Origin of the sequence: Ureibacillus acetophenoni, from assembly GCF_900220965.1 — a bacterium.
Classification (GTDB): Bacteria; Bacillota; Bacilli; order Bacillales_A; family Planococcaceae; genus Ureibacillus; species Ureibacillus acetophenoni.
Genome location: NZ_OBQC01000013.1, coordinates 1 through 57,671 on the forward strand (window position 1 = coordinate 1; position 57,671 = coordinate 57,671).

52 protein-coding genes and 1 other annotated feature (1 of these 53 running past the window's edge) are annotated in these 57,671 nt (G+C 34.1%); of the genes, 6 read left to right on the forward strand and 46 right to left on the reverse strand.

All coding sequences use genetic code 11. The annotated features are described in order from the left end of the window. Nucleotides 1–158: 158 nt before the first annotated feature. The 12 genes from CRO45_RS15160 to CRO45_RS15215 all read right to left on the reverse strand — a co-directional run bounded on the left by CRO45_RS15160 (nucleotide 159) and on the right by CRO45_RS15215 (nucleotide 14,263). Nucleotides 159–863: a class I SAM-dependent methyltransferase gene (locus CRO45_RS15160; RefSeq protein WP_097150477.1), complete on the reverse strand. Its 705-nt coding sequence runs from the start codon at nucleotides 861–863 to the stop codon at nucleotides 159–161. A 10-nt stretch (nucleotides 864–873) separates the two neighbouring features. Beyond that, complete coding sequence (locus tag CRO45_RS15165; RefSeq protein WP_097150478.1) at nucleotides 874–1,389, reverse strand: kinase; 516 nt, start codon at nucleotides 1,387–1,389, stop codon at nucleotides 874–876. 259 nt (nucleotides 1,390–1,648) lie between these two features. Further along, nucleotides 1,649–2,896, reverse strand: a complete 1,248-nt coding sequence (locus CRO45_RS15170; RefSeq protein ID WP_097150479.1) for a Zn-dependent hydrolase — start codon at nucleotides 2,894–2,896, stop codon at nucleotides 1,649–1,651. A gap of 144 nt (nucleotides 2,897–3,040) precedes the next feature. Further along, nucleotides 3,041–3,985: a carbamate kinase gene (gene arcC, locus CRO45_RS15175; protein ID WP_097150480.1), complete on the reverse strand. Its 945-nt coding sequence runs from the start codon at nucleotides 3,983–3,985 to the stop codon at nucleotides 3,041–3,043. A gap of 23 nt (nucleotides 3,986–4,008) precedes the next feature. Continuing rightward, nucleotides 4,009–4,908: a DUF2877 domain-containing protein gene (locus CRO45_RS15180; protein WP_097150481.1), complete on the reverse strand. Its 900-nt coding sequence runs from the start codon at nucleotides 4,906–4,908 to the stop codon at nucleotides 4,009–4,011. Beyond that, nucleotides 4,909–6,183, reverse strand: coding sequence for a YlbE family protein (locus CRO45_RS15185; RefSeq protein WP_097150482.1), 1,275 nt, complete (start codon nucleotides 6,181–6,183; stop codon nucleotides 4,909–4,911). 195 nt (nucleotides 6,184–6,378) lie between these two features. After that, the gene (gene fdrA, locus CRO45_RS15190) at nucleotides 6,379–8,124 is read right to left on the reverse strand and encodes an acyl-CoA synthetase FdrA (protein WP_097150483.1); all 1,746 of its coding nucleotides are present in this window, start codon (nucleotides 8,122–8,124) and stop codon (nucleotides 6,379–6,381) included. Nucleotides 8,125–8,222: 98 nt separating this feature from the next. Next, nucleotides 8,223–9,272, reverse strand: coding sequence for an ureidoglycolate dehydrogenase (gene allD, locus CRO45_RS15195; protein ID WP_097150484.1), 1,050 nt, complete (start codon nucleotides 9,270–9,272; stop codon nucleotides 8,223–8,225). A 32-nt stretch (nucleotides 9,273–9,304) separates the two neighbouring features. Next, nucleotides 9,305–10,354 carry an ureidoglycolate dehydrogenase gene (gene allD, locus CRO45_RS15200; protein WP_097150485.1) on the reverse strand — a complete coding sequence of 350 codons (1,050 nt, stop codon included), beginning with the start codon at nucleotides 10,352–10,354 and terminating at the stop codon, nucleotides 9,305–9,307. Nucleotides 10,355–10,420: 66 nt separating this feature from the next. Beyond that, entirely contained in the window at nucleotides 10,421–11,194 is a 774-nt protein-coding gene (gene allE / locus CRO45_RS15205) for a (S)-ureidoglycine aminohydrolase (RefSeq protein WP_097150486.1), read from the reverse strand. A gap of 92 nt (nucleotides 11,195–11,286) precedes the next feature. Beyond that, nucleotides 11,287–12,531 (reverse strand): allantoate deiminase, encoded by a 1,245-nt coding sequence (allC, locus tag CRO45_RS15210; RefSeq protein ID WP_097150588.1) that lies wholly within the window; start codon nucleotides 12,529–12,531, stop codon nucleotides 11,287–11,289. Between the two features lie 418 nt (nucleotides 12,532–12,949). Beyond that, nucleotides 12,950–14,263 (reverse strand): uracil/xanthine transporter, encoded by a 1,314-nt coding sequence (locus tag CRO45_RS15215; RefSeq protein WP_235864615.1) that lies wholly within the window; start codon nucleotides 14,261–14,263, stop codon nucleotides 12,950–12,952. A 206-nt stretch (nucleotides 14,264–14,469) separates the two neighbouring features. On the opposite strand from CRO45_RS15215, the gene CRO45_RS15220 reads away from it, so the two are divergent. Continuing rightward, nucleotides 14,470–16,128, forward strand: a complete 1,659-nt coding sequence (locus CRO45_RS15220; protein ID WP_170949512.1) for a PucR family transcriptional regulator — start codon at nucleotides 14,470–14,472, stop codon at nucleotides 16,126–16,128. A 107-nt stretch (nucleotides 16,129–16,235) separates the two neighbouring features. Here the strand turns inward: CRO45_RS15220 and CRO45_RS15225 are convergent, their stop codons facing one another. Further along, a complete protein-coding gene (locus CRO45_RS15225; protein ID WP_097150488.1) occupies nucleotides 16,236–17,618 on the reverse strand; it encodes an NCS1 family transporter in 1,383 nt (460 codons plus the stop codon). Nucleotides 17,619–18,182: 564 nt separating this feature from the next. Between CRO45_RS15225 and CRO45_RS15230 the strand changes: the two genes are divergently transcribed. Then, on the forward strand, nucleotides 18,183–19,508 hold the full coding sequence (locus CRO45_RS15230; protein WP_097150489.1) for a uracil/xanthine transporter: 1,326 nt from the start codon (nucleotides 18,183–18,185) through the stop codon (nucleotides 19,506–19,508). Between the two features lie 150 nt (nucleotides 19,509–19,658). On the opposite strand, the gene CRO45_RS15235 is transcribed toward CRO45_RS15230, so the two are convergent. The 5 genes from CRO45_RS15235 to CRO45_RS15255 all read right to left on the reverse strand — a co-directional run bounded on the left by CRO45_RS15235 (nucleotide 19,659) and on the right by CRO45_RS15255 (nucleotide 25,537). Then, nucleotides 19,659–20,042, reverse strand: a complete 384-nt coding sequence (locus tag CRO45_RS15235) for a RidA family protein (protein WP_097150490.1) — start codon at nucleotides 20,040–20,042, stop codon at nucleotides 19,659–19,661. A gap of 20 nt (nucleotides 20,043–20,062) precedes the next feature. Then, nucleotides 20,063–21,727, reverse strand: a complete 1,665-nt coding sequence (locus CRO45_RS15240; protein WP_097150491.1) for a PucR family transcriptional regulator — start codon at nucleotides 21,725–21,727, stop codon at nucleotides 20,063–20,065. A gap of 88 nt (nucleotides 21,728–21,815) precedes the next feature. Next, nucleotides 21,816–23,144, reverse strand: coding sequence for an allantoinase (locus CRO45_RS15245; protein WP_097150492.1), 1,329 nt, complete (start codon nucleotides 23,142–23,144; stop codon nucleotides 21,816–21,818). Between the two features lie 40 nt (nucleotides 23,145–23,184). Then, a complete protein-coding gene (gene allB, locus CRO45_RS15250; protein ID WP_097150493.1) occupies nucleotides 23,185–24,543 on the reverse strand; it encodes an allantoinase AllB in 1,359 nt (452 codons plus the stop codon). Between the two features lie 25 nt (nucleotides 24,544–24,568). Beyond that, entirely contained in the window at nucleotides 24,569–25,537 is a 969-nt protein-coding gene (locus tag CRO45_RS15255; RefSeq protein ID WP_097150494.1) for a 2-hydroxyacid dehydrogenase family protein, read from the reverse strand. Nucleotides 25,538–25,944: 407 nt separating this feature from the next. On the opposite strand from CRO45_RS15255, the gene CRO45_RS15260 reads away from it, so the two are divergent. After that, nucleotides 25,945–26,802 (forward strand): alpha/beta hydrolase, encoded by an 858-nt coding sequence (locus CRO45_RS15260; protein WP_097150495.1) that lies wholly within the window; start codon nucleotides 25,945–25,947, stop codon nucleotides 26,800–26,802. Between the two features lie 554 nt (nucleotides 26,803–27,356). Here the strand turns inward: CRO45_RS15260 and CRO45_RS15265 are convergent. From CRO45_RS15265 to CRO45_RS15280, 4 genes are all read right to left on the reverse strand, one after another. Continuing rightward, a complete protein-coding gene (locus CRO45_RS15265; RefSeq protein ID WP_097150496.1) occupies nucleotides 27,357–27,731 on the reverse strand; it encodes a hypothetical protein in 375 nt (124 codons plus the stop codon). A 79-nt stretch (nucleotides 27,732–27,810) separates the two neighbouring features. Further along, complete coding sequence (locus CRO45_RS15270; RefSeq protein ID WP_097150497.1) at nucleotides 27,811–28,251, reverse strand: ASCH domain-containing protein; 441 nt, start codon at nucleotides 28,249–28,251, stop codon at nucleotides 27,811–27,813. A gap of 86 nt (nucleotides 28,252–28,337) precedes the next feature. Beyond that, a complete protein-coding gene (locus CRO45_RS15275; protein ID WP_097150498.1) occupies nucleotides 28,338–28,658 on the reverse strand; it encodes a hypothetical protein in 321 nt (106 codons plus the stop codon). 18 nt (nucleotides 28,659–28,676) lie between these two features. Further along, a complete protein-coding gene (locus CRO45_RS15280; RefSeq protein ID WP_097150499.1) occupies nucleotides 28,677–29,696 on the reverse strand; it encodes a DUF2332 domain-containing protein in 1,020 nt (339 codons plus the stop codon). Nucleotides 29,697–29,806: 110 nt separating this feature from the next. On the opposite strand from CRO45_RS15280, the gene CRO45_RS15285 reads away from it, so the two are divergent. Further along, nucleotides 29,807–30,691 (forward strand): LysR family transcriptional regulator, encoded by an 885-nt coding sequence (locus CRO45_RS15285; protein ID WP_097150500.1) that lies wholly within the window; start codon nucleotides 29,807–29,809, stop codon nucleotides 30,689–30,691. Nucleotides 30,692–30,750: 59 nt separating this feature from the next. On the opposite strand, the gene tyrS is transcribed toward CRO45_RS15285, so the two are convergent. Further along, a complete protein-coding gene (gene tyrS, locus CRO45_RS15290) occupies nucleotides 30,751–31,965 on the reverse strand; it encodes a tyrosine--tRNA ligase (protein WP_170949513.1) in 1,215 nt (404 codons plus the stop codon). Between the two features lie 141 nt (nucleotides 31,966–32,106). Then, nucleotides 32,107–32,352: a binding site (T-box leader), on the reverse strand. A gap of 367 nt (nucleotides 32,353–32,719) precedes the next feature. Then, nucleotides 32,720–33,841, reverse strand: coding sequence for a hypothetical protein (locus CRO45_RS15295; RefSeq protein WP_097150501.1), 1,122 nt, complete (start codon nucleotides 33,839–33,841; stop codon nucleotides 32,720–32,722). Between the two features lie 328 nt (nucleotides 33,842–34,169). Here CRO45_RS15295 and CRO45_RS15300 point away from each other — a divergent pair, with 328 nt between their 5' ends. After that, on the forward strand, nucleotides 34,170–34,592 hold the full coding sequence (locus CRO45_RS15300) for an SRPBCC family protein (RefSeq protein WP_097150502.1): 423 nt from the start codon (nucleotides 34,170–34,172) through the stop codon (nucleotides 34,590–34,592). Between the two features lie 104 nt (nucleotides 34,593–34,696). Here CRO45_RS15300 and CRO45_RS15305 read toward each other — a convergent pair whose 3' ends face one another. From CRO45_RS15305 to CRO45_RS15390, 18 genes are all read right to left on the reverse strand, one after another. Then, nucleotides 34,697–35,158 (reverse strand): SRPBCC family protein, encoded by a 462-nt coding sequence (locus tag CRO45_RS15305; RefSeq protein ID WP_097150503.1) that lies wholly within the window; start codon nucleotides 35,156–35,158, stop codon nucleotides 34,697–34,699. Between the two features lie 131 nt (nucleotides 35,159–35,289). Next, a complete protein-coding gene (gene aac(6') / locus CRO45_RS15310) occupies nucleotides 35,290–35,724 on the reverse strand; it encodes an aminoglycoside 6'-N-acetyltransferase (RefSeq protein WP_097150504.1) in 435 nt (144 codons plus the stop codon). A gap of 487 nt (nucleotides 35,725–36,211) precedes the next feature. Next, nucleotides 36,212–36,553 carry a hypothetical protein gene (locus tag CRO45_RS15315; protein WP_097150505.1) on the reverse strand — a complete coding sequence of 114 codons (342 nt, stop codon included), beginning with the start codon at nucleotides 36,551–36,553 and terminating at the stop codon, nucleotides 36,212–36,214. Nucleotides 36,554–37,118: 565 nt separating this feature from the next. After that, nucleotides 37,119–39,383 carry a PEP/pyruvate-binding domain-containing protein gene (locus tag CRO45_RS15320; protein ID WP_170949514.1) on the reverse strand — a complete coding sequence of 755 codons (2,265 nt, stop codon included), beginning with the start codon at nucleotides 39,381–39,383 and terminating at the stop codon, nucleotides 37,119–37,121. A 30-nt stretch (nucleotides 39,384–39,413) separates the two neighbouring features. Then, the gene (locus tag CRO45_RS15325) at nucleotides 39,414–40,286 is read right to left on the reverse strand and encodes a 1-acyl-sn-glycerol-3-phosphate acyltransferase (RefSeq protein WP_097150507.1); all 873 of its coding nucleotides are present in this window, start codon (nucleotides 40,284–40,286) and stop codon (nucleotides 39,414–39,416) included. Between the two features lie 102 nt (nucleotides 40,287–40,388). Further along, a complete protein-coding gene (locus CRO45_RS15330) occupies nucleotides 40,389–40,856 on the reverse strand; it encodes a GNAT family N-acetyltransferase (protein WP_097150508.1) in 468 nt (155 codons plus the stop codon). Between the two features lie 93 nt (nucleotides 40,857–40,949). Beyond that, nucleotides 40,950–41,492, reverse strand: coding sequence for a GNAT family N-acetyltransferase (locus CRO45_RS15335; RefSeq protein WP_097150509.1), 543 nt, complete (start codon nucleotides 41,490–41,492; stop codon nucleotides 40,950–40,952). A 182-nt stretch (nucleotides 41,493–41,674) separates the two neighbouring features. Next, on the reverse strand, nucleotides 41,675–42,325 hold the full coding sequence (locus CRO45_RS15340; RefSeq protein ID WP_097150510.1) for a 2OG-Fe(II) oxygenase: 651 nt from the start codon (nucleotides 42,323–42,325) through the stop codon (nucleotides 41,675–41,677). A gap of 268 nt (nucleotides 42,326–42,593) precedes the next feature. Next, the gene (locus tag CRO45_RS15345) at nucleotides 42,594–43,736 is read right to left on the reverse strand and encodes a hypothetical protein (protein WP_097150511.1); all 1,143 of its coding nucleotides are present in this window, start codon (nucleotides 43,734–43,736) and stop codon (nucleotides 42,594–42,596) included. A gap of 292 nt (nucleotides 43,737–44,028) precedes the next feature. Then, nucleotides 44,029–45,681, reverse strand: a complete 1,653-nt coding sequence (locus CRO45_RS15350; protein ID WP_097150512.1) for an SLC13 family permease — start codon at nucleotides 45,679–45,681, stop codon at nucleotides 44,029–44,031. A gap of 458 nt (nucleotides 45,682–46,139) precedes the next feature. Continuing rightward, nucleotides 46,140–46,556, reverse strand: a complete 417-nt coding sequence (locus CRO45_RS15355) for a hypothetical protein (RefSeq protein ID WP_097150513.1) — start codon at nucleotides 46,554–46,556, stop codon at nucleotides 46,140–46,142. Between the two features lie 125 nt (nucleotides 46,557–46,681). Beyond that, entirely contained in the window at nucleotides 46,682–47,314 is a 633-nt protein-coding gene (locus CRO45_RS15360) for a nitroreductase family protein (protein WP_097150514.1), read from the reverse strand. A gap of 51 nt (nucleotides 47,315–47,365) precedes the next feature. Then, nucleotides 47,366–48,634, reverse strand: a complete 1,269-nt coding sequence (locus CRO45_RS15365; protein WP_097150515.1) for a sensor domain-containing protein — start codon at nucleotides 48,632–48,634, stop codon at nucleotides 47,366–47,368. 442 nt (nucleotides 48,635–49,076) lie between these two features. Beyond that, nucleotides 49,077–49,907: an aminoglycoside phosphotransferase family protein gene (locus CRO45_RS15370; protein WP_097150516.1), complete on the reverse strand. Its 831-nt coding sequence runs from the start codon at nucleotides 49,905–49,907 to the stop codon at nucleotides 49,077–49,079. Nucleotides 49,908–49,919: 12 nt separating this feature from the next. After that, entirely contained in the window at nucleotides 49,920–50,369 is a 450-nt protein-coding gene (locus CRO45_RS15375) for an NUDIX hydrolase (RefSeq protein ID WP_097150517.1), read from the reverse strand. A 152-nt stretch (nucleotides 50,370–50,521) separates the two neighbouring features. Beyond that, nucleotides 50,522–51,040, reverse strand: coding sequence for a GNAT family N-acetyltransferase (locus tag CRO45_RS15380; protein WP_097150518.1), 519 nt, complete (start codon nucleotides 51,038–51,040; stop codon nucleotides 50,522–50,524). Nucleotides 51,041–51,061: 21 nt separating this feature from the next. After that, nucleotides 51,062–51,514, reverse strand: coding sequence for a MarR family winged helix-turn-helix transcriptional regulator (locus CRO45_RS15385; RefSeq protein WP_097150519.1), 453 nt, complete (start codon nucleotides 51,512–51,514; stop codon nucleotides 51,062–51,064). Between the two features lie 387 nt (nucleotides 51,515–51,901). Next, nucleotides 51,902–52,366: a VOC family protein gene (locus CRO45_RS15390; RefSeq protein WP_097150520.1), complete on the reverse strand. Its 465-nt coding sequence runs from the start codon at nucleotides 52,364–52,366 to the stop codon at nucleotides 51,902–51,904. Nucleotides 52,367–52,755: 389 nt separating this feature from the next. On the opposite strand from CRO45_RS15390, the gene CRO45_RS15395 reads away from it, so the two are divergent. Further along, nucleotides 52,756–53,799, forward strand: a complete 1,044-nt coding sequence (locus CRO45_RS15395; protein ID WP_097150591.1) for a helix-turn-helix domain-containing protein — start codon at nucleotides 52,756–52,758, stop codon at nucleotides 53,797–53,799. A gap of 29 nt (nucleotides 53,800–53,828) precedes the next feature. On the opposite strand, the gene CRO45_RS15400 is transcribed toward CRO45_RS15395, so the two are convergent. The 4 genes from CRO45_RS15400 to CRO45_RS15415 all read right to left on the reverse strand — a co-directional run. Beyond that, nucleotides 53,829–54,233: an NUDIX hydrolase gene (locus CRO45_RS15400; RefSeq protein WP_097150521.1), complete on the reverse strand. Its 405-nt coding sequence runs from the start codon at nucleotides 54,231–54,233 to the stop codon at nucleotides 53,829–53,831. A gap of 253 nt (nucleotides 54,234–54,486) precedes the next feature. Further along, a complete protein-coding gene (locus tag CRO45_RS15405) occupies nucleotides 54,487–55,128 on the reverse strand; it encodes a DsbA family oxidoreductase (RefSeq protein ID WP_097150522.1) in 642 nt (213 codons plus the stop codon). After that, nucleotides 55,128–55,313, reverse strand: a complete 186-nt coding sequence (locus tag CRO45_RS15410) for a hypothetical protein (protein WP_097150523.1) — start codon at nucleotides 55,311–55,313, stop codon at nucleotides 55,128–55,130. The genes CRO45_RS15405 and CRO45_RS15410 overlap by 1 nt, the downstream gene beginning before the upstream one ends. A gap of 141 nt (nucleotides 55,314–55,454) precedes the next feature. Next, on the reverse strand, nucleotides 55,455–57,671 hold the 3' portion of the coding sequence (locus CRO45_RS15415; RefSeq protein ID WP_097150524.1) for a DEAD/DEAH box helicase. The gene runs 996 nt beyond the window's last position; the window shows 2,217 of its 3,213 coding nt (coding positions 997–3,213); the start codon falls outside the window, past its right edge; the stop codon is at nucleotides 55,455–55,457.

Genomic DNA, 57,671 nt, shown 5'->3' on the forward strand with positions numbered 1-57,671 from the left:
TTTAAGTGCGCTTAAAAAAGGAAATTGAGATGTTGAATGCTTAATGAATTTCCAATTTTGATGTTTTTCTAGGTTGACATTTCACCACTGTGCTTATTAAAGATACGGATTATTCCTTTTATGGTTACGTTTAAAATGGTTCGAACGATACTAGAAGATTAACACTTTTGAAGAAGCGCAGTTAAAAAACCTGACACTCCAAACTTATGATTTGGTTGTTCATATTCGACCATTTTTCGAATTTCGATTTCCTTGAAATCTTTAAATATTTCTCTCAACTTTTCTACGGTGTAACCTAAGCCACCATGAAGGCTCCTTTGTCGATAAACTTCCCAATCAGTTATATTTGCACCACCGTACTCTCCGCCTTGTTCGAAGCAAGTGATAGCAAAGTAACCATTTTGTTTCAAAGAATTGTTCACTAATGTTATGTAACTCATTCTACGATGAGGTGCAATCTGATGAAAACAACCAGAATCATATACAAAATCATATGTTCTTTTTTCAATTTCTAGGTCAAAAATGTTTTGATAGATAAAGTTAATTGAAACTTTTTTTTCATTAGCTCGTTCTCTAGCCCAATTAAGAGATTCAACGGATAAATCTACTGCATCCACATTGCACCCTTGTTCTGCTAGATAAATAGCATTACGACCCGGACCACATCCAAGTTCAAGAACTTTTCCTTGTTTAAGTATTCCGCTTTCAAAGTAACTTACTAGATTTTCATCTGGTGAATTGACAAAGAAGGGGATCTTTTTAGAACGATCAGCATAAAAACTATCCCAAAATTGAGACGGCTCTCTTAATAAAGAATCTAACATCTGTAACAAATCATTATAATTATAAATGGTCTCTTTCATTTTTCCTCCATCAATGATTTACTGTAATTGAATTGTTCAATTGATTTATAATTAAATCTAATATTTCGTTTTGGGACATTTCAGCTGTCAATTTCGTTTCTCCGTCGACTCCAAGATAATCCTTCTCTATCCACCAAGAACGTAAAGATTCCTCTCCAAAATCGTCTTTTTTCGCGCGAGTATTGTGGCGTCTAACCGTTTCTTCAAAGGGTAAATCGAAATAATATGTAAATGCTTTATTGTTAAAAAACTGGATTAAGTTCTTTAGCATCTCACAATAAAATTTTGAATATAGTATTCCTTCCACAATTACAATTTCACATTTTCCTTTTCCGTACTCTGCGATTTGGCGAATTAAATCAATCGAAAGGTTTCCTTCTCGATCATTAACCTTTAACATTTCACGACGAATAATATCCTGGGAAACTAAAAGAGTTCCACGTCCAAAATGAGTTTGAAGACAATTTGCAATGGTTGTTTTACCACTGCCCGAATTTCCTCGAAGGATGATTAGTTTAGATTCCATCTTCCACTCTCCTTTCATCAGATACTATTAAATAGAAAACTAAAAATATCGATTGTTTTAACAAAATAAGAGCTGCCTTTAACTCATATTATCCATTTATTCCCTACCTTTAGATTATCATATTTCAAAATATTCTTTGTACATAATTATTCAACGTTCCAGAAATAATTCTATGGAACTATTTTCATTCACAAATAAACATAAAAAAAACAACCATGCATTTTTACATGATCGTTTTACAAAACATAATAAAATTAGATTAACTAATGATTGATTCCTTTTTAGAATAATGAATAATCAATTCTTCTAACACATCTATTCCTAACATAATATCATCAATCTCTGTAAACTCTTCTGGATGGTGACTAAGACCTTTTACTGATGGCACAAAAATAAGTCCAGTTGGGCATAATTTCACCATATTCATAGCATCATGACCTGCGCCACTTACCATCACATTGTAAGGGATGTCTTTATTAGAACAAATTGATTCAGCCTCGTTAATAATATCTTCAGATAGCAATACAGGCTCCTCAGAGGCTAACTCCTTACTTAAAATTTTAAGCTGTCTTGTTTCTCCGACAAATTCAATTACTTGATGCAAATGATCAACTACCCTTTGTCGTGATTCAATTGAAGTCGAACGAATGTCTACTTTTATTTCTACTTCTCCTGGTACAACATTCATTGCACCTGCTTGAATTGTTAAGACACCAACTGTCGCTACAGTCCCATACACTTGTTCTTCTTTAGCTATTTTTTCAAGTTCTAGTGCGATTTCAGAAGCACCTAATAATGCATCACTTCTCATATTCATTGGAGTTGTACCTGAATGGGAAGGAGTACCTTGAATTTTAATGAAATATCGAACTGGTGCTGCAATGCCAGTAACGATACCGATTTTTTTATTTGCATTTTCTAAAACAGGACCTTGTTCTACGTGTAATTCGAAGAACGCTTTTATCTTCTCATTTTTTCTACTAGCATTTTCAACGCTATCAATTTCTAAAGCATATAATGATAGAGCTTCTTCTAATGTTACGCCATTGCGATCTTTAAGATAACGTACTTTATCTTTATCAAACAAACCAACCATCGCTTTACTTCCTAATGTAGAAACGCCAAATCTTGCAGACTCTTCACAGGCAAATGAAATAACTTCAATTGGATGATCAGTTACAATGCCCTTTTCATTTAATCTTTTCACTACTTCTAATGCAGCAGTAACACCTACCACTCCATCATACTTTCCCGCTTGATAAACAGTATCTAAATGAGAGCCCATTAATATAGGGGGAAGATCGTTAAAACGTCCTTCCCTTCTAGCTATGACGTTTCCACATTCATCCATACGAATGTCTAGTCCTTCTGCTTTACACATTCGCATAAACGCTTGTGTACAAGCTTGTTCTTCATTTGTATAAGCAACTCTTGTAATTCCTATGTCACCTGAGCTATATTGATTAATTTTATTAAATAGTATTTGATATCTTTCCTTCGTATCCATTCAGATATCCCCTATCATAACTTTTTATACTTATATTATCTCATATGTAACTAAACTTTAAATGGTTAAAATATTATTATGCTATAGAAAAAAGTCTGTTTACACTATATGTTGAAATATAGTGGTAAACAGACTGTAATTAAATTATTTATTGTTTACGATACGAGTACCAGTTTTTCCTTCAAGAGCTTCTTGAAGTTTGTCAATTGAAGTGATGATACAGTTTTTTCCACCTTTTTGTAGGAAAAGAATAGCAGCTTCAATTTTTGGTCCCATGCTTCCTTTAGGGAATTGACCTTCGTCTAAATAACGAAGCGCGTCATCAATTGTCATTTCTAGTAAATTCTCTTGGTTTGGTTTACCGAAGTTAATCGCTACTTGTTCAACACCTGTTAAGATGAATAGGTAATCTGCGCTAATATCAGCAGCAAGTAAAGCACTTGCGAAGTCTTTGTCGATAACAGCTTCGATACCTTCGATTTTGCCGTCGTTTTCAACTACAGGAATACCGCCACCGCCAGTTGAAATTACAGAAATTCCATTGTTTAATAATGTTTCGATTGCTTCTTTTTCAACAATACGAACTGGTTTTGGAGATGCAACAACACGTCTATATCCACGACCTGCATCTTCAACGAATGTTAAGTTTTCGTCAGAAGCTACGATTTTCTCCATATCTTCTTTAGAATAGAATGGTCCGATAGGTTTTGTCGGGCTTTGGAATGCTGGATCTTCTTTATCTACAACTGATTGAGTTACAACTGTAGCAATTGTTTTATTAATATTACGAGCTGACATTTCATTTTTAAAGATTTGTTGGATTAAATACCCGATGTTCCCTTGCGTTTCAGCACCATAAACATCTAAAGGATACTCAGGGATAACAGATTTAGCCATTTCCCCACGGATTAATGTATTACCAACTTGTGGACCATTTCCGTGAGTAATTACTACTGTATGACCTTGATCCATTAAATCAAGAACAGGCTTAGAGCTCTCAAGTAAGTTTTGTCTTTGTTCTTCAATTGTACCTTTTTGTCCTTCTTTAATGATGGCATTTCCACCAATCGCTAGAACGATTTTGCTCATATAAACACTCCTAAATCATTTCGTTAATTTGTTTTTTTAGTTTTGAATGAAAGCATACCAATTAGTATACCAAATAATGTATCAAGTCCTGAACTGTGTCCAACTCCAAGTAAATTTTGAAAATCTTTCTCGAAGTTCTCGTTCTCTCCATTAGCAAGTGTATTAACCATATCAGATACAGTCGAACTGTACTCTTGTTTCACTGCATAACGTAAATATTCTTTTGCCACATCAGTAGTAATTGACTCATTTTCTATTAGTTCAGAAAGTTTGTCATAAAATCGAGTGGATAAAAAATGTGTGACAGCATCAAAAGCAAGTAGTCCTACGATCATATCGTCACCTGATGGAGTTAAACCATTACCTCTGCCAAGAAAATAACGGAACGCCTTGTCCATTAACGACTCATCACTTGTAATAGCCGCTTTTATTAATAGCATAAGGTACATATCAATACCAGTTGTATCCTGATCATTGAAACCTTTATAGTTATTAATAAAATCACGGATTGAAACATCTAAACCAGTTCGTTCTTCTATGCTCATTAAATGGGTACTAAATCGGGTAAAACTACTTTCAAAAACTTGATCATTTTTAAGTTCAGATATTTCATTTTTAAAAGGATTTGCCCGATCTAAGCTAATCATAAAATTTTGAAATTCGATGGAATTTGTTCTCTCATTCCAACTTACTGCCTCTCCATTATTAACAGAGAAAACAGCTAATGCTGTATCTCTTTCATTGAGATGAATTCCGAATGGAAGAAAGCCGTTTTTAGTTGTTCCAATAAAAATAAGCGAATCACCCATTTTAATGTTTAAACCATTTGTAAAACGGCTATGAACAATTCCATTACCTTTTTTAAAAAGAAGGAGAGGAATTAGATGACTATATCCCTCTCCAAAAAGAGTATGTTTATTCATTTATTGTGGGTCAATTAGACCAAGTTTTACAGCATAAGCTTCAATTGCTTTTTCGAAACATGCTAATGGAGCACGTACAGTACCTGCACCGATTTGACCAACGCCTGCTTCTTTATGTGCAATACCAGTGTTGATAATTGGCTCGATACCAGTTTCAACAACTTTTCTTGCGTCGATTCCAAGAGTAGCACCTTGGAAATCCCATGTTGGAATTGAGAAGTTTGGATTGTGATCAATACAGATTTCCATCATTTCGTTACTTGTAGTAACTGCATCGTCCATACCACCTGCACCAACGAAACGAGTAACACCAGGAGCCGCGATCATAGCGAATCCACCAACACCAAATGTTTCAGTGATAGCACTATCTCCCATGTCAGGACAAGCCATGTCTTGATCATATCCTGTGAAGAATAAACCTTGAGGTGTGTTAACTGGCGCTGTAAACCATTCGTCACCCATACCTGCAATACGGATACCAAATTCATAACCGTTACGGCACATTGCAGTTACAACTGTACCATGTTGAATTTGTCTAGCTGTATCCATTACTGCTTTACCAGTAGCCATTGCAATATTTAAGAAGAATTGGTCAGTATCTGCTAAGAATTGAATAACGTCTAGTTTGTCTTTTTCATTTACATCTGTTTGTAAGATGTATGGAGTAATATCTTTTAAGAAAATTAATGAACCTGCGATATTACGTTGGTGGAACTCATCACCCATTGTAATTGCTTTTGCCATCGCAACGTTTACGTTTAAGCCATCGCCTTTTACTTTTAGAGCTTTAGCAATTGTTGGTCCAAGTACATCTCTGAACCATTTTAAACGGTTAATAACTTCATCAGAGTATGCTCCGAAACGTAATACCGCACCGATACCTTCGTTCATAGTACAGTAAGCACGGTTTCCACCGTCACGGTTTTCTACTACTAGAACTGGCATGCTTCCAGAAGTAATACCACCCATTGGTCCAACTGCGTTTACATGGTGACAAGGGATAAATGTAATTTCGCCATTTTCAAGCATTTTGCGAGCTTCGTCAGCATCATTTGCCCAACCTTCGAAAAGAGTGGCACCTACACAAGAACCTTGCATTGGGCTAGTCATGTTTTCCCATTTAATTGGTGGACCAGCGTGTAAAATTACTTTACCATTTAGTTCTTCAATAACAGATTTAGCTGGAACAACATCCACTAAAAATGGAGAACTTGATACAACTTTATCGATAACCGCTCTGTTTGCTTCATCAATTGTTTTATATTGTCCGTACATTATAATTCCTCCTGAACATTCATTAATTCCAAATATTTGCATCAATCCAACTTCAAAGATTAACCCCTATGTACAAGATCGCTCGTATTATTGTCGACCTAATATTACAAAGCCGATCCGCCACAAAAGGTGATGAACACCTTTTGTGAGGTATGACTAATTAAAGGGTTTAAATAGAAGTTTTAGAATTCGAAATTATTTAAGTAAGCTTAAAATTTTACGCATTCTTGGGTTACCGCCAGCAACTGGACGCCAGTCGTATTGAACAACTCTTCCACCAGTAGCAGTAATCGCTTCAGTAAATTTCTTTAACCCTACGTTAACTACGTTTGGTTTTTCAGTTAATAATTTTTCGATTGCTTCTGAAACTGTAACATCTACTTTTGCTACTTCAGGACCAGCTACTACTTCTTTTTGAACTTCTTCAATTTGCATGTCTAACATAGCTAAAGCTGTTAATACTGCTTGGTTGTTACTATCACGGATAATTACGCCAGCTTTTTGTAATTTAGCTTTTTGATCATCAATTCCTTGTGGATCTTGGTCAGTACCACATACAGTTGCAACAAAGTAAATGTTTTTGCCATTTGCTTGTGCTTCTTTTTGGATTTTTTCAATTCCAGGAATTAATGCACTAGCCATATCTTCATGAGAACCATATCCAAGAACAACATCAAAAAGAATAATTGCAGTAGACTCATCTTGAGCTGCTTTTTGGAAGTATTGAATTCTTGTATCAGGGTCAATCATTGGGTGTGGTTTACCTTGAGTATAAATATCATCTCCAAGGTCGATTACTTCAAATCCGTCAGTACTTAATAAGTAACCTTCTTCGTGAGCACCTGAATTATCATAGTTTAGGCCTCTAGCAATAAGAGTAGCTGCTTCGTATCCTAAAGTTCCACCTGAATATAAAGCTTTAATTGTTTTTTGTTCAGGTTTTAGCTCAACGCTTGGTACTTCACCTTGTAAAGTGTTGTAGTTAGCTTTAACTTCGTTACCTTTAGCAAGATCAACAGCAATTGCAGCTGTTTCTTCAAGAGTATTTGCATAGTAAACATTACCTTCATGGTTGTGTGGCTCTTCACCAAGGAAGATCGCTACTACTGGTTTTGAAAGACTTTGTAGTAATTGAACTACTTGGTCACGTACTTCTTTTGCAGGTGGCTTAGAAATTAATGTAATAACTTCAGTTTGGCTATGTTGTGCTAATGCTTTAATACCATCTAACATTGTAATAGCACCGATTTTATCGTTTAAGTCACGTCCACCAGTTCCGATTGCATGGCTAATACCAGCACCTAAACGGTCGATTTGTGTAATAACTTCTTGAATACCAGTACCAGAAGCACCGATTACACCTATTTTTCCAGTTTTCATAACGTTTGCAAATGCAAGAGGTACACCAGAAACGATTGCTGTACCACAGTCAGGACCCATTACTAATAGACCTTTGTCATGTGCTTTTTCTTTAATACGACGCTCATCTTCAACAGTTACGTTGTCACTGAAAATTAATACGTGCATATCACGATCAATAGCCTTTTCAGCTTCTTCTGCAGCATATTGTCCAGGTGTAGAGATAATTGCTAAGTTTGCACCTGGTAAAGCTTTTGTTGCTTTATCCCAAGAACGAACAGTTTCGAAAGCTTCTTTGCTACCTGCAATAGCTTGGTTATTTAAATAGTTATCTACTTCATCAAGTACCTCTTGAATTTTTTCTTCTGAGTCAGTGTCAACAACGATACACATATCGTTTGAAGCAGCGCCTTCAAGCTCCTCAGTATAAAGACCAGATCCTTTGAAGATATCTTTGTTCGCAGGAGTTCCCATCATAACTTGAACTTTGTTAATGCCTTCCATAGTAGAGATTTTGTTTGTAAGAAGCATTAAGTTAACTGAATCCTGATATGAATTCTGTTTTACAATTGTATAAAGCATGTTAATATGCACCTCTTCTTCAATTTTGTACTTTAATGATTTCCATAGAAAAAGGACGACTTATTTAATAGCCGCCCCTTCTACAGCAACTTTACTTTTTATTTTGCAAACGGGCTTTTATGATCATATGCGTTGTTATGGATAACATCAGAAGTTAAATAGTCATAGATATGATCGACAATTTCAATGCCGTCTTTTTCGTATGCTGCTTCTCTTTCTGCACTTCTTTGTCCAGGATAGTAAACTTGGTTATATCCTGGTGCAGGTTTGATGTCGTTTAAATCTTGCATTGTTTGTGAGATTGCTTCTTTAAACGTATCTAAATTTGTAAAGAATTCTGGGTTAATAACGATATGTAATTGACCCAAATTACGACCTTCCGTTAAGTCATGGTACATAGAAGATACATTCTTACCAAATGGTAATCCTAATAGAATTCCAGATAATACGTCTACCATCATCATAAGACCATAGCCTTTTGGTCCTGAGATTGGAAGTAAAGCATTTACTTTAAATGGATCTGTAGTTGGTTCTCCGTTACTATCTACTGCCCATGTTTCAGGGATTTGTTCGTTTTTCGATCTAGCATGAAGAATTTTACCCCAAGCTTGTACTGTAGTTGCCATATCAAATGTAATATGTTTACCATCTTTACCTGGTGCGGCAAAAGCAATTGGGTTTGTTCCATAATAAGGTTCAGCTCCACCAAAAGGAACTACCATTGGATCGGACTGACATAAAGATATACCGATTAAATCTGCTTCAGCAGCTTGTTGTACGAAATAAGAAAGTGCACCACTATGGCCAATTCTACGGACACCTACTACAGCGACTCCGTTTTCTTTTGCCATCTTGATCGCTTCATCCATCGCTAATTTTGCAGCTACATGTCCTACACCGTTGTCTCCATCGAATATTGCAGAAGAAGGACCAGTCTTTTCAAATGTAAAGTTTGGATTATGTGTGATTCCGCCTTTTGCAATACGTTCAGCATAGTATTCTACACGCATAGCACCATGGGAGTGTACTCCTCGTGCATCAGCATGAACTAATACATCTGCAACACCAGCTGCATGTTCTTCTGTTAAACCAGCTTTATGAAGCTTATTGGAAATTAATTCTTTTAATTTTTCTTTACTTACTCTCATCCCACTTCACCACTTTCCTATGAGAAACCTATTTACTCAGCAAACGGGTCTTTATTATCATATTTGTTGTTATGAACTACGTCAGAAACTAAATATTCATAAATGTCATCGACAATATCGATTCCATCTTTTTCATACTTTTCAATTACTTCATCATTGTTTTGACCAGGGTATAAAACTTTAGTAAAGCCTGGAGCAGGTTTAATACCATTTAAATCTGTCATTGTTTGAGTAATATTTTCTTTAAACTTATTTAAGTCAGTAAAGTATGATGGATTAATTACGATGTGAAGTTGACCTAATTTGCGATATTCAGATAAATCGCTGTACATAGAAGTCACCTTGTTACCAAATGGTAATCCAAGAAGAACTCCTGATAATACGTCAACCATCATCATAAGCCCATATCCTTTTGGACCTGAAATCGGTAATAATGCATTTACTTTATGTGGATCTGTAGTTGGGTTTCCATTAGCATCAACTGCCCATGTATCAGGGATTGATTCATTTTTCGATCTTGCATACAAGATTTTACCCCAAGCTTGAACAGTAGTTGCCATATCTAAAGTAATTTTTCTTCCATCACTACTTGGCGCTGCAAAAGCAATTGGGTTTGTTCCATAATAAGGTTCAGCCCCACCAAATGGAACTACCATTGGATCAGATAAAGTAACACTAATTGCAACTAAATCTTCATCCGCTGCTTGTTCAGTAAAGTATGATATTGCACCACTATGTGACATGTTTTCAACACCAACGATAGCAACACCATTTTCTTTAGCGATATTAATCGCCTCAATCATTGCTTCTTTCGCAGCTACAAGTCCTGATCCTCCATCAGCGTGAAATACACCAGAACAAGGACCAGTTTTTTCAAATTGGAAATTTGGACTTGTATTAATTCCACCCTTTGCAATTCGTTCTGAATAGTACTCTACACGCATTGATCCATGTGAGTGAATTCCACGAGCATCAGCAAAAACTAAAACGTCTGCTGCTGTATCTGCATGACTTTCAGTTAAACCTGCTTTATGCAGTTTATTTTTAATTAATTCTTTTAACTTTTCTTTTGTAACTCTCATTATTTAGACACCTACTTTTTATGTTGACCAGCTGTATTAAGTAATTACGAAATTTTGGTGTTAAAATTATTTTTTCTCTAGAGATGCGTCACGGTTACAATCTTTTGAATATACATAAGCTAGTGGTTCTCTACCAACTGCGTAAGCTGCTTGGTGTACATAAGGACCCATAAAGATATAGTCACCTTTTTTAACAGGAATCCATTCATTATCAAGATTGTACATACCTTCACCAGAAAGTAAGTAAGCTCCGTGCTCTTGGTAGTGAGTTTCGATAAATGGATGGCTAGCCGCTGGATCAAACGATAAGATATGGAAGTTCATATCGAAATCGATATCTGTTGGTAATAGATCTTTAATATGAACGTTGTGCATATCATCATAATCTCTGAACTCAATTTGGTTAGCATGTCCAGATACTGTCCATGGTTTTTTACCTTCAAGTGGTTTGTATTTTTGTTTGTAAAGGAATAGACGAGAATCACCAGATTCTTGGTTTTCTAAGTACATTTTCACACCAGGTGGGCAGTATAAGTAACCACTTTCTTCTAATACGAACTCTTCGTCGCCAGCTTTTGCCTTTACTTTACCGTTTAATACATAAACAAAGCTTTCTACATCTTCTTCACCACAGAAACCTTGGCTGTTTTTTCCACCTTCGTGCATAGTTACGATGTAGTCAACGAAGCTAGCACCTAATCTTGGTGAACCTAAAATAGAAATTGTACAATTTTCAAATCCAGGAATAATATTATTAACTAAACCTTCTGGAGTAATTAAAGCGTATAAACCGTGTTTAATAATTGATCTGCTTGTTAGTATATCTTTTGGGTATCCCATTTTTCTATCTCCTATCTGTAAGTTACATCACTATAATCTATTTAAAATTAAAAATTGTTACCTGTTTCTTCTTTTAAAAACTCTGAATTAAATTATTTATAGCCTAACTCATATAGTGCACCGATAAGACCTTTAACACCTTCTGCTAAATCTTTCGGTTCTGTATATTCTGCAGGATTGTGACTGATGCCTTTACGACTTGGTACAAATAGCATAGCTGTAGGTACATGAGGTGCAAATATTTGAGAATCATGACCGGCACCGCTGTGCATTAATTTATAATTAAGTCCATTATCCTTACATTGCTTTTCAATTAGTTCAACGACTTTTTGGTCCATTGGAACCGGATCTTCATCCATCCATAGATCAATATTCATTTCAACTTCATGTTCTTTAGAGATATCTTCCATTCTTGCTGTCATCTTCTCAGTGAAAGAAACAATAGCTTCTTTTTCAGTATGACGTACATCAATTGTGAAAATCGCTTTACCAGGTACAACATTTACGATGTTAGGATAAGCTTCAAATTTTCCAACCGTTGTTACAAGTGGATCTCCCGTTTCTTTAGCCATAGAGATTATTTCATGAATCATATGGCTTGCAGCATAAACAGCATCTTGTCTATAACCCATAGGCGTCGTACCAGCATGATTTGCTTCACCCGTTAACTCAACTGTGTATCGTCTTTGACCAACAATGTTGTTAACTACACCTACAGCAATTTGTTCTGTTTCCAAAACTTTCCCTTGTTCAATGTGTACTTCCACGAATGCTTTTAAATCTTCTCGTGGACCTTTTGATTCATCTCTGAAATTAAATCCAGCTTTTTTCATCGCTTCAACAAACGGAACACCTTCGAAGTCAGAAATGTTTTCAACATCTTCACGTTTTGCTAAACCAACGATGTTTTTAGAACCCCAGAATGAGTAAGGGAAACGACTTCCTTCTTCTTCTGCCATAGATACAACTTCGATGTTTCTAAGTGGTTCACCGAAATGCTTTTTCAAATATTTCAATGCAATAATTCCGGCTACAATCCCGTATGCGCCGTCTAAACGACCACCATTAGTTACAGTATCCACATGAGATCCAGTTAGAATCGTTTCGTTTGTATTTTTACCTTTTAACGTACCAAATAGGTTTCCAATATCATCAAATTGAGCTTCTAAGCCTTCGCTTTCCATCCATTCTTTTAATGCATGTTGACCTTCAACCCACTCTTTTGTATAGAGTAAACGAGAAACACCGCCTTTTGGATCTTTCCCGAATCCTGCTAACCATTCAAGTCTGCTATCTGTTTCTTCAGTTAAGTCAAGATTTTGAATAATGTCTTTCATATCGTTCACCTATTTCACCACCCTTTTTTTGCGCTATGTAATTATAATAATTTTTCTGGTAACCCTATTTATTGTTTGTAATACATGAGGATAGTATGCACTGAATAATCTTTCATTGAATGTATTGACTTAAGGTTCACTATTAAATTGTAAACGGTGCCACTTTAATAGTCTTTGGCAAAGATGGATAAAGATTAATCTCATATACTGTAGATTTGGATAAATTAGATAAAAAAACAAGTTTCAAACACTTTGCTTGGACTAATTATTCGGATCTACATTATTTATTTATCATTACTATCGAGACTATGTATTGTTGTATTAAAATAAAAAAGCTTGGGAGAATTAACTCTCCCAGCCTTTTCAAAGTATATCTTTATATTAGTTTTTTTCGGTTTTGCTATCCCAGTAAGTTTTTTTATTCTTCACCGTACTTATCCCATTTAATTAGATTTTCAAGGATAAGAGCTATAATAATCCCTACCAGTAACCCACTACTTAACACCGGACGAATTACATCTGGAATTGTAACGAAATATGAAGCAGGAAGAGTCATTACAACAACACCAACAAACATTGGTACGGCAGAACGGTACACGTTGACCGTATTAAATTTAACTTGTTTAAAGAAATTCAATGATGAATTTAAAAGTAGTAAATACGAAACAAATAAGGCAGCACTACCAACACTTAAAGGTAATTGTGAGAAAAAGTGACCAATAGGTGGAATAAGGCCCATTACTAAAAACATAAATCCACCTAGCACAAATGGGATCCTTTTAATAATACCCGTTTGGCTTAAAAATCCGATTGAAGAAACGTAAGGTGAATTCGGAACAAGTCCAAAGATCCCAGCAATAAAAGTGAAAACACCAGTAATTGTAAGTGAAGCTCTATATTCCTTCTTAGTTGTTTTCACATTGTACATACTTTCGGTTCCTTTTAATGCTCCAAAAGTATTTGCAATGTTTAATAAACCAGCGATAACAGTCGTAATAATAATTCCTAGATCCCATGCAGGCTCTCCTAATGGGAATAACTCAAGCCCGAACGAAGTAGATTCACTAACAGGGTTTTCAGGCTTGAAAATAAGTACATAAGCGATCCATCCGACAATAATTCCAATAAGTAAACCATAACGGCGAACACTTGCATGTGCCTTCACACTAATAAAGATTACAAGAATCGCTATAGCAATTGATAATAATGAAACTGCTACATCAATTTGTGCACTTTCAGCTTGGTTACCAAAAGGTATACCTAGCATACCTTTTAAAAATATGCCGATTAACTGACATCCAAATAAAAACATAAATACGCCCATAACCGCAGGATTGAATAATTTAGCTATTTTAGGTCCAAATCCAGTTAAACCAATGATAAGAGTAATAATTGAGGTAATAATAATACCTACAGTTAAACTTCCGCCCAAAATATCTAATGGCATCCCTTGTGCTACTGCCGTAGTACATAGAGTTAAGATGACGCCCCACCATAGTCCAGATTGGCCTTCCATAATAGCTCTTTTGTGACCTAAAAATGCTTGAACTATACATGCTAATCCAGTCACGATAAAGGATAGTTGTAGCATATTTACAATCGTGCCTGATGAAAGTTCGAATGCTGCTCCTACGGTGATTGGAATGACCACTATATTAGTGAAAATAAAAAAGAGCCACTGTAAGCCCGAGATCCAATTGCTTGATTTTAATAATTCGTTAATAACTATCACCTTTTCATTTGAATAATTCGACCATATTTATATAGAACATATTAAAGTTCATGGTCATCGATTATATTAGTCTACAAGTCTAAAATAAATTTGTCATTGTTTACTATGACCAATTTATCCTTTGATTTTTGTTTATATTTAACGTAAAATATTCACCATTGGACTAAATGATGGTCCACGGAAATCTTTTAAGCGAGGATACACGTATGAAAACCATTAATGATTTATTTATTTTGGAAGGTATGAAGGAAGGTATTGTACTAGCTGGCCACCGTGGTTTGACAAGAAATGTACAATTTGTAAATATATCTGATACTCCTGATGTTATTAATTTTTTGTCTGAAAACAACCTTCTTTTAACAACGGGTTATGCATTTAAAGACGATACAGAAAAATTTTGCGAGTTAATTAAACAAATGCACGAATTGAATTGTTCAGGCATTGTCATTAAAATCAGTCGATTTTTCCAACAATTGCCGCCAGAAGTGAAATTATTGGCAGATAACCTTGCATTTCCGATTATTGATTTACCTACAAAACATACATTGGGTGAGGTTTCCCGTCATATTTTAAATTATTTGAATGATCACGAGGCAGAGCAATTGTATTATGCACTACATGTACAAAAAGAGTTTTCAAATATGCTCATAAAAGGATACAGTTTAAGTGCTTTGGTAGAACAGTTAGGGCACCTAATTGCCCGTCCAACCTTATTATTAAATCATAGAGGAGAGGTACTGGCACAAAGTCATGACTTCTTAAAGGAATCTATGAAAGATATTAAACTAGAAATTCTTCAAAAGGTAAAAGAAGATTTACATGTCATACGTGAAGGTTCGACATTTTCAATCCCATCAAAGGAACAAGTAAGTCTTACGTCTTTTCCAGTTTATACAAAGCGTCAATATCCAAGTATGCTCGTCATTTATGATTCACGCTCCTTACCCTACCCGTCATCGCAAATGGCAATTGAACAAGCTGGTAATGTTATTTCATTTACTATTGTAAAAGAACAAGCAATCGAAGAAAATGCAAGATTGTTAAAAAACAACTTTTTCTCTGACTTAATCGAAATGAAAATCCAGTCAGACGAAGAAATTTATAACCGTTCAAATTATTATGGATTACAAAAGGATTCTGAAAATATATGTATTGTTTGTACGATTGATACCCAAGGAGAAATGTATGAAACAATGCAGTTATACGAAAAAAAAATCGGTGAGTTGCATAATACGGTATATGATCAACTGGAAGATGAAATTATTCACGAGAACTTAAATGCAACATTATTTACAAAAGGAAAGTATTTCGCTATAATTTTACAATTTCCAAAATATAGTGATGAAGAAATCGATAAAATTTCACAGTTTATTGAAAATGTACAAGCGAACTTCAATGGAGATTTTAATCTTTCCTTTGGTGTTAGCCATTCTGTGCCATCCCTAAAAGAGATACCAACCATTTATTATGAAGCTGTGGAAGCAATCGTAACAGGTTATGAACAAAATTTGAAAGGGTTTATAAAGTTTTACAAAACGAGAGATTTAGAAGAATTGTTAAAATCACTTCCGCGTAAAGATTTAAAAGCTCTTTATGAAAATACATTAAAATCATTAGCATTTCCTAAAACAAAAGAGGAACAAGAATTAGTTAAAACTATTCAAGTATATTTGGATACACAATGCGAAATTTCAGAAACATCGAGAAAACTATTCGTTCATCGAAATACAGTGAAATATCGTATTGCAAAAGCGGAGGAAATATTAAACTGCTCTCTTCGTGATCCAGCTGACTCTTTGAGAATTCGTGTTGCACTAATTATTGGGGCAATACTAAATGAAGACGAAAGTATTCTTAACCAATAAATGTATGATGTAAAAATGAGTTTGTGTGTAAAACACAAACTCATTTTTACATTACAAAAAAAACAATACCTCATGGAAATATATCCATGAGGTATTGTTTTTTAATATTATTTAAAAGATGTTCCGTTTTTGAAGCTAGAACCTTTAAACGCATATTTATTTAATAAATAGTAAGTAAGTCCAGCAACAACTAATCCAATAATCCATGCAATATCAACTACAATAAATGCTGCAGCAGCACCAACAAACATTGCAATTAAACCTGCTGGATTAAACCCAGCGAACGATCCTTCGTCATTGTATAAATCTTGTAAATCAACCTTTTGTTTACGAATAATATAATAATCCACTAAAAGTATAGCGATAACTGGTCCTAAAAATGCTGAGTAAATAAGTACGAACATATTTAGTCCTGCAGCTGATGACTCTTGTACAAGTAACCAAGGGAATGCAGCTAGAGCAAGTAAACCAGCTAAAATTGCAGATGGTTTATATTTTAATTTAGTAAGTAATGTAATTACATAAGTTGGTGGAATAACGTTAGCCACCATATTTGTAGCGATTACTGTAAATACGATAAATGCTGATACTGCTACAGCAAGAATATCGTTATTAAGCACAATTGGTAATGCGATTGCAGGATTAGTAACACCTGTTGCAGATGCTAACATTGCACCAATAACAATAACAAAACCATATGAAAGCGTGATTGGAATAAAGTATAATGCTCCACGCTTAGAATTACTTAAACCAGTTTTCAGCTCTCTCGAATAGTCCGCAGCACTTACGAAAATACCAGCATAGTTCCCTAAGAACACCATAATTAGAGCGAAGAACGGTAATCCCCAAGTACCTTCAGCTTGTACCCAAGTTGTAGTAATTTCAGTACCATATTGTGTTACAAGGATATAGAATACATAAATAAGCCCGATAATAAATACTACTGATGCAATTGTCTCAACCCACTTAATAGCGTGGAAACCATATAATGAAATAACAATTTGTACTAATTGAAGAACTACGAAACAGATAAAAATATTGTCAAAAGATCCATTAGTTACAATCTTAGCTATTTCGTTTAACGCGGTACCACCAATCCAACTTTGAATACCGTACCAAACGATAGCAGGTACCCCTCGTAGTAAAGATGAAATAATTGTCCCTTTTGTACCGAAAGCCATTCTAAGTTGGACAACGTATGGAATACCTGTTTTATAACCTAGACGGTCATTTAATGCGAAAATTGTTGAGATAATTGCGATAGAAATTAGCGCTGCTAAAATAGTTTGGAACAAGTTTAACGTTGCGATCCCCGCTATGATTACACTGGCACCTAACGTCATATTTCCTATGTTAACTCCATCACCAATCCACATGAAGATATAGTCTTTTGAATTAACCGTTCTTTCCTGGTCAGTTTTTGGATGAAGTGAATCATCTAATGCTGACACATGTTCAATGTTTGTCACATTTGCTTCTTTTGTTGACATATGACATACTCCCTTTTTCTTGATGTATTTTTAACTACGTTATATGAATCGATAAGTAAAAGTTCAAACAAGAGATTTGTTATATATTTCACATCACAAGAATAGTGTTTGCATTTTAAAAAGTAATTTCCTCACCAATATTAGGTAGTTTCACTTCAATCTGCCTAATAACGTATTACCTTATTTCAACTTAACAGCCTATCGAAAACGTTTTCATCTTTTGAACATTTTTTATTATACATAGATTAATTCCATTGGTCTTTATGTCAAATAAACAAAATGCACAAGCATGAGCTATTAACAGTGCATAACTTTATTCCCATAACTGCTTTTTTGTACAACCATTTGTTCAGTTTAAACAACGATTTTTGGTGAAAATAATGGAAATTTGTCGAAAAAACACACCTAAATAACGATTATTATGACAATCTAAAATCTTCCGAAAATTAGAATTACAAATGAGGAATAGTTTAAGGTTATAAATCCAATCTATCTTTTGTAGATATCAAAGAGTTTATGTTGCTAGTCGCTATGTAAATTTTCAGGAAAGTCGAAGTGGAATAGATGAAAAAAGAATTAACAAAAGCAGATAACTGGCTTGGCGGTTTACAATGGTTAATGTTTATTTTTATCAACACTGTTGTCGTACCAATTACTGTTGGAGCTGCATATGACTTAACCGCAGAACAAATTGTAAGTACGATGCAATTTTCATTTATCATCGGTGGAATTGGATGTCTATTACAAGCGATTATCGGTCATAGAAGACCAATTATGGATGGACCTTCCGGATTATGGTGGGGTGTAATATTAGCACTTTCATCAATGTCGGCTGCACAAGGAATTCCTTTATCTGAAGTTGGAGGAAGTATTGCTGTTGGTGTAATCATTGCTGGTATTTTAACAATCCTAATCGGTATTACAGGTTTTGGCTATGTTTTAGAAAAGTTATTTAACCCGAGTGTAATGGGTACTTTCATGTTACTATTCGGTGTATCACTTTGTATCAGTTTCTTTGAAGGTATGTTTATATCAGCTGAAGGCACAATTGATATAGGAATGGGACTTTTATCTATTGTTATTGTTTTATTGGTGCTAATTTTATCTGTTAAAGGTTCGAAAAAAATAGCACAATATTCAATGTTAATAGGTATAATTATCGGCTGGCCTTTATTTGCCATACTTTTAGGTTCTAGCAGTCAACTAGGTGGTGATGTCCCCCTTACTCTTGAATTATTTTTATTCCCTCTCGGTGAACCAGCATGGAATATGGGGATTATTATCACGGTAGTGGTCACTGGGATTTTAAACCTTTCTAAACAATATGGTTCAATTAAAGGTACAGATATTATGTATCCCGATCAGCCATCAACAAGTAAAGACTATCGTAACTCATTTGTGATTACTGGTATTCAAAGTCTCTTATCTGGTGTATTAGGTTTAGTACCATATTCACCATTTGTATCATCTATCGGTTTCATCCAACAAACTAAAATATATGAAAGAATGCCATTTATCTTCGGTTCTGTTATGTTCTTTATCATGGGGATTATCCCTCCAGTAGGTTATTTCTTCACACTACTTCCATTAAGTATCGGTAGTGCTGTTTTATTCGTATCGTACGTAACACTGTTTGGCTCTGCACTTGAGTGGTATGAAAAGGTATCATTTAACTCTACAAACGTTTATCGTGCAGCAATTCCATTGTTTATCGGTTTAGTATTGTTTGCGATACCAGGTTCTGCATGGTCAACTTTACCCCAGTTTGCTCAACCTTTACTATCAAGCGGACTATTGATGGGTACGATTATAGCTATTATCGTTGAAAATACAATGAATTGGGACAAGATTGGAATAGAAGATAGTGCAAATGTTCAAAAGAATGTATAATGCTTGAAAAAACGCAACTGTATGACAATGTTTATATAGTTGCGTATTTGAGTTTTTACTATATAAAAAACGCTATTAAAAAGTCGTCTAATAACAACTCTTTAATAGCCATTTTAACCTATATATTACTAATTACTGCTTTATTTACTTTTATGCTGTTCTTTTAGCAACTAATTCAATTTCAACTTCTGCCCCTAATGGCAATGCTAACACAGCTACACACGTTCTAGCTGGATATGGATCGTTGAAGAACGTTTTATATACTTCATTCATCGCATTAAAGTTATTCATATCAGTTAAATATACATTTACTTTAACTACATCATCTAATGTTAAATTAGCTGTTTCAAGTACTTCAATTAAATTTGTAAAGCAACGCTTTGTTTGTTCAGCAATATCTCCTTTTAAATCTTCAACATTCTCTGAGTTCATTGCCGTTTGTCCAGAAAGATATACAAATGGATCTGCATCAACTGCATGAGAATATGGGCCAGATGCTGTTACACTTTTACCTTTATACGTTTTTCTAACCATTAATAACACTCCTATAAAAGTTAATATTTATTGATTTTCTCACGTTCAAGTAGTTCGATTATTTTTAACCCAATTTGAACTAATAACATTTCTTCTGCATCCTCAAAATTCATGCCGGTAATTTCTTTAATCCGTTCAATACGGTAAACAGCTGTTTTATGATGGATAAACAGTAGTTGAGATGCCTTTGTTGCATTTTGATTGCACTGTAAAAATACTTTTAATGTAGTAAGCAAATCTGATTTATTTGCTTGTTGATATTCTAATAACGTCTGTAAGGATGGTGGAATAAAGGACTTTAAATCTTCACTATTAGTGAACTGACCTAGCATTCTAAAGACACCTAATTCAGAATATGATGTAATGGATTCTTTCCCATTTAAAACTTCACCGTATTCTAAGGCATCTCGCGCCTTAATATAACTGTCTGAAATATTGTTAACATCTTCTGCTAAGGTCCCTATCCCAACTTGAATCATTATTTCGTTGTCTTGTTTTTTCACCCAATCAATGATTGATGTAACTCGATCTTTAATCTTATTTAACCATTGTTCGCTCTCTACATTAACTCTCCACAGGACTACTTTTAACCCGCTTTTATTCCCAGTAATTGCATTAGGTAAATAGCGATGTATACTCTCATCTAGTAACGTTTCTTCATTACCATTTGAAATTCTACGTTTAGTTTTTTTCGTTAAATTTTGGTCTTTATTTTTTCTAATTTTAAATAATACAACTGCAAAGGCCCCTTCTATATCCCACCCAATTAAATTGGCATCGTGATAAAGTAAATTCGTAGGTAACTTCCCTTCAATCAGTTGTTCTAGTAAATCATTTTTAAACCGTTTGTCTACCTCAGCAATTGCGAATTTTTTAACTAATTCGAGGGATAGCGAAGTAGCGGCATTTTCAACAGCTATAAAGTCAAGTTCATGTAATGGTTTATTCATTTCTCCGATTAATAAATAAGTTTTTATATGATTAATCGTTTCAATTTGGACAACTATTTGGTGTCCAATTTTTTCTTTTTCTTCATAATACTTAACAACTTGACGATAATGTGGAAATTTCATTAATTCACTTTTGTCTACATGAAAATTCTTTTCAACAATCTCGAAATTCGTTAAATGAGGAGAGGTTGTTGCTAAACATAAAAAATTTCGGTCAAATAAAGCAACTGGATTGCCAATTAAATTCTCTAATGTTTTTATAATTTTCTCTTCACTTTCATTTGCCAAAGATAATGCTGTAAATTGATCATGTATTTCTTTATAATACTGAAGTCTTTTTACTTGAATATCTAATATCTCTTCCATTACTGGATACATAATATCTACGTAAGGAACTTCTTTTGGAATTTGTATGATTGGTAACTTACATTTTTCTGCTTCATCTATAATAGACTGGGGAATTTCCTTTACAAAACGATGCGTTTTAATAATTAGAGCACTAATGTCCTTATCAGCTAATTTAGCTATAAACTCCCGCTGTTCTTTTTCATTAAATGAAAGAATAGGGTAAAGACTCGTTAGGATCAGTTCTCCACCATTTAGCCAATCTGTTATATCTGGCGCTTCCATAATTGTTGAACCTTTAACAATTTTATGTAAATATTGTTTTCCACTTAGAACGATTGCATTTTTGAGAGATGATAATGATAACAAATCCTTAACAGAAAACTCCAATAACCATCCTCCTTCCCTATTGAAGAAAAGGGCAGAGAAAAATTACCTCAGCCCTTCGTCTTCTTTTACTACCTTGTCATGTAGCGACTTATTTTACATTTGGAAAAGCGCCGTTTTCGAATACAACTTCACCATTTACAATTGTAGTTTTAACTTTCCCATTAAACGTCATTCCTACATATGGTGAATGTTGATGACGATAGAATAAGTCATCATTTTCTAATGTAAAGCTTTCATTTAAGTTCACAATTGCGATATCTGCATCGAAACCTGCAGCGATATTACCTTTTTTCGCTAAACCAAATACTTTTGCTGGATTTGTTGCCATTAATGTAACGATTTTCTCTAAAGGAAGGTTGCGTTTAAAATGTCCCTCTGTTAGTAGTACATTCAAAGTAGATTGTGCACCTGAAATACCGCCCCAACCTTCAAAGTAATTATCTGTAACAGTTTTCATTGAAGTTGGCGCTGGTGAATGGTCAGATGCAATCATATCTACCTCACCATTTAGTACTGCTGTCCATAAATCATCCACTTCGTCTTGATCACGTAGTGGTGGAGCACATTTCGCTAAGCCACCTTTTTCTTCTAAATCTTTTACTGTTAGAGATAAATAGTGGGCACATGTTTCAACAGTAATATCTACACCTTTTTGTTTTGCTTCATTGATTACATCAACGACTTTTTTACTACTTGCATGAACAACATGGACTTTACAGCCTGTTGCTTCAGCATAAGAAATAAGTCTTCGAACGGCTTCAATTTCAGAAATAATCGGTCGAGATTCAACAAAGTCACGTGCTGATGTTTTGCCTGCTTTAATCTTTTCTGTTGCAAGTTGGTCGCACATAACTGTACTTTCTGCGTGTACAGCAAGTCTAGATCCAATTGCCGCAATTTCTTTCATCCCTTTATATAGGGTTTCATCGTCTGCACGATTGAAATCATCAATACCACTTGGAGACATAAATGCTTTAAATCCGATTACTCCATTTTCATGAAGTTCTTTTAATTTATCAATATTTTCTGGTACTAGTCCACCCCAGAAGTTAGGGTTTACAACTGATTTTTCAGCAGAAAGTTTTCTCTTAATATCTAAGTTTTCTTTATCAATCGTTGGAGGTGTACTGTTTAATGGCATATCAAAATATGAAGTGACACCACCAGCAGCTAAACTCTTACTCCCAGTTTCAATCCCTTCCCATTCTGTTCTTCCAGGTTCGTTAAAATGTACATGCGTATCAATTAACCCAGGGAAAACATGAAGACCTTCTGCATTAATTTCTTTTGTTGCTTGTCCATTAATTTCTGAAGCTACTTCAACGATTTTGCCATCCTTAATGGCAATATCACCTTTTGAAACAGATTCTGAAGTTACAATTTGACCATTTCTAATTATTAAGTCGTAGTTTGTCATATATATGATCTCCCTTTACTACAAAATTCAAAAAGCTACCTTATTTAGATGCACTTAGTAGTTTACCGATTGGTTCGCCAACAATACCTTGTTCTAAATCAAAAACAACATGACCACGAACGATCGTTTTTGTTACGCGACAATCAATTTTACGTCCTTCATAAGCAGAGTGTTTATTTTTATAATATAAATCTTCTCTTTTTACAACATAAGATTGATTTGGGTCTACTAAAATAATATCTGCATCTTTTGTAACTGCAATTTCACCTTTGTTTGGTAAATTGAATCTTTGTGAAGGGTTATAAGAAATTAAATCAACGAATTTTTCAACTGCTAAACCACGTTGTTTAACAGCTAAATCAAACATTAAATCAACGTTGTTTTGAACTCCGCTAATGCCGCCCCATGCTTCAAAGATATTCCCTTGTTTTAAATCTTCAGTACATGGTGAATGGTCAGAAGTTAACCAGTCGATATTTCCGCTAAGTAATTCTTCCCATAGTTTTTCTTGGTCTTTTGCTCTACGTAATGGTGGTTGACATTTTGCTCTCGGACCAATCTCAGGTAGCATTTCAGCATTCATAGCAAAATAATGTGGACATGACTCAACTGTTACGTCAACACCTTCAGCTTTTGCATTTTGAATCACTTGAATTGCTTCAGATGTACTGATGTGTACTAAATGTAATTTACAACCTGTTTCTTTAGCAAATAAAATTGCACGTTGAACAGCTTCAACTTCTGTGAATGTAGGACGAGAATCTACATAGTCTTCTGCTGATGTACGACCTTCTTTAATCATTTCTTCAGTAAGTTTTTTTGTTACATTTGGGTTTTCAGCGTGAATACATAAAATACCGCCTAAATCAGCAATCTTTTGCATCCCTTTGTACATCGTATAATCGTCCACGTGAGTAAAATCTCCTGGTACATCACTCGTAATGTCTGAAAGGAAACATTTAAATGCTAAAACACCCGCATTTGCTAATTCTTCAAGTTTATCTAGATTTTCAGGTACTAGTCCGCCGTAAAATCCATAGTCAACATAGTTTTGGTTAACTGCTGCTTCAAGTTTAAGATCTAGAGCTTCTTTGTTAATTGTTGCAGGAAGTGCATTTAGTGGCATTTCAACATAACTTGTTGTACCACCAGCTGCCATTGCTTTTGAGCCAGTTTCAAATCCTTCCCAATGAGTACGACCTGGTTCACTAATATGAACATGCGTGTCCACCATACCAGGCATTACATATTGTCCAGTTGCATCAATTACTTCTTTTGCATCGTCTGTAATAACTTCTGCGATACAATAAATCTTTTCATTTTTCACTCCGATATCCACTTTACGGACACCATCACGAAATACAACGTTACCGTTTTTAATAATTAAATCATAAGTCATTAGTTGTTCCTCCAAACTAAGTTGTCTATTTAATTACGCCATTTACTACATAGAGAGGTTCTTCATTATTTAATACTTTCACTATATTTTCAGCTGCCATGACTGCCATGTCATCACGAGCTTCAAATGTAGCATTTCCTATATGAGGTGTTAACACAACATTTTTAAGTTTCTTTAACTCTTCTCCAATGTGCGGTTCGAATTCAAAAACATCTAGTGCTGCGCCTTCAATTAAACCTTCTTTTAAAGCATTTACTAAAGCTGCTTCTTCTACAATTGGTCCGCGGGCACAATTAATTAAATAAGCGGTTCTTTTCATCATTTCAAATTGTCTCGAACTAAACATGTGTTTCATGCTTGGATTATAAGAACAGTTAAGTGTAATAAAATCTGATTGTTGAAGTAATTCATCAAAAGTGACATATGTAGCATTTAATGATTTCTCAACTTCTTCGCTTTTTCGATTTGGACTATAGTATAAGATGTTCATATCAAAAGCAGCTGCTCTTTTTGCTACAGCTTGTCCGATTTGTCCAAAACCGACAATCCCAATTGTTTTGCCAGTTACTTCGCGCCCTCTAAAAAATAGAGGTGCCCATCCGTTAAACCCTACTGTACGGCACACTTCGTCACCTTCTACTATTCTTCTTGCAGCTGCTAATAAGAGCCCAATGGTTAAATCGGCTGTTGCTGCAGTTGATGCAAATGGTGTATTTGTTGTAGGTATACCTTTAGATGCAGCATATTCGAAGTCTATATTGTTGTAACCTGCACCGTAATTTGCAATTATTTTCAAATTCGGCGCAAGATCAATAACGTCTTTCGTTACAGCTGTAGACAGTAAGCTTAAAAGAGCATCCTTATCTTGAATTCGTTCTTTTAATTCTTTTTCAGAAATTAGTTGTTCACCATGAAAAACTTCCACTTCATGTTTTTCGGTTAACAAGTCTAAACCTTTTTGCGGTATATCCCCTGCTACTAAAATTTTCGCCATTTTTAAGACCCCTCTTCAATATTTTTGATGTAAGGATCATCACCTAACAATAAGTTATTCCCTGAATCTAAACATTTTATATGTCATAGACCGGAAGCGCTTTCAACCTATATGATAATTTTAGTAAATGGAAGTTTGTTCATGCATTTGGTTAAGTGGATAAAAGTGAAATATTTTTTTAGTCGTAAAGGATAAAAATATTATTAAATTTTTCATTTTATTTTTAGAAATTCACAAGTTTTTATATCTCTTTTGAGCAAATTCGAATGATTTATGAACGAATTTACTTTAATTCCAAAAAGAACCCACAACATAAGTGATAGTCAAAGTATTTTAGCGTTTTGGTCAATTTTTGGTTACACTATAATGGATAAATGATTATATATTTAAAGGTGTGTTACAACAAGATGAAAACAACTGTCGTATATAAAAAAGCTCAAAATTTTGAAATACAAGGGGATTTTTACCCGACTTCAATACAGTCTGCTCCTGTTATTGTTTATATACATGGAGGCGGTCTTGTTTGGGGTTCTAGAGAGGATATAAAGTCTGAACAAGTTGATTTTTATTTAGATGCGGGATTCAATGTGTTTTCAATAGATTATCGACTTGCACCTGAAACAAAGCTCCCTGAAATAAAAACAGATATTGAAGATGCATTAAAATGGTTGAAAGAAGACGGAATAAAACAGTTTGACTATAATCCAGACAAAATAGCTGTAATTGGTGGCTCCGCTGGCGGGTACCTTGCACTTTTAACTGGAACGTTTGATGTAAAACCAAGTGCAATTATTTCTTTTTATGGATACGGTGATATTTCAGGGGAATGGGCGCATACACCAAGTCTTCATTATTCTAAGATGACAGCAGTTCCAAAAGAACTTGCGGATATGCTTGTCTCTAATGAAGTGATTACAGTAGGACCAATTCAAAAAAGGTATGCGATTTATATGCATGGTAGACAAAGTGGAGATTGGATTAGAAAAGTAACTGACATAAACAATACTGAGCTAAAATCTTATTGTCCACTATATTTAATTGAACCGACTTACCCACCTACTCTAATGTTACATGGTACGATGGATGAGGATGTGCCTTACGAACAATCTGTGCTCATGTCTGAAGCATTAACAAATGTATCTATTGAAAATCAACTAATCACTATTCCAAACGGCAAACATGTATTTGATGAAGCTTGGGGAGATCCAGTTGTACAGGATGCATTTAATGAAGTAATAGGATTTTTAAGAAAACATCTGCAATAGATGTGTGGCTGAATCTTTTAGGTAACGAAATACGAGACATTTTCTGGTGATTTACCGAGAGTTGTCTCGTAATGTTGCTATTTAGACAGGTTTTCGGAATTTGAATGTATGTTGGCTAAATAACGCTGTTTATTAGACACTTTCATGAAAAATTACTGAAAGTTGGCTAGATAACCTAGTATTCTCGACACTTATTCTTAAATACAATAAAAAATGTCTAGATAAGGCTGTTTATTAGACATTTTTTAGTAGAAACAACGAAAGTTGGCAAAATACTGTTGTTTATTTGACAATTATCCGGAAAATCATTAAAAGTTGGCAAAATTAGACCTTTTATTAGACACTTTTTCGGAAATTCACTGATATTTGTCCTGTAAAATTCAAATACGAGACACTTTAACTGAAAATCACCGATTTCTGTCTCGTAAAAGCAGTTTACGAGACACTTTTACAATGAAGCACTGATTCCTGTCTCGAAGGATTTGATTTTCTTGACACTTTGAACAAAATCTCATAATGAGCGCAAGATCAAACCTTAAGAGAACGCTTGTAAATTATTTATCACTAATTACTAGCGAAAATGCGTTAGGATCTAAATTGTATTCCTTAATTATTTCATAGAAAATGGTTTTTACTTTCTCTTGTTCTTCTTCTGTTGCTTCATTATTGTATAAAACAATTTTTACCTGTATATCATTTAATGAAACGCCTGCTATTGTTGCTTGAAATGCATATCCATTTTCCAATAGTTCACTATTCACTTTATTCATTACTCCAGGATCTCCATAGAGTAAATTCTCTATTTCCTCAAATTCTTTTTTATAGTCTTCTACAGAATTTACAGGAAGTTGTATTCTAGTAACGTTTGACAATGAATTATTAATTATCAAGAAAGTTAATAAAAATAAAATCAAAACTATCCCGAACATAATAATTGTACCCTTTTTCAGCTAGTACACTTCCTTTTTAACTAAGTATATGACTTTAAATAGAGAATTAGCCTAAAAACTACAAAGGATATACCTTCCTAAATCGCTCACAAACTACTAACATTTCAGGTGAAAACGCTAGATTGTATTCTTTTAAAGCATCAGTAAAGAATTTTTCATGGGCATCCCACCAATATTGGTAAGAGTCTAACCCTTCCGCTAATGCAAATTCCTCTGTTACTTCATTCATTGGTACTACCTCGACGGATTGAATCTCTATAACTGCTACTGGCTCATTACGACCGTCTAAAACAATATAATATTCTTCAGCCTTTGGTAGTTCTGCATTTTCTATTTCATAAAATAAAAACCCTGAAGTAGTTGCCGTCTTTTTCCCTTCCACAACCATTTCAGCCAACCAATCTGCAGATGAACCAAATTGAAAAGCTTCTTTATAGTTCAATCCTTCTTTATTATTTTCAACACAATAATCGTACCAAAATTGATCAACTTTACTCATATGTGCTCATCCCCTAAACATTTTATATTCACTTTTATAATCAAAAAAGGGCGTTCATCCTTCTGGAGACACCCCTATACGATGCGTTAAAAAGTGAATTTTTTCTTTATTTGTACAAAATCTTCTTCGAATATCTCATTCTTATCACTTACTAATAGTGATTGGAACTGATTAAATAACTGCTGGATTTCCTTCTCTTTATTAATCAATGCAATACTTTTATTATACTCTTCTTCATCTTTATATCTTGTAATTTCTATCCACTTTGTTTCGTCTTCATTGCTATTTAGATACATAGTTTCGGATTGAATATACTTACTATAAATCGCCGATGCTTTTTCTTGAATCAAAAAATACTCTTCTACTTTATTTTTTTGTAGGTAAAATTGATATACTTTAACATACATAGTCCCCACTCCTTTACATCAATTTAGCCAATGATAGTGTTTACCATGACCATCCACTCCTTGTAATACCTTCTTTTCGTAAGTTTTAGAGTGGGTTACATAGTCAACATGTAAATAGCTATCGTACATATTGTTGTAAACGTGATAAATAGGGTACTGTTCACTGATTGATTCTATCATCTTTAGTAGTTCTTGTTTTAATTGTTCATTCAGCTGATTTGCAACATGGGTGTGAAATAGAACGAGTTGTGTATTCGTATCATGTTTTTCTATAAAAGATGGTATTAGCTTTAAAAAGTCACCTTTGTATAGTTTTTTAGGAACGTTTTTATTTAGTTCACGCACCGTTTTCAATAATTCTTTTCTTTCGGTTTGTTCTGGCCATATGAGGGCTTGCATCCAATCAAAGTCTTCTTCCTTGTTTAGATCAACAATATTTAAATCAATGCCAATCCTTTCCTTCACTTCAAATGGTTTGATTTCCGATAAAGGCTCCCCAAAATTTTCTGCTCTTACGACAACAGTACTTTCCGTTTCTCCATAGCGATGAACCAAACCATTTTCTGAAATTTCATAACCATAATGGTCAAGATTTAATAACAATCCCGCGCTTGTACCGATTTCTATCAGTGTTAATGGCTTGTCGGATTCATGAGCAATTTCACTAAAAATAGGATATAAATAAGAACTACGATTCAGTTCATTTGTTTGAATAAGCCTAGTTTGAAAGCAATCTAAAATTTCTTCTTCATGATGACGAACAAAATCTTTTAAGTGTTGGTAACTTTCTTCTAAAAAACTTTCTGATCGGTCAAAGTTAGTGTAATAATAATTAAGAGGGTGGTTTTTCTTTGATGCTAAGTATTGAACACTAGCAAATAACATGTTTGGTTTTGGTTGAGATGCTGGTATATAGGATACTAGTTTAAGTATTTCATAATCTTCTGCAACTTTCTTGCTCCAGTACGCATATAAAGGGCTACTTTTTTGTGCTTCAAGTTCTCCAAAACGACTAAATATCTTCACTAATCTGTCCATTAAAATCACCTCTTTCAATCTTGTATTTTTAGTTTATAATGTTTGGTAAAATAAAGAAATTAATTAAATATAATGAAATTGATTAATAATTTTAATCAAAAGAGGTGCTTATGGAGATTAAATGGCTAAAGTCATTCGTTACAGCGGTAGAATGCGGAAATTTTCGGTTAGCAGCAGAAAAGCTTTATATTTCACAACCAAGTATTACGGTTCATATTCATCAGTTAGAAGAGAGTTTACAAATATCTTTATATGAACGTAACCATACTCAACTTACTTTAACGGACGAAGGACAATATTATTATTATCTTGCAAAGGATATTTTAAAGAAAATAGAAGATAGTAAAAGAAAACTAAGCCTGTACTCAGTTCAAAAACGCACCCTGCTTAAAGTTGCGATTTCACCTATTTTAGTGGAAACAAATCTACCAAACATACTGTTTCAGTTTACGCTTCGAAACCCGAATTTTGAAATTCAAATTATCGTTGAAGATTCGAAATATATGGATGAAATCATATTAAAAGATGAAGTCAACTTAGCCATTGGCATTGGAACTAGTAAGCAAACTATTATTCATTCTGAAAAGTTATGCTCAAGTCCAATGCAACTAATTTATCCTAAGGGTCAGGATTCTTCTACTAGTAAAAGGTTAATTCAATTGGAAGATTTATTTGAAAGATATCCTCTATTTACAGGGCACCTAGATGAAGCAGTCTCGTTTGAAGCCCAATTAGAATTGCATTTTCCAACTATGCGTAAAATGAACATTTCTCAAAGTTACATCGTTAAACAATTTGTAAAGGATGGTTTAGGAATGGCTTTTTTACCAAATTTCATTGTCTATCAAGAGGCAAAAAATGGACTTTATAACATATTCCATTTCGATCGATTCCTTTTACCAACAATCGATTTGTATATTCGACATATTAAAGAGAATGAAAAAATTACACCCCTGTTAGAAACTATTAGGAACAGCTATAATTCTATTAAATAAATAACGACTCCATTTTGATTTAGAAATGATCAAAATGGAGTTTTTAAATATCCTAATTCCTATTTTATTAAACGTAAAAATCTTTTTTTACCGATTTGGAGTACCTCTCCATTCATAAGGACACGATCAAGTTCATCTTCACTTATTTTTTCTTTATTAAGTTGGACGCCGTTTTGGTTTAATAAACGTACGAATTCACTCTTACTTTTAACAAAGCCTAATTCTACTATTTCAGGAATGATATCTAGTAATGTTTCTTTTCCTATTTCAATTAGCAATTCTGGTATATCATCTGGTATTTCTTTTTTGTGAAAGGCTGTGTCAAAGTATGAAATTGCTCGTTTCGTTTCCTCATCTCCCCAGTATAAATTCGTAATAATTTCCGCTAGTTTTAATTTGATGTCCCTTGGATTTGCTCCCTGTACCAACTGGCGTTTAATGTTTTCAATTTCATCCGGATGTTCATCTGTTGCTAATTCAAAGTATTTGAGAATAAGTTGATCTGGTATTTCCATCACTTTTTTAAACATGACTTCTGCAGGCTCATTAACACCAATGTAATTTCCAAGACTTTTACTCATTTTCTCTACACCATCCAGCCCTTCAAGTAGCGGCATAAAGATTGCAATTTGCTTTTCTAAGCCCCAATGTTTTTGAAGCGTGCGACCCATCAAAATGTTAAAGGTTTGATCTGTCCCACCTAATTCAATATCCGCATCAATCTCCACAGAATCGTAAGCTTGCATAAGTGGGTAGAAAAATTCATGAATACCAATGGGTACTTGATTGTTGTAGCGTTTTTGGAAGTCATCACGTTCTAGTATTCTTGCAACTGAAGTCGTTGCTGCTAATTTAAGAACTTCTTCAAATGATAATTTGGATAACCATTCACTGTTGTAACGAACTGTTGTTTTTTCCCCATCTAACACTTTGAAGATTTGTTCAAAATACGTTTCCGCATTCTCTTTAACTTGTTCTTCACTTAAAGCGACACGTCCCTTTGCTTTCCCAGTTGGATCACCAATACGACCTGTAAAATCACCAATAATAATGACCACACGATGCCCCAAATCTTGCATTTGTTTAATTTTTCTTAAAACCACTGCATGACCTAAGTGAATGTCAGGTGCAGAAGGATCAAGCCCTAACTTAATCGTCAGAGGTTTTTGTAGGTTGTAGGACTTTTCTAATTTTTCGAGTAACTCTTCTTCATCAATAATTTGATGAACGCCTTTTTTAATGATTTTTAACTGTTCTTCTGGTTTACGCAACATACGAACATCTCCTAGGAATATTATTTCTAACATTGCAAGCTCTATAAGAACTAGGTATTGAAAAACACAAATCACTCAAATATGCGTGTAGGTTTTCTTACACGAATATTTGAAATAAAAAAAACGCCCTTTTGGATTAACCAAAAGGACGATTCATCTCGTGTTACCACCTTTAATTCGTAAGCAACTCACATTACTTACCTTTGAAAGTACAGTCGTATAGACGATACTCCAGCACATGATTACGGGTGCTTCACCGGTGTAGCCTACTAGATTTCGGTACACAGCTCAAAGATGTATTCACAATCGTTCAACATGCACCTCTCATCAACCGGTTGCTTTCTGTTTGTTTACGTGATTGCTACTCGTTCTTATCATAGCCTTTGTTCTTATACTCCGAAATGTTTTAAACAAATCTTCGTTATGCACATATTAATTGTAATTAATTTTATCCATTAATTAAGTTTTGTCAACAGTTAAAAAATTCTTTCAATATATTAAAATGATATTCTTTACATTAAAAGCATTCTAGCCCATGATATATCAACTTCTTCAATTAACTTTTTCGTCAACACAGTTTACAATAACTTCTTTTCTACCATACTCAGCTTTAGTAGATGCCAGTTTAGTTCCTCTTTATATACCCTTGTCTTCATTTAGCAATCCTACATTAATCAAAAAAACTGCAGACAATTCAAAAGTCTCTTTGAATTTGTCTGCAATCTAAACTTAAACATTTGCACTATTCAGTTTATTATTGTTGATTTTCGAGATTTAATAATGCTTCTTCTTCGATTTCCATTAGTACTTCAAATGGTAGAACATCTTCACTAGATGGAATTCCGATTGAAAAATCAAATTCTTCATTTACATTCGATTTTGATTGAACGAATGATAATTTAACATTAAATGAACCTTCATCTTCTACAGAAACAGTAAAGTCAATCGTTCCCTCATCATAACTAATATAGTTATCTTCAGTAATAACAATAATCTCATCTAATTGATTAATTGTTAAGTATTTATCTAATTTTGTTAGTAGTTCATCTACTAATTCATTAATACTAATACCTTCTTCAGTAAATGAATCCTTTAATTCTTTTAATGTTTTAATATCTTCAACAGTTAAACCAAGAGCTTTTATATACTCAGGGTTTTTAAATAGTTCAACATACTTAGGTAATAGTTCATTAACAACTTTCTTAATAAACGGTTTAAGTGTTTCATTTGTAATTTCAAACTTAATTACTTTATCTACTTCTACACCTTCAGGGATTGTGACAGAACTTGAATCTACTTCTTTATAAAAATCTTTTCCTAGTACATCAAAAAATAGATTGTAAATTTCTGTCGTTAACTTTTGCTGTAAATCATAATCAATAGTAGCAGGTTGTCCCGAAATTTCAGCTAATTCTACTAGATTAAATTCAATAAACTTCCCCTTCACCTCTTCAGGTAATGGTAAGAATGGAGTATCTGGATATTTAATCCACATCTTTTCTTCAGTCATAACTATAGGCATAGAAAATGTTGTTTGCAAATCACCTTTTAAAGTAAGGTCGATAGTTGCTTCAATTTGCATTGGGTCTTTTTTGTAAGCACCTGAAATATCTACTTGAATATCTTTCAACAATTCTAAAATCATTCCAATTTCCGGATCGATTTCATCTGTTTCAGATAATTCTAGACCTAAATTCAGACTACCTTCAAATTTGTACGAATTTAAATTTTGCTCATTCGTATAAACTTCTTTTAATAATTCAGTAACAGTGTTCTTTGAGTCATCTTTCGAATCAGCAGCGTTAACTTGTTGAAATGGTAAGGCAAAAATTAAAAGAAGTGCAAATAGAAACGGTACAACTCTTGTTTTTCTCATAATAATCTCCTTCTTCAATTTTTTAGAATTTCCTACAACACAGGAAATTATAACATAGTTTACCATATATTTCTTCACATTCTTTAAAATGTTATTTTTATCCTACAAAGAGTTTTTAAGTTTAATAGTTACAACAAACTACTATCAAGTATCTTAGTAGCCAATAATTATTACAAATCCATGCAAATGGATTTAGGAACACGAATCCTCTAACATTTAGCGGTTAATTACAGAAACAGTTTGTATAAACTAATATATATAAACTCATTATTATGGTGTATATTGTTGAAAGAGATGTAATTATTAATTAATGATAAGGTGGATTATCATGACGAAATTTCAAGAAGTAACTGTAGAAACGACAATACAAGCGCCAGTTGAAAAGGTATGGGAATACTGGACAGAGCCTACGCATATGACAAAATGGAGCTTTGCTTCAGATGAATGGCATTCACCATTTGCGGAAAACGATCTTAGGGTCGGTGGTAAATTCGTTTCAAGAATGGAAGCGAAAGATGGAAGTATGGGATTTGATTTTGGTGGCACGTATGACGAAGTAAAATTGTATGAGCTAATTTCTTATACGATGGGAGATGGCAGAAGCGTAAAAGTCGCTTTTAGAGATCTTGGCAATGAAACGAAAGTGATTGAAACATTTGACGCTGAATCTGAACATCCAGTTGAGTTTCAACAACAAGGATGGCAAGCAATTTTAGATAACTTTAAAGATTACGCTGAAAAAACTTTTTAGTAAATAATCAAAATAAAGATGGCGAGCTCAGTCCAAAGAGCTTGCCATGTTTAGCCTTATTTCTTTTTGTTGAAATGTATTCATTGCCAACTCATAAGGAAGTATTAATTCACAATAGCGTCAGGAAATTTATCCGCAACAAGATTTAAGATGACATTATGTTCTAAGTAAGCTTTTAACCCACACAGAACGATCGTATATCCTCCTATTGAGTCAATCACTTGGTGAACGATTTCGTCTGGACTACCTTTGAATCCAGTATTTGTAATTGTGACAAATGTTCCTTCAGTACGAGGTGTAAAGATCCACTCTGCTGTCGTTTCGTCGTCAAATTTTATGAGAATTCTTTTATTTTGTTCAACTTTTAAAACATCTAGTTCTGCGGATACGCCATACATCTCCCAATCCCAACGAATCCGCTTTCCTTCTTCTAAATTTCCACTACTTTTTGTAAACCAAAACTTTGTTGTGATTAAGGGGTTAATAAAAGCCTCGAACACTTCTTCTACAGGTTTTCTAATTAGCATTTCAGCTTTTGCAATCGTCACTTCATTCGATAATGTCATTTTCGTTGCTCCTATCCACTAAATATTAAGGATTAGATAAATGCTCTTGAATATAGTCAATGTAGCTCCATTTCAACTGTTCGTTCAAAGATTACAAATAATGGAGCTTCTTTGAATTTCCGTAAGGAGGCTTATAAACTTTTCTTAAAACAAATAATACGATTCGCTTCTGTAAAGCCCAATGAAAGATGCACAGCTAAACTTGTTTCATTGTCTAGCTCGCAGTCACTTGCAAATTCTTGACATCCTTTTTGCTTCGCCCAATTTTCGCAAGCATTTACTAATTGTTTTGCATAACCTTGTTTACGAAATTCTTCTTTTACGTAAAGTCCTTCTAAATATCCAACGGGGCTTGTACTTGTCCCTTCTACGTAATCATATCGAAGTTGACATTGTGCAAACCCAACTACTTTTTGATCATGATAAGCTAAAAAAATAATTGCATCAGGCTGTGTAATGAAATTCGTCATTTCTAAAGTAAATTCTTCTAAAGTATGATTTGGCCAAAGTAGTATAGCCATTTGAGCAGCTTCTTTTGCATCAGATAATGTAGCCTCTTTAATCATTTACAATCCTCCAGTTAAAATGAAAGCTGCCATACGCTGGCAGCTTAGATTCTAGAATAATAGATTTATTTCCTCATTAATGCTACGCGATAAGGGAATAAAGTTCGTTCCATCATTCCCTCTGAAATAGCTGGATCCTCTTCCATGAATTGTTTTGCACTATGCTCGAGAGTCGTCTTCAAAAATGACAATCCCAAATTGGCATTTATCTTCATTTATAGTACGACCAGCCAAGATGACTTTGCCTTCATCAGTAAATTTCTTTTAACCTTAAAAAATGACGATTAATAATTTCTTCTTCTTTCTCCGTCCAATTTTCACTTATATAAGGTTTTAACCTTAATTTCTATAAGTATTGTTCCATTTCTCATCTACCTTACTTTTGTATATGTACATCATAATTATTAGCTCTAATGAAAATATTCAACAAATATTGGAAAAATCCTTCACCTAATTGATGAATGACTCAACTTGTAATTAGAAAATGTTACTTTTTATCTTCTTCATTCGCATCGTTTTCTGGATCTTTATTGAACCGTAATTTTGCATATTCCTCGAACTCATAGAGCTCAAATTGTTGTACAAACTCTTCGATAATTGCTTGAGTTGCTTTTAACTCCCCAACGATAATTGAGTTAATAGATTGTAATTCAGGTGTTGTCAATTGCTTTTTCAATATCGATTCTTTCGTTTCCAAATGCTCTAAAAACATAATTGCTCGTTTGCGGCGGAAGGTTTTAGCCCCTTCTGTTTTAACCTCATTATGTTCACTGCGACGGCCACGATGTCTTCCTTCATGATGATGTCCCTTATGTTCTTCTCGTCTCATCAAGAACCCTCCATGTCGTATACAAGCGTATACATTCAATTTATTCCAGTGTATACGTTCGTATACTTTCTAGTCAATATATAATGAAATAACGTGACAATTCATTAGATATCTGAGGAATTCTATCCCATAAAATCAAGTTACGAGACACTTTATCAGAAATCTCGGGAATTCTGTCCCGTAAAATCAAGTTACGAGACACTTTATCAGAAATCTCGGGAATTCTGTCCCGTAAAATCAAGTTACGAGACACTTTATCGGAAATCTCGGGAATTCTGTCCCGTAAAATCAAGTTACGAGACACTTTATCAGGAATCTCCGGAATTCTGTCCCGTAAAACCAAGTTACGAGACACTTTATCAGAAATCTCGGGAATTCTGTCCCGTAAAATCAAGTTACGAGACACTTTATCAGGATTCTCGGGAATTTTGTCCCGTAAAATCAAGTTACGAGACTCCTTACTAGGAAACTCAGAAATACCGACACTTAAAATTAAACAACGAGCCAAAATATTAAGAATCTTAATAAAAGACAAAAGTCAGAGCATTCACGCTCTGCCTTCATTTCATTCACTTTCTTTAACTGTAACAATTCCCTTTGTTCCGTCTACAATGACGATATCTCCATTTTTAAGATATGTTAAACAACTTCGGACACTCATTACTGCAGGAATCCCGACTTCCCGCGCAGTGACAGCCCCATGGGATAATGGTCCGCCTGATTCAGTGATTAATCCCCTCGCAGAATAAAACAATGTCGTCCAAGCAGGATTCGTTGTACGCGTCACCAAAATGCTTCCTTCTTTCACATCTTTAAACTCTTCTACGCTTCGGACAATGCAAACTTCCCCCTCCACGATTCCTGCACTCCCTGGTACTCCCTTTAAAATACCATCTGTTGATTGGACATCCACTTCGCCTTGTTCGGAATAATTCCAAACAGGGGAAGTTGTTAAAAGTTTTTGATATGCCTTCCTTTTCCGAATCAAATCCTGCTTATTTACTGCTTTACCATCTAACAATTCAAAAAGTTCATTTTTAGTTAAGAAAAATAAATCGTACGGATCATCTAAACCGAGTTTATTTCCTAATCGACCTACTGATTTTCGAGCTAATAAATTTACACGAGTCGTTTGGAAATGTTCTTCATCATCTAATTCTGTATATGAAATTGCTAGTTTCGCCAGTTTATATAATGCGCTAGAAACTTCGACAGTTGAAACTGAAAGTAACTCTCGTAACGTTTGAATACCCGCATCCGAATTATCAGTTTTCATTTGATTCGGAATGACTAAATCCATTAACACTTCTGGTTTTTCTGCCCATGTTGGATAATAATAGTCGAATGTGAGTTCACGATGACCGTATTTTTCTAGGAATAAAACAAACTTTGGATTCGTTAAACTTCTTTCATTAATGCTTACTAGTTCTGCATTAATATTCGCTGTACGAATCGTTGCCAACGATAAAAGATTGTCTAACTTCGCCTTAGCAATCAGTTGATCACCATAAGCGTGCACCAAAGCTTCAAACAACGTTCCAATTAAAAAACTTTGTGTCATAGAAATTGCGATATTTGGCTTAAAGTAATCGTTTGCCGTATAAAATAATCGCTCGAAATATTGTTTAAAGTTTTCCAGTGAATCTGTTGCTGATGGCATTCTATGAAGTTCCCCAATTCGTGTTAAATAGAGCGATAAATCATCTTTCCATTGTTTTGCTAAACTCTCTGCCCAAAAGTATTTTTCATCTATTAGGACTACATCCTCTAATTTTGTAACTTTGAGAGGACGTTTCATCGCAAGAATTTCTACAGCTGTTTGATTTCCATAGACGAATCCTTCTCTCATCGTAAACCATGGTTTTGTTGGAAGATCAATGTTCATTAATTTTAGTGAATACTCTAGTGAACTATTAAACCCTTCTTCAACAAAATCCCATGTTAGTGGCGTGATCGCATCTGGGAAGCGTTCTGCAGATTCATCTCTTGTAAAGTATGCAGGAATTATTGTTTGAGGTCTTGATTGAAGTAGATAAATTTCATCTTCATAAATAGCCCACTCAATATCCTGTGGTGATTCATAATGCTTTTCGATTTGTTTTGCTAGTTTGGCAATTTTCAATACTTCTTCATGAGATAAACTCGCTTTTTTATCTGCTAAGTTTTCCTTAATACTGCTGTCCTTTGTATCAACAACCCACGTATCCGTTAATGTTTCACCCCCAACAACATTTTCTCCAAGACCAAAGCTTGCTTCGATTAAAACTCGACTAAACTTCCCACTAATTGGATCTACAGAAAATGCTACACCAGCACTTTCACTCGGAACCATTTTTTGAATAACAACTGCCATACTTGCTTCATCTTGCGAGAAACCTCGTTCGTTTCTATACACGACTGCATGCATGTTCCATAAAGAGGCAAAACATTCTTTAATTTTTTCTTCTAACTGGTCCAAAGAAACATTTAAATAAGTTTCGTGTTGTCCAGCAAATGCGGAACCTTCCAAATCTTCAAATGTAGAAGAAGATCTTACAGCGTATAAAAATTCTGGATTGATGTATTTTTTTAATTCGTCAATTAGTTTAGAAGGTAATACTTCGTCCATCACTTTCTTTTGCATGTATTCACACTGTTTCTGTAATTCCTCTGTATCTACATAAGTAAATGCGATCGGTTTTTCATAATGTTCTTGATAGAAGTTTGCATGAAGAACGATTCCTTCTGGAACGTTAAAGCCACTTTGCGTTAGCACTTTTAGATTGTGGCCCTTCCCACCATCTTGCTCAATACTTCCTTGCTCATGAAATGTAGAAATATATTTTTTCACCATGTTCTCCTTTTGAATAATTAATCTATACTAATCTATACCAGCTGCATCTTTCCATTTTCGATAAGTAAAAAAGCCAATAAGGGTAATAAACAAATACCCTACAAGTAGCCAAGGATTCCAAATAAAAAAGACAATATAAATCAATAATTGCAAAATAAAAGAAGGTACTCCAGAAAGAATTCTCCATAGTGTAATTACGTTATTATCATCGGCAAATTTTTTCGCTACAAAATAAGGAATAATTAATGTCAGTAGATTTGTAACAAAAAATAAAAGAACGATAGGGAATAAACTAATCGCTAGCAATCTATTCCGTTTCGGTAAATTAAATTCATAATGATCGTTGTAAACCCTCTCTAATTGGGCTTTAATTTCTTCTGTCATTTTCTTTTTATCATTTTCAACTAGTGAAACTGGTTCTCCAATATGAACAAATACTTTACTTCGAAAGCTCCATCCTTTTTCATAATGAAGTCCAATGGGAATAATTTTTCGTTCACTAAGTGACGAAACAACATGGGCAACCCCTTCTCTAATTTCAAGAAGACCTTTTCCTAAATGACTCGTTCCTTCGGGAAACATTAAAACACTCGTACCGTTTTCAATTTCAGGACGAATTCTACTTAATTCTTTTTTGTTATGGCGCATTTCTGCCATGTTTTCTGGATAGCGGTAAATTTTAAGTTGTTTTCTGAAAAAGAATTTTGAAAAGCGTGTTTTTGTTAGATTTTTTCCTATGACTGTAATCATTTTTTGTTTAAATAGCGATAATATAACAAGTCCATCAACTACACCATTTCGATGATTACTCACATAAAAAGATGCATTTTCGGGAAATGTTCCTCTTACCGCAATTTTACTAAAATAAATTTTCGCAAGTAGACGGATAAGCATCCTCATATTTCTAGCTCATCCTTTCTTGTTTAATTTAAAATACCTACATTTAATTCTTATTCTATTAATCAGTTAATAGAATTATAAAGGAAAAATTACCCAGTCAATTTAAATATCCAGAGACATCTTTCTACTAACTGTTTTCATTTGAAATGATTCATAGAACGAAATTGCCTTTTCATTAAATTCCCAAACATTTAGTTCTAATGATGAAGCACCCATATTTTTTGACCATTCAATACATGCTTCAAATAACAATCTGCCAATTCCACGTCTCTGAAATCCACTTTTCACTCCAAAATCATGCATATATGCATAAACTCTTGGCGTCATTGACTTAAAAGGTGGAGATTCCACTAGTTCCATTACTGCAAATCCAACAATTTCATCATTTATTTTAGCAATTAATATATCTGAATTTGGGTCTTCTAATAATTCATTAAAATAAGATTCTGGCATTACTTGTTTAACCTTTCTAAATATATTAGGTAACGCTTCGGCATGTTCATCTTGCCCTTCTTTTACGATTAGATTGACCGCGGTAAAGTCATGTTTTTGTGCTATTGTTATAATCATTTCGCATCCCCTTCTTAATATAGTGACATTTCTACCGACAAAAAAGGCATTTCTTTTTCACGGAAATGCCTAATAATTCAAATCGTGTTTTCTCTAATTTGTATAATCTACTCTAGTTAACCCAAATACATAATGATCAACATACTTATCATAAAGCCACTCTACACTTCGGAGACATCCTTCCTTCTGGAAACCGAGCTTTTGTGGTATCGCTTGACTTTTCTCATTTTCAGTTGCCACACGTATTTCTACTCTATTTAACTTTAATTCTTTAAAACAGTAATCTACTACGGCTTTACAGGCATTTGTCATTAAACCGTTCCCTTGGAAGTTCTCCCCTAACCAATATCCTATGGAAGTCGATTTATTCGCCCAATTGATTGAATGTAGACCAATAACACCAGCTAATTCCCCTTTATACCATATCCCTGCTTGAAAGCCATTATTACTAGAAAACTGTTTCATCGTTCCTTCAATGTATTGTTTTGAATCATTTTCATTTTGTGTAAAGTCCACCCACGGTAACCATTCTCTTAAATAAGTTCTTGATTCATCAGTTAATAAAAAAAGTTCTTCTGCATGTCTAACTTCCAATAATCGCAATTCAGTCTCGTCATTAATTTTATATGTAAACACTGTATCCCCTCCCAATTCGACATTATCTGTATATGATTCTACAAACTTAATCAAAATCCTCGTTTAAATTAAAACTAATAGAAAAAGCCACCAATTCGGCAGCTAGATGTGTCAAAAAAAAGAGCTCAATACCCCACTGGAATTGCGCTCTTTCATATAAACTTATTGATATCGTTTACTTTTTAATTTACTCTTTGTCTTCTCATCCATTGTGTGGCAATCCACTTTTCACCTTCTACAACAGGTGCTCCTGCGTGTAGTGTTAATTCGTTCAACAATGGATCATTATAGAAATATTCAAAGTATACTGCCATACCCTTTTGAGGACATACAGTTAACCCTAACTTTGGAAATGTCGTTGTTCCGCCTTCTTCCACATCATTTAAGTATAGGACTAGCGTGCTGATGCGATTGTTCTTCGCTGCTTTACTTGTAGGCGCGAAATAATCGTAATGTGCTTTGTATTCTTGACCAGGTTTATAATTTAATATATGAAGTCCTTCTCCATGTTCAGTCGGAATTCCCATTATTGCAGAAACCCTTTTTTCTACCCTAGCCAAGATTTCATTATTGACGTCTGTTAAAAATGCGCCACTACTTGTTCGTATATCACTCACTTCTTTTGTACTTCCGATTTTCGAACGCTGAAGTCGCTCTTTTGACAATTGAATAAGCGCTTCACATTCCTCATCATCTAGTACTGAGCCTAAAACAACAACTAGCGGTTCTTCAAATCTAGCAATGATATTTATGTCTCTGTCTTCTGTCTTAATTCTGTTACCATTATGGCTAAATATAGTTTGTTCCTTAACTTGTGCACCTTTAACAACCATCTTTCATTCATCAACCCCTATTTCTTATGGAATATTTTTTATAATACTACAAAAAGTGTTTATATACCTTCTTTTTTTCTTCTAATCAGAAAACTTTTTTTCTTGATTTTTTTAGTAATATCTGTCCACTTGTACCGAAATTCAGAGAGGTATTCCCATCCATATAACCAATTTACTTATCTAAATTCTGATAAGTTAGAATTTAAAGCTTTCTACAGATTCCTTGGGTACAAAAAAGCGCAGATCCTTTATGAATCCACGCAACTGTTTAGTAAAAATCATTTTCATACATGTAAACGTCTACCACATTTCCAAAATAGTTTAATCGTTTCCAAGCTTCAATACGTAACGTTTCATCATCTTCAGAATACATATATTTTTGAAGCGCTTCCGAAGACTCGTCAATCCAATCTAATACAACTTTGTCTCTAGCAAATTCTTTAAGATCTGCCATTCCATCTAACGTTCTTTTTGCGTCTACCTTTGTTTCAAAGTATTCTGTATAAAAGTTCTTACCATATGATCGAACCAGTGTTATTACTATGCCGAAAAGTTGCTCTTCCGTTGGTTTCACAGTTTCAAAAGAATGATCAGGTGCTCGGAATAGGGTTTTCGAATCTTTGTAAAATGAATAACCATTTTCATAAAATACAATTCCTGAATAACCCTCAGGTTCATCTCCTTCCTTTGGGGCCTCTGGTAGCTCATAATTAAGCAATAAGTTGTAAAATTCCTTTTGAGCGTCATCGAACGATATTTGTACAATCGTGTCTAAAGTGTGTTCATAATCAAAGCAATAAACGTCTTCTTCCTTACAAATAGATGGATCCTTAACAACCGTTAAATCATCTCTCGATTGTAGCTCTGCATTTAATTTATCTATATATTCCTGCCTAGCTAACTCGGAAGCTGTATTCCGATTTACATTTAGAAGTATAGCCAAATCATCGATTACGTTATTTAATTCGTACATCAAATCAATTAAATTTTCTGTATCTTCCTCTTTCTGAATACTATCAGCAAGTAGTGCCATCATGTCTAATTTCTCAACAACATCTGGATTTTTTTCTTGTGCAGCGTAGTGTCTTGCATGAACCTTTATTTGATAGCCAAAGCCATGTAGATTATGTTTAGCAAAACCATTTACACTGTCATTAGAAATATTTTGAATTTGATCTTTTATGCTAAATAAAAACTCACTTATATATATAAAATCAGGTTCTGTAAGAATATGATATTGTCGATCTATTGGTGATACTTCTGGCACTGTAGATGCCTCTTCAGATTCCACATTTGTTTGGCTTTGATCAACATCATTCCTTTCATTAGGTTGATCAGGTTTGCTAAAAGAACACCCCACAAGAAAAATGGATAAAACGAATACAGAATATAAAAGTATTAATTTGAACATAAAATCTAAATCCCTTCTATCAAACTAATTCTTAATTAGTACGAATTGGTCTGGGTTTGGTTTCAAAATTTTCCAATTTAACAATAAATAGCACTTAAATCACTAGCATGTAGTTGGAGAAATTTAGCTAAATAACGAAAAAAGTGAAATCGCCACTGTGATTCCACTTTTTTCGTTTAATTAGCCGATTACATCTTACCCTTGTAAAGTGCAATAGACTTCTTTAATAGATAGAAAAAAAGAAGAACAAACACCGTAAAAGTGCTGTTCTCCCTCTTCTTATTCTATAATTCTATTGTTTAAATACTTCTGGCACTGAGTGTAAATCGATTCCCCATAATAACGGAAGTAAGAAGTAAATCGATGCTGTAATCAGGATAATAGCAAACACATTCAGTGCAAAACCTGCTCTCATCATATCGGTAATCTTTAAATACCCCGAACCAAATACAGCCGCATTTGGAGGTGTTGCAACAGGTAACATGAATGCGCTTGATGCAGAAACGGCAGCAGCAATCATAAGTGCATATGGGTGAATACCAAGAGCTACTGCTAGTGTTGCCATAATTGGGAACATCATAGATGCTGTTGCAGTATTTGATGTAACCTCAGTTAAGGCTAAAACAAGTGCACACACTAGGAAAATCATAACAAGAACATTCATACCTTCAAGACCCATTAACTGTGAACCAACCCATTCAGTTAATCCTGTACTAACGAATCCAGAAGCAATTGCAAGTCCACCACCGAATAATAGAAGGATACCCCAAGGTAATTTCACAGCCGTATTCCAATCCATTATACGATCGCCTTTTCTATTTACTGAAGGGATTACAAATAGAACAATAGCGAAGAAAATCGCAATTAAACCATCACTTAGTCCAGGGATAAATTTACTTAGGAAGAATGAACGTGTAATCCAAGCAAAAGCTGCTAGTATAAATACAACAAAAACAATCTTTTCTTCAGCTGACGCTTTTCCTAATTTCTCTTTTTCTTTTATGATAACTTCTCGTCCGCCTGGTAACGATTTCAATTTAGACGGATAAGCAAACTTAACAAGGTAGAACCATGTAATAAATAAAAATACCCAAGCAAATGGCACCCCGAATAACATCCAGCTAGCAAATGACAATTCAATACCATACATCGTATTAATAGCACCTGCAAGTAGTGTGTTTGGTGGTGTTCCGATTAATGTTGCAATACCACCTATTGAAGCTGAATATGCAATACCTAACATTAATGCTTTACCAAACGCGAAGTTTTCTTGTGATGTATCAATACTTTTATCATCTTTTAAAGCATCAGCAACTTGTTTGATAATAGCAAGTCCAATTGGAATCATCATCATAGCTGTAGCACTATTAGAAATCCACATAGAAAGGAAACCTGTAGCAATCATAAATCCAAGAACAATTCGGTCCATATTTGTACCAACTGCCGAAATAATTGTCATTGCAATACGTCGATGCAAATTCCATTTTTCTAATGAAAGGGCAATAATAAAACCACCCATGAATAGGAAAATCGTTGGATCACCATATGATGCAGCAGCAGTTTTCATATCTAAACTTTCTGTCAATGGAAATAGTACCAATGGTAATAATGAAGTTGCCGGAATTGGAATAGCTTCTGTAATCCACCAAGTAGCAATCCATAAAGTACTTGCTAATACACCCCTAGCTTCAGGTGAAAGCCCTTCTGGGTGAAAGAATAATAATGTTAATGCAAATAATACCGGGCCTAAAATAAGACCAATTAATTGAGCTTTCGAATAAGTGCGTTTATACTCTCCTCCGCCATTGCTATTCGTAGCTTTTGAACTTTCACTTCCAGTTGTTTTAGACACCATTTTAGAAGTGTTCGGACTTACAAAAAAACGGAACAAGTCTTTTACTTGATCATGCATAACCCATAAACGGTTCCATGTTGAAGATAACATAGATGTCCCCCTTTACTACTTTCTGTATTATTTTGTCGAACATTGTTATATAACAACGTTAGTATTTATTTTCCACGAATAATATTAAATTGACAATAGGTTGCTAAATATTCAGAAAAAATAGAAAAGTGGTTATCGTACTATAATACTTAAAAGAATGTTTGAAAAATCTAATAATATTCTAATATATTGAGAAACATAATATGAACTTGATGTTATAAGGGTCATTAAGGAATATAGGTTTTATTAATATAAGATTATTCTGAACCCTTATTTGAAGTAATTTGAATATTATGATTGAATCGTATCGGAACTTATAAAATTCAGAATATTAATAATATAGGACTTTAACAATTTATAACTCTAATATAATATTCATCGCACCTATTCTTATAAATTGAAAAGCATTAGCAAAAAAATAAGGAGTTGACGAAATCTTATTGTTCGTCAACTCTTCCTTAATCGTATTTATTTGGATTTTGATTAATAAACTCTATAATATCACCTTTCATATATGAAATAGCATAATCATAATAAAAGTAACGATCGATTTCTTCATTCTTTAATGCTTCATCTAATGCTTGGAACTGTTTTTCTGCTAAATATAATATCAATTGATGAAAAGGAATGTTCTGTTCTTTCGCCATATCAATGATTGTCTTTCCACTTTCCCATTTCGATTTATACACTTCTTCAGTAATAGTAAGGAATTCGTAAAGCTCATTATAATCGTATTTAAATTGAAAAGTTTGTGGAGCTTTCCTGTTATATAACTCATTAAATTTTTCATTCTGTTCATTTGCATTAACTACTGTGAAATTAGTTCCAAAACTTAAAACACTAACAACTAGTAGTAAAATAAAATATCTGTTCAACTTTCACTAACCTCCCCTCAAATCTACAAATATTCTTACTATGGAGAGCTTGATTTATTCAAAAAGTTTAGCTCAAAAATAAAAAAGGATATCAGTCATGACATCCTTTTGATATTTACGTTCTATTAGTACCCATTAAAACTAACAAATTCCCCCACAGGTTTACGGTAACCACGAGGTCTTACTTTATCGACACTTTTACCGATAGTGATCATCATAATAGGTTCTAAATAGTTGGGAATATTAAATTCTTTTCTTAGTTCCTCTACATTGTGGACATGCATTGGACATGTATCAAATCCATAATGCTTCGCACTTAACATAAATAGCATTGCATGGATGCCTACGTTTCGAGCTAATTCAACATCTAAATCCTTATCATTTGCTGTTAGTTTTTCTTTAAAGCCTTTAATTTGTTCCATTGTCATTTCATAGTCCAATTCGTCCATCATTTTTAACATCTTCATTGGGCCATAAATTTTTTCGGCCTCAACTTCTTCAACACTACTCTTATTTCCCATAACAATTATGACAGCACTTGCAGTATGTATTTTATATTGGTTATGACTTAACTCTTTTACTCTTTCTTTTTTCTCTTCGTCCGTTATGACAAGATAATGTGTAAACTGTAAGTTGTATGCGCTTGGTGCTAATTTTGTTAATTCAAAAATTTGCTTGAAATCTTCTTCAGTCATTTTTTCATTTTCTTTAAAATTGACTGCCGAATGACGTGTTTTAACTAAATCTGGAAAAGTCATATTTCTTTACCCCATTTCTATTTTACGAATTAATGTAATTTACGGTTTTTCTTATAGTTTACTATTACTCTCATCATAAAATTGATAAGTATTACGAGTGATTTTAGCTTTATATAGTGCTTCATCAGAACGCTGAATTAGTTTCTTTGAATCAATACCATCTTGAGGAAAAAGTGAAATTCCAATACTTGATGATATTTCAATTTTAGTATTATTAATTATAAAAGGCTTCTTGCTTTCATTGTTTAATTTAGAAGCAATTATAGCTGCATCATTTTTATTATTTAACCCGTTTAATAATACTAGAAACTCATCTCCTCCAACTCTGCAAATAATGTCGCTATTGCGAACACTTTCTTTTAATCGTATTGCAAATTGTTTTAGTAATTGATCGCCTATTTCATGGCCAAGCGAATCATTAATCGCTTTAAATCTATCCAAATCGATATACATGATTCCAAGTATTTTACTGTCATTTGCATCCTGTTCCAGTTCCCGGTTGATTTGTTCTGTAAAATATCGTCGATTTGACAACCCTGTTAACGGGTCGTGGTATGCTAAGTACTCGAGTTGTTGTTGGTAATTTTTCTTTGCTGTTACATCACGTACTAATATTTGTAGAACTTTATCGTCTTTAAATTCAATTTGCATCGTAATAATTTCACCCCAAATGTGCGTTCCATCAAAACGATATATTTGTTCAATAATTGGTTTATTCGACAATGAAGATTCTCTTATTCTATTTAGGAATTGTTGAGACATATTTTCTGGAACTAATTGGCTAATCGGTTTTCCAATTATCTCTTCTGCCGTAGCTGCTCCGACTAACTTTATAGCTGGCTGATTCACAAAGGTAATTTGTCCATTCTTTTCTATAAAAATAGAATCTGGAATGAATTCTACCAAATTTCTATAACAGTCCTCACTTGCCTGAAGTCTCCGCTGAATTTCCATTTGTTCTGTGAAATCTTTATACATCCCTACTGCAAGTACTTCCCCTTTGTTAATAGCACGATAAGAAGCGAGAATATCTAATACAATTCCATCTTTTCTTTTTCTTTTAGTTACATAGTAAGGAATATCATTGCCTTCTTTAAAAGAAGATAACAATTGTTTATGCTCCTCATCTGTCATATTAGAGAAAAATGGAAAACAATTATGTTTATTAAAATCTTCTTGTACCCACCCTAAGATTGATGTAAAAGCAGGATTAGCAGAAAGTATTCGTCCATCATAACCTATTGTGAAAATAGCATCATTTGTATTATTCCATACTAGTTTTAATATATTTTGATCGATATTTGTTTGTCTTGTTGTCACCTATAAACCTCCCCGTGTAGCTCGGTAAAAAAGGCTAATCGAAGTATACGATTAGCCTATATGATTGAAGTAGTACCTTGATAATGGTTTTTAGACCAATTAAAACTCGATTAGCCCTACCCTTGCTTCAATATTTGTTTGTTTTGATTATAGATATCTCAAATTCGAGATATAAACCGAAAAAATAGTTGTTTGCTTGTTGAATTCAAGTGAATAGTGTACGGACTGTTCCCTTGAAATCGAAAGTCTCTAATTCGAGATAAATTTAACATAATTACATATCAGCTGTCAATATTTGCACATAGTATCCTTGAGAGGACTTACGGTGTACCATAACCTCACTGTTTTCCCCCAACAGAAACCAAAGAAAAGGGATTAATCCAAAAGGATCAATCCCTATTTGATATTTTACAAGAAAATAGATTTATGTAATCTCATTTCTCTAAAGTCTTTCTCTTATTTCATTCACTAGTAACTGTTTTTCTTCCTCCGAAATCGCATCTGCATAAAGTTTGCGAACTGCAATTGGAAGGATCCAGGGATCAATGTCATTGTAGGTGACCCCCGTACGCACTGTATACTCATTCATAAATACTTCTATGATTGTTTCTCTAACGGACTCAAATATACTAACAATACTTTGTGGAGTATCAGATGGGAGTATTGCAAATTTTATCATGACGATAAATTCAGCTACATCTGCCTCTGGATTTCCGATTGTTGCATCATTCCAATCAATTAATACAAGCTCGTCATTACGAACAATTAAATTATTTGGATTAGGATCCCCGTGACAGATTTGTTGTTTTAGAGGTAATTGGTCTAAAATTTTTAATACACTCGTCTTTTCTTCATCACTTAAATATTTAATATTCAATATTTGCCACTTTAATAGTTCCCTTTGTGGTCGCAATTCAACATGTTGTAGTTCATGTATTTCACTTAATAAACGAGCGGTATTTTGAACATCGCTCAAATCAATGCGAGGCTGAGGATTATTCATTTGCTTTATAAAACTTTTGAATAACCGCTCTTTTATTGTCTTTCCAACAATTCTTTCAAATATAATTCCAGGGCGATTATTAACTTCTATTATTTCAATAGGCTGTGGAACGGAAAGTCCTAAATTCCAAGCAATAAAGTTATTCTTAAATTCTCTCTGAATGTCTGATAGTTTGGTATTGGGTTTTGCCAATTTAAGAATTTTACTTTTACCTTCCCACTCAAATACTTCGGAAGTTCCACCTTCACCTATTTTCCTACCTAGACTCATTGAATCCCCCTTTTAGAAGAATTGTGAAAAATGGTTAATCAAGTTTTTAATTAAAGGATTCAGCCCCTCAGGTAATTCATTAATTTTGAAAAACTTAGCTTCTGTAGTTTCCAAACCATCTGCCTTCAATGATCCACCTTTAATTTCTCTTGAAACATAGGCGATAGTTACAGGATAGAATTCATCGCCATTAGGTAGTTTTACAAAGTGTTCTTTTCCTGAAAAAACTCCTACTAAATTAAGTTTGCCTACTTCGATTCCTGTTTCCTCTAATACTTCTCTTCTACCAGCTTCTTCAGTAGATTCACCCAATTCCATAAATCCTCCAGGAACGCCCCACTGTCCTACTTTTCGTTTTTGCAATAAAATTTCACCAGATTCATTTATTACAGCCAACGCTACACCAACAAGAATGAGCGGCTGATTGCCCACAACTTTTCGAAGGTTTTCAATATATCCCATAAATATCCTCCCATAGAAAATTACTTATAGATGTATATTTCTAGAAGCAATAAAAATCCCCTTTATATTCCTAATTCATGAATAGAAAAAAGGCATCAACTCATTGTAGAGTCAATGCCCTGTAACTATTACTAAAAATTCACTCATTTAAGTTAAATGAGTGGTTTCATCATAATATAATCAATCTGTTCTTCATCTCCCATATGAAATGAGTGGGTTCCCGTTTGAGCAAAGCCCATGTTTTTGTAAAAGGCTATGGCGTTTTCATTCTTTTCCCAAACACCTAGCCAAATTTTTTCTTTTTTATGTTCCGTTGCAATGTCAATCGCTTTATTGAGTAGTAGTTTACCTAGTCCATGTTTTTGGAATGTGTTCTTTAAATATATTCGTTCGATTTCTAATGAATCATTACCCATTTTTTCTGATTGAGCATCATTGATGTTGATCTTCAAGTAGCCAGCAACTTCATTATTTACATGAACAAAAAAGAATTGTGAGAATGGGTTAGACAATTCAGTTGTTAATTGATCCACGTTGAATGCTTTTTCCAAATAATTTTTCATATTTTCAGGTGTGTTTTGGTCTTTAAATGTTTCATTGAACGTTTCTATACCAATTTGTTGAAGTGTTAGTACATCTGCTAGGTTACATTTTTTAATTTCTACATTCATTTACTAGCGCTCCTTAACATTTTAATAAATTCTCTTGTTACCCTTTTTTACGAATTCCCAGTCTACTTCTACATTCTTTCGAATTCGTTGAAGAAGTTGGAGAATGGTCCTTGCTTCTTCTTCTGAGAATCCAGATAGTGCCACATTGTTCGAGTGGTCATTTTCCCTTTTAATAAATGGATAGACTTGGTTTCCTTTTTCGGTAGGGAATAGTTTTTTAATTTTTTTATTTTGTTCATCGTCTTTCTTTTCAATAAAGCCATTCATTTCGAGTTTTTTAATGGCTCGCGCAGTTGTAGTGCGATCTACTTTTATCAATTCAGCTAACTTTTCCTGAATGATTCCCGGGTTTTCACAAATTCGCACAAGGTATAAATATTGTCCTTTAGTGAGGTCGAATTCCTTGAATTCGATATTACTAATTGAATCAAGTGCCCTTGCAATCATCCCGATTTCACGGAGAATATCTTGCATATTGTACTCCTTTGAATGTGATTTTATTGTAAATACAACAATGTTATGGATTAAATTTACAACAATTATGTTGCATTTGCAATATAATTAGGATTAAATTTTAGTTATGAGCGACTTTATTGGGGATATGAGCAACTTTGAAGTGAATACGAGCGACTTTGAAGTGAATACGAGCGACTTTGGACCGGAATTGAGCAACTTTCGAAGAGATACGAGCAACTTTTGCCTAGATATGATCAAGTGGTAATTTTTAGCCCTCGAGAAGCGGTCTCGTAGACACTATTTCGTATTTCTTGATTTTTTTATCCTTGAAAAGCAGTATTTAAATGCGTCAAAAGATCAAAAAGAGATGCCTAAAGCACCTCTTACCGGAATTAGATTTTATTTTTATCTCACACTACCAACTAAATTCTCCCACTCTTCGAATGAGAGCTTGTCAGTTATATGTTTTAATTCATCAGGAACATCAATGTAACACATTAACTCTAAACTATTTCCATCAGGATCGTTAAAATATACCGATGCATTTCCTTGATCCGGTCTTATGAAAGGCTGAATGGATGTCCGTCCACCAAATGGAACAGCTTCAACTTGGATCGATTCAAGCCATGTTAATGATTGTTTTAAATCCTCATAGTCAACTCGAAATGCAATATGTCGTAAAGATGGATGATAAGGTGTTTGGTGTTCTTCCCCTACCCATAGGCCAATCCAACTAATCCCTTCTTCGATCCAGAAAAAAGCGGTATCTTCATCACGCCAAGCAAACCAAAACCCTAGTTTTTTATAAAATTCTATGGATCTTTCTAAATTACTTACTGGTAAATGGGCTTCATATAATCCTTTAATCATTAACAATACCCCCTTTATTAAATAATACCAATATCAATGATTATTTTGTTTCGTAAAAAAGTAGTAGAAAAAAGCCATCCATTTGAAATGAACGACCTACGTTTTTCTTTATCTTTCGGAGTACGAGAGCCCCCAATATTGTGCTAGGTGTACTTTACAATTCTTTTTTACATTTGACCATTAAAAAATTAATGGATGGCTTATTTATGCAAACAATTTTACATTGGATAAATCCCTTAATCCACTTTCTTGCTTTGAAAACTTAATCACAACCGCCACAATTATTCTCAAGCGTAATAAAAATTATATTTAGGTGTAATTTCCTATTGCATTACACCGTAATTTTATTTACTATTTAAAGTAAGTAAAGGAGGGAAGTTATGGAAAATGTGGATGATTTAAGGTTAAATGTCAGTTTGTTAAGAAGGAGAGTACCTAATTTAACAAGTGCAGCCCGGCAAGTAGGTTTGCGACCAGCTACTGTTTCAAATCTGTGCACAGGAAAAATTCCTGTTGGGAGAGCTGAGGTTCGAACATTAGTTGCACTTGCGTCATTAGCCGATTGTAGTTTAGATGATTTGATTATCAGAGGGGAGAAAATCGAAATGATCGAAACGAAAATTAAGACGTTGGATTTATTTGCACCTTTAGCAAAAGGTGGCACTATCGGTTTAGTTGCACGTCCTGGAATGGGGCAACTTGTTGTTTTATCTGAATTACTCTATCGCCTGAAAAATGAAGCCTATAAAACGATTCTTTTAATGCCTGAAGGTGAACACCAAGGAATTAGTGATATTGTTGAAAATGTTGAAATTATTACAAAGACTGTTGATGAAACATATGAGCAGATTGCCGCTATTGGTGGAGACCAAGATATTTTATTCGTGGCGGACAGAACTCACGTGATTACAGGTGATATCCAGCAATTGCAAGAGAAATTACTTGGAATTGGTATTCACTCTGTTACAACTTTCCTTGTAGATTTAACAGGCGACGTAGTTGATGAAGATTTACCTTATGGACCACTTGAAACTATATGGCAATTTGACGCAGATCTTGCAGCAAGACATCGTTTTCCAGCAGTTAACCCTCTGAGCTCGACATCATCTGTTTTAGAAGGTGCACATATCGATCAAGAACACTTCACAGTTCAACAAAAAGCAATAAAAGTACTACGCCGTTATCGTGAACTCCGCGCATTAGTAAATGTACGAGGAATTGAAAGAATTCCTGCTTCTGAGTTACAAACCTATATAAGAGGCGAACGACTAGAAGCTTATTTAACCCAACCTTTCTATGTTGCTGAACCTTATACAAAAAAAACTGGTGAATCTGTTAGTCTTCAAGATACAATAAAAGATGTTCAAGAAATATTAAACGGAGCTGTAGATTCTAAAGAAATTTCAGAACTTGAATATATAGGAAAAATTTAATTATTTAAAAGAGCATTAACCCATCTCGGTTAATGCTCTCGATTTATTAAAGACTGGATATTTAAAGCCACTACTCTAGGTCTAACATCAATTGAATTTAAAGTGTCAATATTCACCCACATAGGCAAATAAGTTCCACGTTCTCTCTCTTTATCTATAAACTCTTCACCTTGTCCAGTTCCGAATGTTCCTCCGATAATATTTGCTAAGAAATAGGATTGAGTTCCGTTAAATTGTACTTTTGCAAAACATTCATGGATCTCTACTTGTACCCCTAATTCCTCATATGCTTCACGTTTTGCTGCGTCTTCTGGTGTTTCCCCACTTTCGATTCCTCCACCAGGAAAAACGTAATAAACACTCGCCTCTCTAATTCTTTTAATAAGTGCAACCTGTTTATTTTCTATAATTACTACCGAACTTCTGTGTCTCATAAAACCACACCCTAATAAATTATTAAAATTGGTGATTTAAGATTTTATTCAATAAATCTACTTATTCACACATATAAATCCAATCGTTACTTATTGATTAATTTAATCCTTTTCAATTTCGGAATTACCACTAGTAAATTTTAGAAATTGTCTTTTGGAACTATTATTATTGCGATTACTAAAAGTATTAACCCTTCAAAGAAATGAATAAAAACCTAAGAGAAATGTCTATTTCTCCTAGGTTTAAATCAAATTATTTCCCTTTTTCTTCCCAAACTTTGTCTAATACTTGTGTAAAGTATTCTGTTGGTCGTGCTCCAGAAAGTGCATATTTGTTGTCGAACACAAAGAAAGGTACACCTTGCACGCCTACTTGACGTGATTCTGATAAATCTTGTGTCACTTCATTTGAATAGGCTTTGCTTTCAATTATCTGACGCACTTTAGTTCCATCTAAACCGACTTCTTCAGCTAAACGAACAATGGTTTCTTCATCACTTAATACTTCACCTTGGTTAAAGTGTGCTTCGTAAAAGCGCTTGAAGAATTCATTTCCTTTCCCTTGTTCTTTAGCGTATTGGAATACATGGTGTGCTGTTACTGTATTTGTAAATTTAGCAATATCGTAATTGATGTTCACGCCAGATTTCTCTGCCATATCTAAAACTTGTTGCATCATAGCCTTAGATTGTTCTAAAGATACTCCTTTTTCATCGGCAAATGCTTGGTAGTAGTTTTTTCCTGGAGTATATTGTGATTCTGGTGATAGTAAGAAACTTTTATATTCGATTTCAACTTCATCGGCATGTTCAAAGTTCTCTAACGCTTTTTGTAAATAGGACTCTCCGATGTAGCAGAATGGGCAAACAAAATCTGACCAAATTGTAATTTTCATTATTCTTCCTCTTTCTCTTGAGTAACTGGTCCGCAAATACCTGTGTTAATATCACACATAAATCCGCCTGCTGAATCGTCATTCTCAAGCATTGTTAATTCTTGGATCGTTTTAATTTCAGTAACCGATCCTTTTAATTCCTCATTTTGTAGGTTTATTGAATCTCTATCCTTTTCATTGAACATCAATATCCACCCCTTAAACATTGTATGAAAATCTATTATTATTTCATTTATTTTTTGCTGACTCATAATTTAATTATAACTTAGAAATAATTTTATTACGTTTTAAATGCTTATGAGAAACATTGCCAGGCACTCAAACAATTAAATCATTAAAATTTCACGTATAACTTCTTCCGTTAGAGTTGTCGTCGATTGATCTTCAAATTCAAGAATGTCTGCTATGAGATTTTTCTTTTTTTCTTGCAGCTCATTCATTTTTTCTTCGATCGTACCACGGGCTACAAGTTTAATGACCTGTACAGTATTTTTCTGCCCCATTCGGTGGGCACGGCTTGTTGCTTGATCTTCTACAGCTGGATTCCACCATGAATCATATAATATTACCGTATCTGCACCAGTTAAATTTAACCCTGTACCCCCAGCCTTTAATGAAATTAAAAACATATCCCGCTCTCCCGCATTAAATCGGTTACACAGTTCCACTCGTTCTTCTGAAGGTGTTTGGCCGTCAAGATAGAAATACAATTGGTTGCTCTTAGTAATCTCTCGACCAATTAGTTCTAGCATTTTTGTAAATTGAGAGAAAATTAACACCCTTCTTCCAGAAAGTTTGGCCTCCTCAAGTATTTGTAGCAACTGCTCAAATTTTGCTGAACTTCCCTTATAACCATCCACAAACAAACCTGGATGACAACAAATTTGGCGCAATCTCGTCAAGCCGGCTAAGATACGAATCTTATTTTTATTTAAGGTTTCTTTATCAAGGTGCTTCAATGCGTCAAATCGAAGCTTTGCTAAGAAAGCAGCATAAAGTTGTTTTTGTTCAGGAAGTAACTCTGAAACTCCAAGTTCTTCATTTTTATCTGGTAATTCCCCTAGTACATCTTCTTTTCTTCGACGAAGTAAAAATGGGCGAACTCTGCTCGAAATTGATTTTCTAGTTAAATAGCTGTATTCTTCCAGTCCTTGGAAAAGCTGTGGGAAAACAACATGATAAATCGACCATAATTCGATCTCACTATTTTCGATGGGTGTACCTGTAAGTCCAAATCGGTTATCAGCTTTTATCTTTTTAACAGCACGGGCCGTTTGAGTCGTTGGATTTTTAAAGACTTGCGCTTCATCAAAAAACACTGTATGAAATGTTTGTTTTGCATACCATGCAATATCCCGACGAAGTAGTGGATAGGATGTAATGAGGACGGTTATTTCACTATTTTCAATAGATTGTTGTAATTCTTTTCGTGTTTTTAGATCTCCATCCATAACAATTGCTTGAAGGTCAGGTGCAAATTTCATGATTTCGTGTAACCAGTTATATGTCAAAGAAGAAGGACACACAATTAGAACTGGCTTCTTAGAAGCACGGATGTTTTCTAATTCTGACACAATGAACGCAATACTTTGCACCGTCTTCCCAAGACCCATTTCATCAGCTAATACGCCACCAAATCCGTAGGTAGAGAGGGCTTTCATCCATTTAAATCCTTGCTTTTGATAATCTCTTAAGACCTCTTCAAAACTATGTGGAATTTCAAATTCCAACGTTTCTGGATGAAGTAATTGATCTAGAAACTGTCGGAATGATTCCTCTGGTGTAAACACTTTACTGTTATCAATCAACTCAAGAAATTTCAAGCTTTCCATTATTGGCATATTTAATGTTGTCTCAATTTCATCATCTTGGATTGGTCCTGCTTGCAGGAAGCGGCGAACCTCTTCCATTTCTTTTGTTGTTAGGGATAGCAAAGAGTCATTCGGTAGACGATAATATTTCTGTTTAATTTCAAGTGCTTGTAAAATTTCCTTCACTTGTTTATCAGATACACCGTCCATCTCAAATTTAAATTCCAACCAATTTGTACGTTCTTTGTTTACCTTCACAGTAATTTTAGGAAATACGCTTTTTTTAACTAGTCGATTGCGTACAGCCGTTGTCGCATAAATTTGTGCAAGTGATTGGAGCTTTGGTAAAACATCATTTAAAAAATCAAACTCCAATTCTTCATTTTGCATAAAATATCCGCCATCCGTTTTCATAAATCCACTATTATCCATTATATTAATGATTTCTTGTTCCTTCTTATAATCTCTTATAATCCTCGGACCCTTTGGTTGATCAGCCTGTTCTAATGGTTGAATAACTACATGTTCATAATGAAATTCGAGTCCCACTAGCAATCGGTTTTTAAGTCTGTCCAAGTAAATCTTGGCGACAAGTGGCGTTTTCTTCATTTCCTCTGTTAATTGTTCAGATAGATGAACTTGCCCAATCTTTCTCAATCCCGGTACAACTTTGTTCAGAAACATTTCCATTTGTTCAACTGGAATTAGAATCGTATTCGTACTTGGTACTGC

Coding starts and splice junctions, on each gene's coding strand:
- allE (WP_097150486.1), bottom strand. CDS start 11,194: ATGGGATACCCAAAAGATATACTAACAAGCAGATCAATTATTAAACAC.
- CRO45_RS15405 (WP_097150522.1), bottom strand. CDS start 55,128: ATGAAAATTACAATTTGGTCAGATTTTGTTTGCCCATTCTGCTACATC.
- CRO45_RS15400 (WP_097150521.1), bottom strand. CDS start 54,233: ATGAGACACAGAAGTTCGGTAGTAATTATAGAAAATAAACAGGTTGCA.
- CRO45_RS15275 (WP_097150498.1), bottom strand. CDS start 28,658: ATGTATGTTAAAGTATATCAATTTTACCTACAAAAAAATAAAGTAGAA.
- CRO45_RS15245 (WP_097150492.1), bottom strand. CDS start 23,144: ATGACAAACTACGACTTAATAATTAGAAATGGTCAAATTGTAACTTCA.
- allD (WP_097150484.1), bottom strand. CDS start 9,272: ATGAGAGTAAGTAAAGAAAAATTAAAAGAATTAATTTCCAATAAGCTT.
- tyrS (WP_170949513.1), bottom strand. CDS start 31,965: ATGTTGCGTAAACCAGAAGAACAGTTAAAAATCATTAAAAAAGGCGTT.
- CRO45_RS15235 (WP_097150490.1), bottom strand. CDS start 20,042: ATGGTTAGAAAAACGTATAAAGGTAAAAGTGTAACAGCATCTGGCCCA.
- allC (WP_097150588.1), bottom strand. CDS start 12,531: ATGAAAGACATTATTCAAAATCTTGACTTAACTGAAGAAACAGATAGC.
- CRO45_RS15230 (WP_097150489.1), top strand. CDS start 18,183: ATGAAAAAAGAATTAACAAAAGCAGATAACTGGCTTGGCGGTTTACAA.
- CRO45_RS15380 (WP_097150518.1), bottom strand. CDS start 51,040: ATGAATGTAGAAATTAAAAAATGTAACCTAGCAGATGTACTAACACTT.
- CRO45_RS15340 (WP_097150510.1), bottom strand. CDS start 42,325: ATGGTTGTTAAAGGTGCACAAGTTAAGGAACAAACTATATTTAGCCAT.
- CRO45_RS15255 (WP_097150494.1), bottom strand. CDS start 25,537: ATGGCGAAAATTTTAGTAGCAGGGGATATACCGCAAAAAGGTTTAGAC.
- CRO45_RS15390 (WP_097150520.1), bottom strand. CDS start 52,366: ATGATTAAAGGATTATATGAAGCCCATTTACCAGTAAGTAATTTAGAA.
- CRO45_RS15260 (WP_097150495.1), top strand. CDS start 25,945: ATGAAAACAACTGTCGTATATAAAAAAGCTCAAAATTTTGAAATACAA.
- CRO45_RS15345 (WP_097150511.1), bottom strand. CDS start 43,736: ATGTTCAAATTAATACTTTTATATTCTGTATTCGTTTTATCCATTTTT.
- CRO45_RS15160 (WP_097150477.1), bottom strand. CDS start 863: ATGAAAGAGACCATTTATAATTATAATGATTTGTTACAGATGTTAGAT.
- CRO45_RS15185 (WP_097150482.1), bottom strand. CDS start 6,183: ATGTACGGACAATATAAAACAATTGATGAAGCAAACAGAGCGGTTATC.
- CRO45_RS15305 (WP_097150503.1), bottom strand. CDS start 35,158: ATGACATTATCGAATGAAGTGACGATTGCAAAAGCTGAAATGCTAATT.
- CRO45_RS15295 (WP_097150501.1), bottom strand. CDS start 33,841: ATGAGAAAAACAAGAGTTGTACCGTTTCTATTTGCACTTCTTTTAATT.
- CRO45_RS15180 (WP_097150481.1), bottom strand. CDS start 4,908: ATGAATAAACATACTCTTTTTGGAGAGGGATATAGTCATCTAATTCCT.
- arcC (WP_097150480.1), bottom strand. CDS start 3,985: ATGAGCAAAATCGTTCTAGCGATTGGTGGAAATGCCATCATTAAAGAA.
- CRO45_RS15315 (WP_097150505.1), bottom strand. CDS start 36,553: ATGAGACGAGAAGAACATAAGGGACATCATCATGAAGGAAGACATCGT.
- CRO45_RS15220 (WP_170949512.1), top strand. CDS start 14,470: ATGAAAACCATTAATGATTTATTTATTTTGGAAGGTATGAAGGAAGGT.
- CRO45_RS15165 (WP_097150478.1), bottom strand. CDS start 1,389: ATGGAATCTAAACTAATCATCCTTCGAGGAAATTCGGGCAGTGGTAAA.
- allB (WP_097150493.1), bottom strand. CDS start 24,543: ATGACTTATGATTTAATTATTAAAAACGGTAACGTTGTATTTCGTGAT.
- CRO45_RS15360 (WP_097150514.1), bottom strand. CDS start 47,314: ATGACTTTTCCAGATTTAGTTAAAACACGTCATTCGGCAGTCAATTTT.
- CRO45_RS15280 (WP_097150499.1), bottom strand. CDS start 29,696: ATGGACAGATTAGTGAAGATATTTAGTCGTTTTGGAGAACTTGAAGCA.
- fdrA (WP_097150483.1), bottom strand. CDS start 8,124: ATGCTTTATACAATTGTAAAACAGAATTCATATCAGGATTCAGTTAAC.
- allD (WP_097150485.1), bottom strand. CDS start 10,354: ATGAGAGTTACAAAAGAAAAGTTAAAAGAATTAATTAAAAATAAACTG.
- CRO45_RS15350 (WP_097150512.1), bottom strand. CDS start 45,681: ATGTTATCTTCAACATGGAACCGTTTATGGGTTATGCATGATCAAGTA.
- CRO45_RS15265 (WP_097150496.1), bottom strand. CDS start 27,731: ATGTTCGGGATAGTTTTGATTTTATTTTTATTAACTTTCTTGATAATT.
- CRO45_RS15325 (WP_097150507.1), bottom strand. CDS start 40,286: ATGAGGATGCTTATCCGTCTACTTGCGAAAATTTATTTTAGTAAAATT.
- CRO45_RS15370 (WP_097150516.1), bottom strand. CDS start 49,907: ATGAGTCTAGGTAGGAAAATAGGTGAAGGTGGAACTTCCGAAGTATTT.
- CRO45_RS15410 (WP_097150523.1), bottom strand. CDS start 55,313: ATGTTCAATGAAAAGGATAGAGATTCAATAAACCTACAAAATGAGGAA.
- CRO45_RS15170 (WP_097150479.1), bottom strand. CDS start 2,896: ATGGATACGAAGGAAAGATATCAAATACTATTTAATAAAATTAATCAA.
- CRO45_RS15330 (WP_097150508.1), bottom strand. CDS start 40,856: ATGATTATAACAATAGCACAAAAACATGACTTTACCGCGGTCAATCTA.
- CRO45_RS15270 (WP_097150497.1), bottom strand. CDS start 28,251: ATGAGTAAAGTTGATCAATTTTGGTACGATTATTGTGTTGAAAATAAT.
- CRO45_RS15385 (WP_097150519.1), bottom strand. CDS start 51,514: ATGCAAGATATTCTCCGTGAAATCGGGATGATTGCAAGGGCACTTGAT.
- CRO45_RS15225 (WP_097150488.1), bottom strand. CDS start 17,618: ATGTCAACAAAAGAAGCAAATGTGACAAACATTGAACATGTGTCAGCA.
- CRO45_RS15300 (WP_097150502.1), top strand. CDS start 34,170: ATGACGAAATTTCAAGAAGTAACTGTAGAAACGACAATACAAGCGCCA.
- CRO45_RS15285 (WP_097150500.1), top strand. CDS start 29,807: ATGGAGATTAAATGGCTAAAGTCATTCGTTACAGCGGTAGAATGCGGA.
- CRO45_RS15375 (WP_097150517.1), bottom strand. CDS start 50,369: ATGGGATATATTGAAAACCTTCGAAAAGTTGTGGGCAATCAGCCGCTC.